This is a genomic window from Kushneria aurantia DSM 21353, from assembly GCF_000382245.1.
Lineage (GTDB): Bacteria > Pseudomonadota > Gammaproteobacteria > Pseudomonadales > Halomonadaceae > Kushneria > Kushneria aurantia.
In genome coordinates, this window is sequence record NZ_KB907880.1 from 1 (window position 1) to 57,671 (window position 57,671).

A 57,671-nucleotide genomic window follows, 5' to 3' on the forward strand; every position below is an offset into this window, starting at 1 on the left:
GCGAGCCGGACGCCCACACAAATTGCCTGATCGACTTGTTAAAGAGCGCTCCTGAAGCACCGGCCCGAATGGGCGCCGCTTCGAGAGAGTGGGCATTCTACAGCCCGTCATCGAAATGTCAACCGTTGTGCGCTGCGCTGACCGTCGATGATGAAGTGAAACAGGGCTTTTTAAAAACCGCCTTCGACCGGAAAAACAAGCCGAAACAATCACCTGCTGCACTTCCCGCTGCCGCCGTGGCCTCTTGCCCCGTGACAGCGGATGCGCACTTTACCGCCCGTGGCGCCACCATGCAACCCCGCTGTCATAAAAAATTCACGTCAGGAGGCGGGATCAGTGTCGTCACCAGCAGTACTCCCGGTTTTTTTCTCCTCAGTGTCAGTCTGACCCGACCTGGCCAACTCCTCATCGACATAGGGCGAGGGAATCGGGGTGGCACGACCGGTGCGCCGCAGAATGGCCATGACCGGCCCGGAAAGACCATAGCTGCCAAACAGCAGCAGCAGCATGACGGCCGGCTCCAGCGATATCAGCACGAAGGCCAGTACGATGGCCAGCAGGGCGACAAAGGGCACCGGGCTTTTGAAATCGAGCTCCTTGAAGCTGTGGTAGCGAATATTGCTGACCATCAAAATACCGGCGGCGGCTACTACGACGGCCATTAATACCTTGAAAATGAAGGCGGTCGCTTCGAGGCTGTGAAAGGTCCACACACAACCGGCGACAATGGCCGCGGCAGAAGGGCTGGGCAGGCCGATGAACCAGCGTTTGTCGGTGCTGCCGATCTGCACGTTGAAACGCGCCAGCCGCAGGGCGGCACCGGCGACATAAACAAAGGCGGCAATCCAGCCCAGGTTGCCCACGTCCTGCAATATCCAGGCAAAGGCGACCACCGCCGGCGCCACACCGAAGGAGAGCATATCGGCAAGGCTGTCGTACTCCTCGCCAAACTTGCTCTGAGTGTTGGTCAGGCGCGCCACACGACCGTCAAAACCGTCCAGCACCATGGAAACGAAGATGGCCACAGCGGCGGAGGCAAAATCGCCGTTGAGCGCCGCCACCACGGCAAAAAAGCCGGAAAAAAGCGCGGCGGTGGTAAACAGGTTGGGCAGCAGGTAGATACCGCGGCGCCTTATCCGCTTGCCGTCGTGCAGTACGTCCTCGACTACTTCGGTATCATCCTTGAATTCGGAAAAGGGATCGCGGGGCGGCCGATTGTCGGGTGGGGGCGTCTGCGTCATGGCAATGAATATCCTTTTGAAAATCGCAACCATCAAAGCATAGACGAAGCGTCGCTGTTAATAAGACGCACGCATGGAGAAGAGACCGAGCGCAGGCGATGACAACACCATGCGCGATCCAGCAGCGTGCGCGCCATGCCTGGCGCACACGAAAAAAGAGCGGACGCGATAATTCGCGCCCGCTCGATCACAACAGGTCCGGAAGAACGGTCAGTTCTTCGACTTGTCGACCATCTTGTTGGCGGCGATCCACGGCATCATGCCGCGCAGCCGACTGCCGACCTCTTCGATCTGATGCTCACCGCCGCGGCGACGCTTGGCCTTGAGAGTCGGGAAGCCCGCCTGGTGATCAAGGATGAAGTCCTTGGCAAAAGTGCCCTCCTGAATGTCCTTGAGGACCTGGCGCATGGCGTCTTTCGTTTCGTCGGTGATGATCTTCGGCCCGGTCACGTAGTCACCGTACTCGGCGGTGTTGGAGATCGAGTAGCGCATGTCGGCCAGACCGCCTTCATACATCAGATCGACGATCAGCTTGAGCTCATGCAGGCACTCGAAGTAGGCCATCTCCGGGGCGTAGCCCGCCTCGACAAGGGTTTCGAAACCGGCCTGCACCAGCGCCGCGGTACCGCCGCAGAGCACCGCCTGCTCGCCGAACAGATCGGTCTCGGTCTCTTCCTGGAAGGTGGTGTGGATAATACCGGCGCGACCGGCACCGTTGGCCGCCGCATAGGAGAGCGCCAGTTCGCGGGCACGGCCGCTGCTGTCCTGATGGATGGCGATCAGGCTGGGAACACCGCCGCCCTGGCTGTAGGTCGAGCGCACGGTGTGGCCGGGCGCCTTGGGCGCGATCATGATGACATCGAGGTCGGCACGCGGCTCGATCTGCTGAAAATGGACGTTGAAGCCGTGGGCGAATGCCAGCGCCGCACCCTCTTTCAGATTTGGCTCGATGTCGCGATAGTAGATCTGTTTCTGGTGCTCGTCGGGAGCCAGCACCATGACCACGTCGGCGCCGGAGACCGCTTCGGTCACCTCGGCGACCTTCAGCCCGGCACCTTCGGCCTTCTGCCAGGATCCCGACCCTTTGCGCAGCGCCACGGTGACGTCGACGCCGGACTCCTTGAGGTTATTGGCGTGAGCGTGCCCCTGTGAGCCGTAGCCGAGAATGGTCACACGGCTGTTCTGGATCAGGGAGAGATCGCAATCCTTGTCGTAATACACCTGCATCGTTATCACCTTATAGGGAGGGCGGCCCGGGGCCGCCGATAGAAAAAATTTTCCGGGCGGCGCTCAGAGACTCAGCACCTTGTCGCCACGCGCAATACCCGAAACGCCGGTGCGCGCCACTTCCAGCACGCCGACAGGCGCCATTGCCTGCAGAAAGGCGTCAAGCTTGGGCGCGTCACCGGTGATCTGCACCGTATAGACGCTGGGCGTAACGTCGACGATATGGGCACGGAAAATATCCGCCGTGCGCTTGACCTCTTCACGGGCACCGCCCTGCGCCTTGACCTTGACCAGCATCAACTCGCGTTCGATGTGCGCCCCTTCGGTCAGGTCGACCAGCTTGACCACATCGATCAGACGATTGAGGTGCTTGGTAATCTGCTCGATCACCCGCTCGTCGCCGTTGGTGGTCACCGTCAGACGCGACAACGTCGGGTCGTCGGTGGGCGCCACGTTGAGCGTTTCGATATTGAAATTGCGCTGCGAAAACAGCCCCACCACGCGCGACAGCGCGCCCGGCTCATTCTCAAGCAGCATCGAGATGATATGGCGCATCAGGTTCGCTCCGTCTTCGAAAGCAGCATGTCGCACATGGCCCCCTGCGGCACCTGCATGGGGTAGACGTGCTCGCGCGGATCGACATGAACGTCCAGAAACACCAGTTCATCCTTTGAACGGAACGTCTCTTCAAGCGCGGCGTCCAGCTCTTCAGGCGTATGCACGGTGATCGCCCGGAAGCCGTAGGCCTCGATCAGCTTTTCGAAGTCCGGCAGCGACTCCATGTAGGAGTGCGCATGACGCGACTTGTAGTTGAGATCCTGCCACTGACGCACCATGCCCAGCGAAGCGTTGTTGAGATTGACGATCTTGACCGGAATGCCGAACTGCTTACAGGTCGACAGCTCCTGCATCATCATCTGAAAACTGCCCTCGCCGGTGAACAGCACCACATGCTCGTCGGGGTAACTCAGCTTGATGCCCATCGCCGCCGGGAAGCCGTAGCCCATCGTTCCCAGACCGCTGGAGGAGATCCAGCGATTGGGCTGATTGAACCTGTAGTACTGGGCGGCAAACATCTGGTGCTGGCCTACGTCGGTCACCACATAGGCATCGCCATGGGTGATGCGATGTACCGCCTCGACCACCTGCTGAGGCTTGAGCGGCTCGCCGGGAGCGGCCGGCTCGTAGAGCTTGCCACGGCGCTCGTCGCGCCAGCCGTCGATCTTCGCCCACCAGTCGTCCAGCGACACCGGCTCCGCCGGCTGGCGCTGCCCCAGCTGATTGAGCATCTCGTTAAGCACGCTGTCGGCGGCGCCGACGATGGGGACATCGGCGTGCACCGTCTTGGAGATCGAACTGGGGTCGACATCAATGTGAATAATGCGCGCGTGGGGACAGAACTTGCTGACGTTATTGGTCACCCGATCATCGAAGCGCACTCCCACGCCGAGTACCAGATCGCTCTCGTGCATGGCCATGTTGGACTCATAGGAGCCGTGCATGCCGGGCCAGCCGAGCGACCTGGGGTCGTTCTGCGGAAAGGCGCCGATGCCCATCAGCGAGGTGATAACGGGCAGATTGAGACGATGCGCCAGATCGGTCAGCGCCTCGGAAGCGCGGCCGGTGATCACCCCGCCGCCGGCGAAGATCACCGGGCGTTCGGCACTGGTCAGCAGATCCACCGCCTTGCGAATCTGACCGGTATGGCCACGACCGGCGGGATTGTAGGAGCGCAGCCTGACCTTGCGCGGATAGCTGTACTCGTAGCGCTCGGTGGGCGCGGTCATGTCCTTGGGAATATCCACCACCACCGGGCCGGGACGGCCGGACGAGGCGATATAGAACGCCTTTTTGAGTACCGTGGGGATATCGGAGGGGTGGCGAATCGAGAAGCTGTGCTTCACTATCGGACGCGTCACACCGACAATGTCGGTCTCCTGAAAGGCGTCCTCGCCGATCAGGGAACTCATCACCTGGCCGCACAGCACTACCATGGGAATGGAGTCCATGTAGGCGGTGGCGATGCCGGTGACCGCATTGGTTGCGCCGGGGCCGGAGGTAACCAGCACCACGCCGGGTTTACCGGAAGCGCGGGCATAGCCGTCGGCCATGTGGGTAGCCGCCTGTTCATGGCGGACAAGAATATGTTTGACATCTTCCTGGCGAAACAGCGCATCGTAGATGTGCAGCGCTGCGCCGCCGGGGTAGCCGTAGATATATTCGACCCCTTCATCCTTGAGGAAGCGGGCGATCATATCGGCGCCGGAAAGCAGTTCCACTTTGGGATTCCCCTTGAGTCATAGGTCTCGATGACAGGTCCGATGCGATGCGCACCGGCGTTCGAGGACGGCTGTGCCGCCTGCCGCGGCCCGAGGCCAGCGACACCTGATGTTGCACGCTGATCAATCGATGCAACGAGGACCTGCTCAATCTCATGTCGGGTCGACATGTCGGGGCGTTGATCAGGCGGTGGGTGGGACCGGCCTGTTCAGGTCCGTGGGCAGGCAGACAGCGATATGGGCCGTCCATCATGACATCGAGGGTCGCCCGATGGGTTCATGCCTGCTATCAGGAACGGCCAAGATTCTAACAGCAGTGACGCGCTGTCAACCGCCGGGGCGTTACAGAGCACTAAAATCGGGCGCCAGCAGCAGAATTGCACCAACCTGCAGCACCGTTGCGACACAGCCCCGGGCGTCACGACAAGAGGGTCGCATGAACTAAGCTGTCTATTTAATGTCGTCCGATAAACTCGTCAAGGAAATGTCGCCTTACTGCAAAACGGCTGGATGTGGCGGCACCTTTCACCTGTATCCTGTGTGGATCAGGCGTGCATTTTTTGTTTCAGGAATGACTTATCATGACAACGAGCGCCGCTGCATCGATGCCGGGCATGCCGGACACCCGGGAGGTCGCCGAGCTTCCGCCGCTTCCCGAGCACCTCTGGGGGCAGCTGTTTCACGATGTGCAGAGCCGCGGCCTGTTCAGCGACAGCAAGACCTTTGTCGATATGGTGCCGACCCGCCCCGCCGAGGAGATCATGGCCGATTACGCCGAGCTGTGTGAGCGCCACGGCGGCTGCGACGACGTCCCCTGCATCGACAATGATGCGCTGCGCGATTTCATCGAGGCACGCTTTGAACGTATCGAAACACGCGCCGGTGTCGAGCCCGACCAGAAGCAGACCCACATTAGCGATCATATCGATATCCTCTGGGACCTGCTGACCCGCGAACCGCGACCGCGCTATAACGGCTGCTCGTCGCGGCTGCCTCTACCTCGCCCCTACATCGTGCCCGGGGGCCGCTTCAACGAGATCTACTACTGGGACAGTTACTTCACCATGCTGGGGCTGCGCGAGAGCGGGCGCGAGGATCTGATGTGGGACATGGTCGACAACACCGCCTTTCTCATCGGTGCCTACGGTCACGTCCCCAATGGCAACCGCACCTACTACCTGTCGCGCTCACAACCGCCGTTTTTCTGCGCCATGGTCGGCCTGCTGGCCGAGCTCGAGGACAGCAGCGTCTTTCAACGCTATCTGCCGCAGATGGAGACCGAATACCACTACTGGATGGACGGTGACGACGGGCTGCATCCCGGCGAAGCCTTCAGACGCTGTGTGCGGTTAAGCGATGGCACACTGCTCAACCGCCACTGGGATGACCTCAATACGCCGCGCGAGGAAGCCTTTCGCGAAGACATGGAGACCGCCGGCAAGGACGGTCGCGACCATATCGAGATATGGCGCAACATCCGCGCCGGCGCCGAGAGCGGCTGGGATTTCAGCTCTCGCTGGCTGGTCGACCCGCACAACCTGGCGACCATTCGCACCGTCGATATTCTGCCGCTCGACCTCAACTGCCTGATGCACCACATGGCGACTACTATCGCCAGCACCCATCGCCACATGGGTCACAGAGAGCAGGCCGAGCGCTGGCAGCAGACCGCCGATGCCCGACTTGAGGCCTTCCATCGTATCTTCTGGTCGGAAGAGGAGCAGCGTTTCGGCGACTACCTGTGGCATGAAGATCGCCTGACCGACAGCATCAACGCCGTCGTGGTATTTCCGCTCTACTTCGGCATTGCCCGTGACGACCAGGCCCGTCATGTCGCCAGTATGATAGAGCGCAAGCTGCTCAAACCGGGCGGCCTGATGACTTCCAACATCGATACGGTGCAGCAGTGGGACGCCCCCAACGGCTGGGCGCCACTACAGTGGATGGCGATCATGGGCCTCAAGCGCTACGGTCATCATGAACTGGCCGACACCATCGCCCGGCGCTGGATACACACCAATGTGCGCCGCTTCGAGGTGGCCCACAAGCTGCTGGAAAAGTACAACGTGGTGGATATCGACGACGCCCCGGACGGCGGCGAATATCCCTCTCAGGACGGTTTCGGCTGGACCAATGGCGTGCTGCGCGCGCTGATGGCGCGCTACCCGGACGCCGGCTGATAATCCCGTCAGGCGATGCCCAGCGCTTCCAGTACCGGCAGACGCACGGCCTCGAAGTGCTGCGCCTGACGCTGTAACTCATCAAGATTATCTGCCGCACTGTGCAGCGTCTCGCCATCCCTGATCACCCGCTGCTGCTGCGCCTCGATAAGTTGCCAGGCAAAGGATGCCCACTGCACCGAGGACGCCGCCCCCTCGCTGCGGGCAAGCAGGAAAAGCTGGTCGAAGCGCGCCACATTGAGCGCACCGCCGGTCAGCGGGCTGACCAGCCAGGGCGTGTCCTGGCGGCTGCGGGACATCTTCAGGAGCGCGGCGTTGAGCCGCTGACAGCTCGGCCGCACCTGCTCGATGGTCGACGCCTCCTGTACGGCACCCAGATGACCGGCGCCGGCCAACAGCACCACCGTATATTCGAGCTGTTCACGCCGCACCTGCCCCGCGACGCGCTGCGTCAGCTCGCCAATGCTTACTGGTTGATGATCGGAGAGTGCCGCCAGCACCGGGTGGTAGATCGCCTCGCTCATGGTCGCCTCGCCGAGGCTGCCACGCACTGTCAGCGATACCTCCTCGACCGGCGCGGTCAGCACTACCCGGATCGCATCCAGTGCCTCGTGGCGCTCCAGCGGCGCCAGCGGCCGGGCGCCGCGCACCCAGTAGTCGCGGCGAAAACTCTGGTTAACCAGAAAGTCGCGCACCGTCTGGCGAAAGTGCGGCTCATCGATCTCGGCCAGCAGCTGTTGATGCGCCGCAGTCAGATTGATGGCATCGAAATGATCCGCCAGATGCGCTGAACAGGCGAACTCGAGCCGCGCCGACTGCAGCGACTCGGCCAGCCGTGAGAACGGCATGGGGTGCCAATCGCGATTGAGGTACTCATGCGCCACGTAGCCCGGATCCTGCTGGGCAATGGTGTCTAGACGCTCGTTGACACCCGGATTGACCTCGGCGTAGCCGGGCTGAGCCGCCATCAAACGCTCGGCAAAAGCCAGAGCGTCGCGGGCCTGCCTCTCGGTGCCCTGCCCCGGCGCCCCCATCGTCTCGGTGTGAGCGCGCAAAATCTCACGCATGGGTGAAAACGTCGCCCAGCCGGGCGTGGTGTTGTAGCTGATGTAGACCACCCCGCCGGTTCTGAGCTTGCGACGCAGGAAGTCGGTCAGTATTTCGCGGTTGGCCTCACTGACCCAACTCCAGACCCCGTGCAGGGCGATAAAATCGAAATCGGGCAGATCGTCGCGGGCACAGAAGGTCGCGAAATCCTCATCAAAGAGCTGCGCCTCGCTGCCGGACTGTTCAGCAAGCGACTGGGCGCCGGACGTCTGGGCGGAAATGAAATCGTTGCCGTACCAGCGGGTGACCGACGCCGCCGCGTGAGCGTTGAGCGACAACCCGTGACCGAAGCCCAGCTCACAGGCCGTCGTCACCTGCGGCGCAGCGAGGCCGCTGCGTGCCAGTGCCAGCTGCATCTGCAGCGGATTGAGGGCGCCGTAGTAGCCCCGCGTATACAGAATGTCGGTGACGTAGCCGCCGCTCCAGTCGCTCATCGATACTCCGGCCGGTTGGGTTGGGTGACAGCGCCATGATGGCAGTTTTGCCTCCCTTCCGGCAGTACCCGCAGCGGCGAGTATAAAAACCCGGCCGAAGCCGGGTCAGCAGAGAGAACTGCGGCAGCACCGAAGTCAGCCGTTATCTTTTGAACACCAGCTTATCGCCGTCCATGTCGACATGGAGGGTATCCCCGGCGCCAAAATCGCCGGCCAGCAGCGCCTGCGCCAGCGGATTCTCGAGCCGGCTCTGGATCGCCCGACGCAGCGGACGAGCCCCGAAGACCGGATCGAAGCCCGCCTCGGCCAGCGTCGCCATCGCCTGTGGTGCCACTTCGAGGTGGATATCGCGATCGGCCAGCCGCTTGCGCAACTGATCGAGCTGAATACTGGCGATCGCCTCGATCTGCGCCTGACCAAGGGCGTGGAACACCACCACCTCGTCGATGCGGTTGATCAACTCGGGGCGGAAGTGATTGCCGACCTCGTCCATCACCGCCGCGCGCATGCGCTCATAGCCCGCCTCATCCTGCTCGCCGGCGTAGTTCTGGATAATGTGCGAGCCCAGATTGGAGGTCATCACCACCACGGTGTTGCGGAAATCCACCGTGCGTCCCTGGCCGTCGGTCAGGCGGCCGTCCTCAAGCACCTGCAGCAGAATGTTGAAGACATCCGGGTGGGCCTTCTCCACCTCGTCGAGCAGCAGCACCGAGTAGGGCTTGCGGCGCACCGCCTCGGTCAGATAACCGCCCTGCTCGTAGCCCACATAGCCGGGAGGGGCACCGATCAGCCGCGCCACGGAGTGTTTCTCCATGAATTCCGACATATCGATGCGCACCATCGCCTCTTCGGTGTCGAACAGGAAGTTCGCCAGCGACTTGCACAGCTCGGTCTTGCCCACCCCGGTGGGGCCGAGGAACAGAAAGGAGCCGTTGGGTCGGTTGGGGTCGCTGATGCCGGCACGCGAGCGGCGCACCGCATTGGCCACCGCGGTAACCGCCTCGTCCTGACCGATCACCCGCTCATGCAGCGCCTGCTCCATGCGTAGCAGCTTGTCGCGCTCGCCCTCCAGCATCTTCGCCACCGGAATACCGGTCCAGCGCGACACCACCTCGGCAATCTCCTCCTCGCTGACCACCGAGCGCAGCAGCCTGAGCGGGGTGTTTTCGGCCTCGCTCGCTTCGCTGATCCGGCGCTCCAGCTGCGGAATAAGGCCGTGCTGCAGCTCCGACATGCGGCCCAGATCGCCCTGGCGGCGCGCCGCCTCGAGATCGGTACGGGCCTGATCGAGCTCGGCCTTGAACTGCGCCGCGCCCTGCAAAATGGCCTTCTCGGAGGTCCACACCTCCTCCAGATCGGCATACTCGCGCTCCATCTCGCCGATCTGCTCCTCGAGCGATTCAAGCCGCCTGCGGGTCGCCTCGTCGGTCTCCTTCCTGAGCGCTTCGCGCTCGATCTTGAGCTGGATCAGGCGTCGCTCGAGACGGTCCATCTCTTCCGGTTTGGAGTCCATCTCCATGCGGATGCGCGAGGCCGCCTCGTCGATCAGGTCGATCGCCTTGTCGGGCAACTGACGATCGGTGATATAGCGGGTCGACAGCCGCGCGGCGGCGATGATCGCCGGATCGGTGATATCGACGCCGTGGTGAACCTCATAGCGCTCCTTGAGACCGCGCAGGATGGCGATGGTGTCCTCCTCGGAGGGCTCATCGACCAGCACCTTCTGAAAGCGGCGCTCCAGGGCGGCATCCTTTTCGATATCCTGGCGGTACTCATCCAGAGTCGTGGCACCCACGCAGTGCAGTTCGCCGCGCGCCAGCGCCGGCTTGAGCATGTTGCCGGCATCCAGCGACCCTTCGGTCTTGCCGGCGCCGACCATGGTGTGCAGCTCGTCAATGAAGAGGATAACGCGCCCCTCTTCCTTCGCCAGCTCGTTGAGCACCGCCTTGAGGCGCTCCTCGAAGTCGCCGCGATATTTGGCCCCGGCCAGCAGCGCGCCCAGGTCCAGGGAGAGCACACGCTTGTCCTTGAGCCCCTCGGGCACTTCGCCGTTGACGATACGGCTGGCCAGCCCCTCGACGATGGCGGTCTTGCCCACCCCGGGCTCGCCGATCAGCACCGGATTGTTCTTGGTGCGCCGCTGCAGCACCTGGATGGTGCGGCGAATCTCCTCGTCGCGGCCGATCACCGGGTCGAGCTTGCCGCTGGCGGCGCGCTCGGTGAGATCAGTAGTGTACTTTTCCAGCGCCTCGCGCTTCTCCTCGGCCTCGGCATCCTGCACGCTGTCACCGCCGCGCAGGCTGTCGATCGCCGCGCGCAAGCTCTTCTCGTTGAGTCCCGCCCCGTTCAGGGCGCGCGCGATGCCCTTGCCGCCCTGCAGCGCCGCCAGCAGCACCAGTTCAGTAGCGATGAACTGGTCATTGCGCTTTTGCGCCTCGCGGTCGGCGAGATTGAGCAACTGGCCCAGCTCCTGCCCCATACTCACATTGCCGTCGAAGTTGCTGACGCGGGGCAGTTCATCGACATTTTTTACCAGCGCCTCGCGCACCCGTGTGGCGTCACCGCCGGCCTTCTGAATCAGGCCGCGAAAGCCGCTGTCACGAGCATCCAGCAGTGCCAGCAGCAGGTGGCCGGGCTGCAGCTGATTGTGACCGCGCCCCACCGCCAGCGACTGGGCGTCCGAGAGCGCGCTCTGTACGCGGCTGGTCAGTTTATCCATTCGCATCTGTCTATCCTCGCTTGCACCCGGTCGTCAGCTGCCAATCGACAGTGCGTCTCGGGCGCTCTGATATCGGTTCTGATACAAAGATGGGGACAGCGCGTCAACTTTCAAGCCAACAAGGGTTGACAAAATGCAGGAGATCGGCAGGGCGTTCAGCGCAGCCAGATGACACTGGTCATGCGCCCGGTGCGACCGTCGTCACGGCGGTATGAATAGAAGCGCGGGTCGGAAGCGGTACAGAAGTGGCCGCCGCCGATTTCGGTGATGCCCAGCGCCTCAAGGCGCAGCCGTGCCAGCCGGTAGAGATCGCCCATATAGTGCCCCAGCTTGTAGGGGCTGGTCTCGAAGGCGGTGGCGGCCTGCGGCTGAACGTTGACGAAGGCGTCATACACCTCGCGACCCACCTCGTACTGCATGTTGGAGATCGCCGGCCCCAGCCACGCGATCACCTCCTCTCCGGGACAACCCAACGCCGCGACCGCGGCTTCCAGTACACCACCGGCCAGACCGCGCCAGCCGGCGTGGGCGGCCGCCACGCGTGTTCCGCGGCGGTCGCAGAACAGCACCGGCAGGCAGTCGGCAGTCTGAATCACACAGGCGTAGCTGCGGTCGACGGCCACCGACGCATCGGCGCTCGGCGGCGGCGTCCGGTAGTGCTGCTGCACGCGCGCGCCGTGCACCTGATCGAGCCATAAAAGCGGCCGATGGTCGCCGATGCGGGCGCTCAAAAGCTGGCGCGCATGCGCCACCACGACCGGGTCATCGCCGACGTGAGCGGCAGCGTTGAAGGCGGCGAAGTCGCCCTGGCTGGGGCCACGGGTACGGGTCGTGACAAAGGCGCCCACGCTTTCCGGCGCCAGCCACTCGGGCAGAATCAGGCTCGGCTGTTCGCTGTTCGGCGGTGTCATGCTCAGTGGCTCTCCCGGTCCTCGCGCAGCACATCCAGCAGCATATAGATCTCATCGGGCAACTCGCTGCTGAAGGCGAGGGTTTCACCGCTGACGGGATGGTCGAAAGCGAGCCGACGGGCGTGCAGCGCCTGGCGCGGAAACTCGCGCAGCACCTCCTTGAGCGCCTCGGTGGCGCCGGGTGGCAGCCTGGGGCGGCCGCCATAGAGCGGGTCACCGATCAGCGGCAGCCGCTGATGGGCCATGTGAACGCGAATCTGGTGGGTGCGGCCGGTTTCGAGCCGGCAGCGCACGTGGGTGTGACCGCGAAAGCGCTCCAGCACCCGGTAGTGGGTGACCGCCGGCTTACCGCCATGGGCGACCACGGCCTGCCGCTTGCGATCGCTCGGGTGGCGGCCAATGGGCGCCTCGATGCGGCCGCCGGCGATCGGGGTGCCGGTAACGACCGCATCGTATTCGCGCTTGACGCTGCGTGCCTGCAACTGCTCGACCAGCGCAGTCTGTGCCGCCAGAGTTCGCGCCACCACCATCAGCCCGCTGGTATCCTTGTCGAGACGATGGACGATGCCGGCGCGCGGCAGCGTGGCAAGCGTCGCGTCGTAATGCAAAAGCGCATTGAGCAGCGTACCGCTCTCGTTACCGGCGGCGGGATGCACCACCAGCCCGGCCGGCTTGTTGATCACCAGCAACTGGTCATCCGCGAACACGATCTCCAGCTCGATCGCCTCCGGCTGCCAGCTGTCACGCTCCTCCAGCACCACGTGCAGCGCCAGGGTGGCACCGCTCGGCACCGGCGACTTCGGCTGCGCGCGCTGGCCGTCGAGTGTCAGCGCCCCCTCGCGAATCCAGCTCTTGAGACGCTCGCGGGAGAAGTCGTCGAAAAGCGCCGCCGCCGCCTGGTCAAGGCGCAGGCCGATCATGGCATCGGGGACGATATGGGCTTGCTCGATGGTCTGTGAGATGGTCTGTGACATGGCGTTTCCGTAACGCGCAGCCCCCAAACGTTTCGCCGAGGCTGTGCAATGCTTTATAGTGCAGAGCCACTGTCGCCGGGCCGATTCGCATTGGCCGCCGCAGGCCTGTACCATTTCATGTGTCGCTGATCGGCGGATTCTAGCACGCCGCCGCGGTATGTTTGAGACGAGGAAGACGATGCGTGCCATCTCCCTGAGCGCCCTTGCGCTGGCGGCGGTTCTGCTGGTCGGCTGTGCCGGCAACCAGAGCCGGGAAGAGGATTCACAGCTCAGCGAGCAGCAGCTCTATCAGAACATTCAGCAGGCGCTGGATGACGGACGCTACTCGCGAGCGGTAACGCTGCTGGAAACGCTGGACAGCCGCTTTCCGTTCGGTGAATACGCCGAGCAGTCGCAGCTCGAGCTGATCTACGGCTACTACCAGGTCAATAACTGGGAAGCGACCCGCGCTGCCGCGAGTCGCTTCATTCGCCTGCACCCCGACAATCCCCAGGTGGATTACGCCTACTATATGCGCGGCCTGGCCGCCTGGCAGTCGGGGCGTTTCAGCCTTGAAACCCTCGAGCTGATCGATATCTCCAAACGCGATCTGGGGGCTACCCGTGACGCCTACGTCGACTTCGGCGAAGTAGCGCGTCGCTTCCCGGACAGCCCCTATGCCGCGGACGCCCGCCAGCGCATTATCTACCTGCGCAACGTGCTGGCGCGTCATGAGCTGCAGGTGGCCGACTTCTACCTGCGCAAGGAGGCCTATGTGGCCGCCGTCAATCGCGGTCAGTGGGTGATTGATTACTATCCGCAGACGCCGGCTTCCCGCGATGCCCTGGCGGTTATCGTGGAGGGCTACATGGGGCTCAACATGCCGGCCGAGGCGCGCGAGGCGCTGGCTCAGCTGATCAACAACGATCCTGACAACGCCCGTCTCGACGGCGACACCTTCGACCCTCGCTATGTAGGCGGCTCGCTGTCACTCAAGGGTTCATGAGCCGGCGGCCGAACCCGGCGCTTTTGATATCACGACAAACCCGGCGACGGTGTCGCCGGGTTTGTCGTATCAATCGCCCGGCTGCCAGCCGTTGACGATCGGATAGCGTCGGTCACGGCCGAAGCCGCGCAGGGTGGCACGCACACCCGGAGGCGCCTGGCGTCGCTTGTACTCGGTGCGGTCGACCAGTTTGACCACCTTCTCCACCGCGTCGCGATCGAAGCCGGCGGCGATGATCGCCTCCTGACTCTGATCGCCTTCGATGTAGCGCTCGAGAATCTCGTCCAGCACGTCGTAATCCGGCAGCGAGTCGCTGTCGAGCTGATCCTCGGAGAGCTCCGCCGAGGGGGGCCGCTCGATCACCCGAGCGGGCACACACTCTGCCTCGCCCTCCTCGAGCGCCTGGCGGTTGCGCCAGCGCGCCAGGCGGTAGACCCATGTCTTGTAGACATCCTTGAGGGCGTTATAGCCGCCGACCATATCGCCGTAGAGCGTGGCGTAGCCCACCGCCATCTCGCTCTTGTTGCCGGTGGTCAGCACCATCAGCCCCTTCTTGTTGGAGAGCGCCATCAACAGCGTGCCGCGGATGCGCGACTGCAGGTTCTCCTCGGTGGTATCCGCTGCGCTGCCCTCGAAGCTGGCTGCCAGGGTGGCGGTGAAGGCCTCGACCATGGGCGCGATCTCCAGCACCTCGTAGTGCACGCCCAGCGTTCGAGCCTGCTCGGCGGCGTCCTCGCGCGAAATCTCGGCGGTGTAGTGATAGGGCATCATCACCGCCTGCACCCGGTCGGGGCCCAGCGCGTCCACCGCGATCGCCAGCGACAGCGCCGAATCGATGCCGCCGGAGAGACCCAGCACCACGCCGTGGAAACCGCTCTTGTTGACGTAGTCGCGCACCCCGGTCACCAATGCGCAGTAGAGCGACTCCTCCGCTGTCGCCGGCAGCGGCATCAGCTCGCCGTCGACGATATCGACCCCACCGTCGTCGTTGCGGGTCAGTCGAATCGGCATCAGCCCCGGCTGCCAGGCCAGCGCCTGCACGCGACACTCGCCGCCGGCATCGAGGGCGAAGGAGGCGCCGTCGAATACCAGTTCGTCCTGCCCACCGATCTGATTGACGTAGATCAGTGGACACTGTGCCCGGCGGGCGCTTTCGGCGAACAGCTCGACCCGCTCGGTGGATTTACCGCGATGCCAGGGAGAGGCATTGAGCGAGACGATCACCTCGGCGCCGGCCGCCACGGTATCGGCGATCGGCTCATCGACCCACAGGTCCTCACAGATCAGCACACCCAGCCGTATGCCGCGATGTTCGATCACGCAGCTGCGATCGCCCACCTCGAAATAGCGCTTCTCATCGAACACCCGGTAGTTGGGCAGCGCACGCTTGGCGTACTCATCGCGCCATTCACCGTTGAGCAGTGCCCCGGCCATGTTGAAGCGGCGGCCGTCACGCTCGGCGGGATAGCCCACCAGCACCAGCACGTCGCGCACCGTCTTCTCCGCCATACGCTGGCGCGCCTGCTCGATTCGCGCGGCCATCGACTCGCGCAGCAGCAGGTCTTCCGGCGGGTAGCCGGCAAGGAAGAGCTCGGGCAGCACCACTACATCGGCGCCGTGTTCGATCTTCGCCTCGCGCACCGCTTCGATAGCGCGCTCCGCGTTACCCGGAATGTCGCCCGTCAGCGGATCGAGCTGGGCCATGACCAGGGTTAGCTCTTGCATGAAAAAGGCTCTTTGAACGGGAATGGATAAAAACCGACAGCGGCGCCGGATTCGGCGGCCCGACGCCACAGCGATAATTATCCATGACCCGCGCCCTCGTGGCGAGTCAGCGCCCCGAGCCTGCGGTCAGACCGCTGACCAGATACTTCTGGGTGAAACCAAAGACCACCGCCACCGGCAGTACGATCAGCACCGCTGCCGACATCAGGCTGCCCCAGTTTACCGTCCACAGACCCATGAAGCTGAAAACGCCGGTCGACAGGGTGCGCATCGAATCGTCGGAAATCAGGGTGAAGGCAAGCACGAATTCGCTCCAGGCGAGAATCAGCGCGTAGATCGCCGCGGCCATGATCGCCGGTGTCGACAGCGGCAGAATGATACGCAGCACGATATAGAGACGACTACAGCCATCAAGGCGCGCCGCCTCCTCGATCTCGATCGGCACAGTGTCGAAAAAGCCCTTCATCATCCAGGTGATGATGGGGATCGCAAATACCGTGTAGGTCATGATCAGGGCGATATAGGTATTCAACAGCCCGGTCGCCTGCATGAACTGATAGAGCGGCATGATCAGCAACACCACCGGTACCATCTGCCCCACCAGCATGGCAACGCCGATGGCCCTGATGCCCGGTGTACGATCCAGCCGGCTGATGGCGTAGGCCGCAAAGATGCCAACCGCCAGCGACACCACCACGGTGGCGAGGGAGACAATCACGCTGTTGACGAAATAGGTGGGAAAGGCCGTCTCGAACAGCACCTCACGGAAATGCGCAAGGGTGGGATGGGCGGTGAAGAAGGTCGGCGTATCGCTGAGAATCTCGCCGCTCGGCTTGAGCGCGGTAGCCAGCGCCCACGCCAGCGGAAAAAGCGCATAGACGCTGGCGACGAGCAGACCGGCATAGGTCAGCAGATGGCGCATTCGGCGGCGACTAGCCCTTGTTCGCAGTATACGCATCGATCCTCCTCGCCCGGCGGCGCTGAATGTAGAAGTAGAGGCCGATAGCCACCAGCAGCATCAGCAGCATGATCACTGCCACTGCGGAAGCCTCGCCGAAACGGTACTGCTCGAAGGCCAGCAGATAGGTCTGGATCGCCAGCGTTTCGGTGGCGTTGAGGGGGCCGCCCTGGGTCATCAGCCAGATAAAGTCGAAGTTGTTGAATACCCAGATCACATTGAGGATGCTCAGAATCAGGGTGATCCCCTTGAGCTTGGGCAGCACGATGTACCACAGCCGCTGTAGCGCATTGGCACCGTCAAGCTCGGCGGCCTCCAGCTCGGCGCGGTCGATGGTCTGCAGCACCGCCAGATAGGAGAGCGTCCAGAACGGAAAGCTGCGCCAGACATTGGTGTTGATGACCGCCAGCATCGCAGTCCATTTATTGCCCAGCCAGCTGACGTTGTCGGAGATGATCCCCAGCTCCCTGAGAATGGCATTGAGAATGCCGTACTCACCGTTGAGTATCCAGCTCCAGGTCATGGCGGCCACCACGATCGGCACCACCCAGGGCGTAATCATGATGGCGCGAAACAGGGCACGGCCGCGCACCTGCTGGTTGAGCAGCAGCGCCGTGGCGAGACCCACGACGAACTCACCGAACACCGAGCCGACCGTCCACACCACCCCGTTCCAGACGTTGGACCAGAACAGCGGCTCGGAGACCGCCCGCACGAAATTGTCGAGGCCGACGAAACCATTGGCATCCGGTCGCAGCAGATTGACGTTAAAGAAACTGTCGACGATAACGTTGACGATTGGAATGAGCAGCAGCCCGACCAGAAACACCACCGCAGGCAATACAAACAGATAAGAGATCCAGTGCCGTTTCAGAAAGCGCATTACCGGCGTGCCGCGCCGCGAGCGGGCAGCGGCTGCTGGCTGCAAGGCGCCGGCCGAGTCGACACTCTTGTACTCACTGTCGCGGCGGCGAATGGAGTCGTGGAAATGGGCCATCAGGAGACTCGCGCATGTTGTTGGTTGAACACATGGAGATGTTGCACATCAACGCGAAGCTGTAGCCGATCGCCGACAGCCCCCCTGAAATCGCTGGCACAGATGGCATTGAGCGCGCCTCCCGAGGGGGTGACGGTTTCAACGATACGTGAATTGCCCACGTTCTCGATCAGCTCGATATGTACCGGCACTTCGATCGCGGACGTCGTCGAGGGCGACGATGACGAGCAGAGATGCACGTGCTCGGGGCGAAAGCCAAGCTCGATCGGCCCGGACGCCACATCGGCGCGCAGTCTGGCGGCGCGCGCCGATTCCAGCGGCACCGGCTCACCCCAGAGCCGCAGCTCGTCATGCTCCGCCGCCCACTCGCCGCTGGCAAAGTTCATCGGCGGCGTACCGATGAACTCGGCAACGAAACGGTTGGCGGGCCGGTCGTAGATCTGTTCGGGGGTGCCGATCTGCTGCACCACGCCATCCTTCATGACCACGATGCGATGGCCCATGGTCATCGCCTCGACCTGATCATGGGTGACATAAACGGTGGTAATCCCCAGTTGACGCTGCAGTTTGACGATCTCGGCGCGCATTGCCACGCGTAGTTTGGCGTCGAGATTGGACAGCGGCTCGTCCATCAGAAACAGCTTCGGCTGGCGCACGATGGCGCGCCCCAGCGCCACCCGCTGCCGCTGGCCGCCCGACAGCTCACGCGGCTTGCGCCCCAGCAGATGGCTGATGCCCAGCAGTTCGGCGACATCGCGGGCCTGGTGCTCACGCGCGTCGCGCGATACGCCGCGCATCTTGAGACTGAAGGCGATGTTGTCGAGCACCGACATATGGGGATAGAGGGCGTAGTTCTGAAACACCATGGCGACATCGCGGTCGCGGGCCGGTACCTCGGTGATATCAAGGTCGCCGAGCGCAATAGTGCCGGCGGTGACGTCCTCCAGCCCGGCAATCATGCGCATGGTGGTGGTCTTGCCGCAGCCCGAAGGGCCGACCAGCACGATGAACTCGCCCGGCTCGGCCTCGAGGCAGAAATCCTCGACGGCCAGGGTGCCACCAAACCCTTTCGATACATGACTCAGATTCAGATCCGTCATGACATGACTCCAGAGTGGCGGCGAACGCTCCTGCCCGGGGCGTCGCCGACAACGACTTTCAGGAACCGGATTCGGCGAACAGGCCGTTATCCTTCAGCGACTGATTGATCTGATCGGAAAGCCAGATGGCAGTATCGCGCGGCGAGCTGTCGCCAATCAGGACACGCTGGATGGCTTCCGACATCGCCTTGTTGATGGCGCCGAGCGGCACCGGCGGCCAGCTGCGGCCGTACTGAATCAGTGCCGAGAAGCCTTTTCCCCACTGATCGTCGACCACCACGTCTCGCCGCGGCGATCGATTGGCGGCGTAAAGGCGCTGCGCTTCGGCGCTATCGGCCCACTTGAGAAACTCGACGGCGGCCTCGTGGTGAGGTGACTTGCGGAAGGTGATGCCCGGCCGCACTTCGAGGAAGGTGACCGGCGTGCGGTTGTAGACCGGCACCCCACCGACGCGCAGATCGGCCATGCTGTCCGGGTTGGTCTGGGTATATTCACTGATCCAGCTGCCGTCCTGGGTGATGGCGACGTTGCCGAGCGCCAGATTCTGGTCCAGGTCCTGGTAGCTCCAGTTGGCCTGCACCCGGCCGATGGCGCCGCTGTCGAGCAGGTCGCGGTAAAAACCGAACACTTCACTGGCACGCGCCAGCGTCGCGGGGTCGTCCTGCCAGTCGTTGCGATACCGCCCCTCCCCCTTGCGCGTGGCGATCGACAGGTCATTGCCCCACAGATAGATCGCCAGCTCCTGCGGACCGCGCGCGGCATCAGTGGAGATGCCATAGGGATATTTCACGCCGCTCTCTTTCAACTGCGGCGCCATCGTCAGCAGCTGCTGCCAGGTCTCGGGCGGCGCCTCGATGCCGGCCCGGTCGAGATCGTCGTGATGGTAGAGGGTGGCACGCAGGCCCACATAGAGCGGGAAAGCGATGATCTCCTGGTTGATGGTCAGCGCCGACCATACCGAGTCGTAAATCTGTTTGGACTCCGGCCACTGGGCGATGTCACTGCTCAGATCGGGCAGTGCGTTCATGCGATAGAGATCGGGCAGCCACGAGTCCAGCCCGATGACAACATCCGGCGGATTGCCCGCCATCACCGCATTGGTCATTTTCTGGCGCATCTGGTCATAGGGCAGCGACTGGGTATCGAAACTGACCTCGGGATGCAGCTGCTGATAGCGGTCGAGCAGCCTGTACCAGCCGGCATAGAGGGGGTCGTCGCGGCCGCCGGCCACGTCCCACCACAGCGAGATCACCGTTTTACTGTCGGCGGACGGCTTATCGCCGGTGTCGCTGGCGGTCTGCTGATCCTCACTGCCTCCCGAGCAGCCGCTCAGCATCAGCAGGCTGCCCAGCACCAGAGGGGTCAGATATTTCATTGAAGGATATCGCATTGTAAGTACCTCCCCACGCTCAATCGTCCGCTTACGGCGGCTCCTTGTGATAATCGACAGGCTATTCGATGCCCTGACCCAGCGGCCGCTGCTGGCCGCTACGCTCGCGACGCAGGGTCTCGACATCGCGTACCGGCAGCCGCGCCGCGCCCTGCCAGTCGCGCGTTGCCACCTTCGAGTGGCGCATGCGCTCGCGCGCGGCATCGATCTCGCCGGCATACTGCGGCAGCCACTGCGCCTGGGCGACCACCATCTCGTCGACCATCGCCCACACCTCGTCAGGCGTGCACAGCGCGCCCACCAGCGGGTCGTGCAGCACGGCCAGCTTGAGCTTGTCGATATCGCCGGATATCGCCGCCTCCACCGCCAGCCGCTGCACGTTGATCGATGCCGTACAGCTCGCCGCACAGGCGCCGGGCAGGGTCACGTCGGCGACCATGTTGATGCCGAAACGATCGACAAAACCGGGCGACTCGATGATGGCGTCGTCGGCGAGATTGGTAATCACGCCGCGATTTCTGACGTTGAAATGGCCGCGGTAGACACGTCCGGTCTCCAGCGCTTCGATGATGTGACTGGCGTGCTCATCGGTACGTCGGGCGGGGTCGAGAGGCTGACCGGCGCGCTCCAGAAATTCGGGGAAGGTCTCCTCGAACCAGTGCTGATTCTCGGTGCAGTAGCGCAGATAGCCGCCGGTTTCGCCGTGAATCCAGTCCGACAGATCGATCCAGCGGCGAATGTTGTCCTCACCCTTGCGATACCAGGGGAGATACTCCGAAAGGTGGCCGTTCGATTCGGTGGAGTAGTAGCCAAAGCGCTTGAGCACATCGATGCGCACCTTCTCCTCGCGGGAAAACTGCGGATGGCGCTCGAACGCCTCGATCAGCTCGTCACGGCCGACACGCCGGCCGCGCAGGCGGATATCCGTGTACCAGGTCTGGTGGTTGATGCCGGTGCAGAAGATATCCACCTCGTCCTTCGTCGTGCCCAGCGCCTCGGCGATCTGACGCCAGCCGTTCTGCACCCCGTGACACAGCCCCACGGTATTGACGCGGCCGTACTCGAGCGCCACCCAGGTATTGATTGCCATCGGGTTGGCGTAGTTGAGCAGCAGCGCATCGCTTTCCGCGACTTCGTTGATATCGCGACAGAAATCGAGCAGCGCCGGCACATTGCGCTGCCCGTAGAGAAGTCCGCCGGCGCAGATGGTATCGCCGACGCACTGATCGACACCGTACTTCAGCGGAATTTCGATATCGCTGCGGTAGGCCTCCAGACCGCCGATGCGTGAGCAGTTGATGACATAGCGCGCGTCCGCCAGCGCCACTCGACGGTCGGTACTGGCTGTGACCCGAGTGGGCAGGCGGTTGGCCTCGACGATACGGTCGAGCAGTTCGCGCACCTGCTCCAGTTTGTGCGCATCGATATCGGTGAGGGCAAACTCGATATTGTGCAGCTCGGGGACCGCCAGGATGTCGGCGAAAAGCTTGCGCGTAAAGCCCAGGCTGCCGCCGCCAATAACGGCTATCTTGAATGTTGTGCTCATACATTTGTCTCCATTGCGATATCGCCAAAGCCCATGCAGGGCAATTTATGGAGGTCCATGAGCGCCGAATAGAGGATATTTGTGCCGGCAGGAGTATTTTTGTGCTATCGCGACTAAAGGCTATATCGCCCGCCATGAAAACCATCTCGCTACCGCGCGGGCGCCATCGATTGCACGTCATGCCCACCAGCGCCGGCTGCGAGAGGCGCGATGACAGCGGCTATTACTGGGACGGACTGAAACGCGGGCGGCTGCCGTTCACGGTGCTGCAGTACAGCCTGGCAGGGACGGGCTACCTGAATTTCGAACATCGCGACTACAGTCTGCCGGCGGGTACCCTGATGATCGTTGATATCCCCGGCAATCATCGCTACTGGGCCGAAGCGGGGCAGCCCTGGCACTTTTTCTGGCTGGCCACCGCAGGCCAGGAGGCGCTGCGCCTGCAGCGCATGCTGCAGCGAGCGGTCGGACCGGCCTATCGCCCCGCGCAAGGCACTGTCGACGCCCTGGCAGGCTGCTGTCTATCACTGCTCGAGGGTGAGGCCCGTGCCAGCGGTCACGCCTCCGCACTGGTCTATCATGCCCTGATGGTGCTTTATGACGATGTCATGGGGGCCAACGGCCGGGACCGTGAAGGTCTCGATGACAAACTGCAGCAGGTGCTCGACTACATCCGTGAACACCTCGACCGGCCCATCTCGGTGGAAGCGCTGGCCTCGCTGGCCGGTATGAGCCGGGCACACTTCACACGCTATTTCACCACCTGCAGGGGACAGCCCCCCGGCGAATTCATCATGCACAAGCGCATGCGGCGAGCGAGTCGTCTACTGGCCGAGCAGGAGTCCAGCGTGCGCGAGATCGCACGCCAGTGTGGCTTCGCCGATGCCAACTATTTTGCCAAGGCGTTCAAACGCTACTTCGGTATTACCCCGACAGAGTTCCGCACCACCGGGATGTATCTCTCCACCACGGCGAACTGAAACGTCTCGGGCAAGGCGCGACAAACTCAGCGGAACGGACAGGTTACTGTGACATCAGGACTTTCAGCGCCTCGGGGTGGCAGCAAAGTCTTCTCACCGCCACCGATAAAGCATCTCCGGCGACTGAAGGTTCTACCTCTCCCTGCCGTTGGGTACCTTGTCACCACAAAACAAAACGGGCGGGAGGAAGGTCATGCAGTCACAAAAAGGGGTAAGCCTGGCCGAGATGCTGGTCGCCGTCATGCTTGTCGCGCTGCTGGCAACGTTCGGGCTGCCGGCGCTGCAGCGGTGGCAGCTCAACGCCCGCATCAATCAGCAGTCGCATGCCCTGACGGGGTTGGTCCAGCAGGCACGCAGTGGGGCGCTGGAGAGCGGGCGACACTGGACGCTATGTGGCAGTGGCGACGGCCAGCGCTGCGGTAAAAATCGTGATGCCGATTGGCGCTACGCACTGCTGCTCAACGCCAGTGGCAACATCGTACAGCGCCTCAGGGTCGACAACCGCCTTGCCGTCTACTGGCACGGTTTCAGAAACAGACTGCACTTCTCACCGCGGCTGGCCAGCGCCATGCTCAACGGCTCCTTTTACGTCTGCGCCGACCGTGCCGACAGAGCGAAGCGCATCGTCATCAACCGGCTGGGCCGCATCCGCCACGAAAGCGTCGCCGCCGGCGTCTACTGCGGTACTTGACGGTGGCAGTCACTGCTGCCCCTGCCGCCACCATACCGACTCACTGATCCGGCAGGAGCTGAAGCGCCCCTCCTCGGCATCATAGTCACCGCAGCTGCGGCCATCCTCGCTGCCGCCGTCTTTCAGCACACTGTTGACGGCATCGATGGCGCTGTTACCGAGCACGCTGACGCCTTCGTCACGTACCAGCAGGGAGGGTGTGTCCTGAATATAGCGCCCCATCCCGGTCTGGTTGACCTCCCCCGCCTGCTGAACGCGGACACCCTGCTCGTTGACGACGAAGCGGGGCAGCCGGAAGCCGAACAGGGTGCTGCGCCCGGCGGCCACTTCGCACATACTCGCCGCACTGGTGGGGGTGTAGGTGGTAAAGAGCGTACTGCCACCCACGGTGGAAGCGTCGGAAAACACCTTGTCGCCGGGCGGCAGCGTCAGCCGCCAGCCCTTGAAGCCCCGGGCATCCTCATCGCTGAAGCGCTCATTGCCCCGGGCATCTTCACTGCTGGGCACCCTCAGCAGCGGCCGGGCATCATTGGCGACCACATTTGTCAGCTTATCGTCGCTGAGTGGCGGCGGCGCTGCGGTGCCGTTCAGCCAGGGTGACACTTCGAGAATATAAAAGGCGTTCTGTGTCGACGGCACGAGCGGCGCGGCGCGGTTGCCGCTGCCGATCAGCAAAAGATCCACCGGCCGACGGTCGATGTAGGTGCGTACCAGGTTGGCACGATTGAAAAAACGCCGGTCGGCGGCACCGCTACCGGCGTGGCGTCCGAGAGTTGCGACCCGGCGCAGCGTCCAATTGTCGCTGTCGGCGAGATCGGCAAACCAGACGTTACCCCCCACATCGCCGAAAAAGGCGCCATCCGGGCGGCCGTCGAAGTCGCGGTCTACCGGCGTAATATCAGCGGCGACGCTGTCGACCAGTTCGTTATGGGTCAGCTGGCTGACGATTTCGCCGCTGCGGGCATTCAACACGTTAAAACTCGCGCCCAGTGCGCTGGCGGCCGGCAGGCCGCTGTCGTAGGCGATATCGTAGCCGCCACCGAACATGAAAACAGGCGTTTCAACAGTATTTGTCTCATTCAGACGGCGACGCTCGATCCTGAGCTGCGCCGCTACCGGCGTCGACCAGCTCTGCCCCCAGTGCTTCTCCATGGCGCGCCACTTGAGCTGCGGGCGATCCATCTGCGTGACATCGAGACCGTAATAGCCGCGCCCGCCGCGACGAAAGCCAAAGGTGAGGATCGCCTCCTCCAGCCGGCGGCGGCGCTGGCCGCTGTCGTTGACCTCCTCACGGTAGTCAAGCCAGGCAACCGGGCTGCCATCAATGCCATAGCGGGCCGACTGCTCGATATAGCGGGTGTCGTCGTCCCCGTCCGGCCAGGGGTAAACCGCATCGGCATTGAGCATGCGATAGACCGCCATGGCGGCGCTCTCCTGCGGCCAGAAGGCCCACTGTTCTATACCGCTGCTGTCATCGAAGGCGTGCAGCACGCCTTCATTGGTGCCCACGAAAACCCGCAGGCGCTGATCGCTTTCGCCACAATTGTCGAGGCTCCCGGCGCAGCCGTAGTTGATCGCCAGCGGCCGCGAATGCAGGATATCGCCCATCATCCAGGCGCGCGCTTCGGTCTCGCTGGCATCGGTCACATCGAACCCCATCAGCCAGTCACCCAGGTTGCGCATATCGATATCCCAGCGACCGTAGGGGGCCTCGGCAAGCGTCTGTGCGGCGCGGGGGTGAAGCGCTTCAAACAGGGTCTGCAACGTCTGCCAGCGCTGATCGTCAGCGCCTATGGCGTGCAGATCGAGCAGGCCGTCAGGCCCCATATCAGTATAGAAGTTGGTTCGGTTACCAAGATAACCGCCCGAGTCACTCACTACCTTGTCGAGCAGCCGCGCACCGGCGCCGCCCTGCATCACAGCGCCCGGCGCCTGCTGTTCGGTCGTTCCGCGACTCCATAGATCGCGCTCGCTGATATTGTCTTTCTCGCTGCTACCGTCGCTCTCGAAAGCAAACTTCTTGAGATTGCCCGTCCAGGGCAGGTAGCTGCGGGGCAGAAAAAGCGAGCGGTAAACGCCCTCGAGATTGCGCGTCCCGGCCACATTGGAAGCGGCGGAGTAGTTCTCCTGACGTATCTCGTTGTCGATGATATCGCCCAGAATATCGCCGAAGGCTCTGGTGAGCTGTTCGCTGTTGCGAGCGGTATAGTAGCCCCTTTCGATCCCGTCCGGCGGTTGAGCGGCATCCAGCAGCAGCTGCTGATCGGTATTGAAGCCGAGGGTAAAGGTATAGGCGCGCTGGTCGCCGGCAAGCTGCGGTCGACCGTTTTCACCGTCGGCGAGATCGTGATTGGCCATGAAAGCCGTCAGCTGCGGCAGGCAGTTTTCGATCCGCTCATCAAAAGCGGCCTCGTAGATATCGCATGACGCGCCGGGCCCCAACAGGTTTTTGACATACTCATTGGCGCGGGTATCAAACTGCGGTAGACCATCCGTCATGTAGATGACGTAAACGTTTTCGCAGGGGCGCAGGGGCGACACATAACGCCCGCTTTGTTCGACGCTGGGCGACTGATCCCGCTCGGGCGGCACGCCGCCTGACTCAAGGCCGTATTGCACCTCTTCACCGATGAAATAGCGATACACCTCGGACATGGTTTCGCATAGCGGTGTCGAGGCATTGTTTTGCAGCGCCGCAACCATTGACAGCAGCTGCTGGCGCTCATCGCCACTCTGGATCGCGCTGGCGGGGAAGCCCTGCACAACGCGGCCACCGTTATTGATCTCTACACAGCCTTGCGGAGTGCAGTCGCTGATGTAATTGTCGTTGAACGCCGTTAATGCAAAATTGACCCCCGGATACTGACGCACAAGATCGGAGACGATATCGCGGGCAATGGCGATGCGCGTTCTCGATCCGCTGTCGGTCGGCTCCTCCTGGCCCATACTGAAGGACGTATCGAAAATCACCATCACCTGCGGCTGGCCGCCCAGCCCCTCGGCCTGGTATTCGGGCAGATAAATATCGACGTCGTCGGCCCACCCCGAAGCGGGCAGCAGCACCAGCAGCAGTGCCCGCCGCATGAACTGGCGAATTCTCACGAGGCGCCTCCCGTTCCCAGGCTGAGAATGCCCTGATAGAGATTGTCGTTGCCGCCGCTATTGCCGCCGTCAGCCGCCGGCGGCTCGGCGCGCAGCTCGAAGTAGCGGAAGTTACTCAGCCCCTGGTTGTCGCGGGCGCCAAAGCTGGTGGAATAGCGACGCTCGAGATGCTCGCGTATTTCAGCCGGGGGCGTCGGCATGCGCGCCGTGTCGCACAGCTGGCGCATCTCGAGGCGCTCACTGCCGGTGGCGGCATACTGCTGACCACAGGCCAGGTCCAGGTGATCGCGTACCAGCTCATCGATATCGCCGCGCCGGCTCTCGAGGCTGCCCTCCTGCTGTTGAAAATCGGTGGTACCCTCCATCGCCCGATAGGCGAAGCGGGTATCCAGCAGGCCACGCTGCACCAACGACAGCGCCAGCAGCGTCATGCCGGAGAGCAGTATCAGGCCGATCAGCAGCGCAAAGCCGCCCTGGCGCCGGATCTCAGTAGCCATTGCCCTGTTGCCTCAAACGGTTGTTGCGGATCGTCACGGTGGTGGTGAACAGGCGACGCAGATAGCCGTCATCACGGGTGACAGACTGCCCGCCGATCATGAAGTCACGCGCCGGTGCATTGAGTACCGGGCGCTCGCTGCGTACCAGCACATAAAGACGCGCCGCCACCACCTGCCGCCAGGCGTTTATCGACCAGCTGCGCGCTTCGACGCCGTTGCCGGAAAAGAAATGATCGGCGCTGCCGTCCCGGTTGCTGTCGATCCCCCACTCCACCTCGAGACGTTCCACATAGCGCACCACCTCACTCGTCTCCGAGGCATTGCCACTGCCGCGGCGGGTGACATAGAGCGCCGGCGCACCGCCGTCGACCCGGCGCAGATGATAAAGCGCCTGGGCCAGCCGCCAGTGCGTGCAGCTGCCGGTCGAGACCGTCAGCCTGCGATTGTCATCGACATCAAGGCAGGGCCCTCGGCTTTCGTTGGCATAGCGCACGCCCACGGCCTGCGATCCCGGTATCATGCTGTCCGCCATCGGCAGCCCGATTCTGCCCGCCTCCTCGGCGTTGCCTCCCCATACCGGCAGGGCGTTTTCGATAGCGAACAGATCAAAGCCGGCATTGGCAGGGAAGTCGTCGTTGGCGATGTCATCGGGTACTTCGGGAGCAATGACCTCGCCCCAGAAACCGCTCTGACGCAGGTCGCCGGCGATCAGCTGGGTCGCGAGCCGCCCGCGCGCCTGTAGATCGGCCATCGCCTGCTGCTGCACGAAGGCCCGGCTGGTCTGCATGTAAAGCATCACCATGCCGGCGACTACCACGGCGCCGATGGCCATGGCGATCATCAGCTCCAGCAGGGTGGCGCCCCCCTGGCGATGCCGGTCGAGGGACGCGCGCCTCATGACGTCTCCTCTTCCACGAAAAAGCGGCTACTGATGGCGACACCCTGGCGAGCGTTGGCAATATCACTGCTGCCGCAGTTATTCGACGCGGCGCCGGGGCCGGTACCCTGCCACACCAGGCTGACCGTCACCTGGCTGACCGGGGTCGCGCCGTCGCTGCTGATACAGGCGCGGGCGTCGGGCAGGCCGTCATTGTTGGCCGGCGAGATCTGGCGCTCCCAGTCCTCGAGATCGGAGCGTGCCATTTCGATGCTGCTGCAGGGCTCCCAACGGCCGCGGCAATCGATACCTCCCGCCTGTTGACCGCCGCCGATGGGCGCACTGGCACCCTCGCCAACGGCGTAGACCGCCAGCGCTTCGCTGGTGGCATTGGCGCGGATGCGCTCCAGCATATCGTTGACCAGCAGAGTGGCGCGCCCGCGCTGCAGCGCCTGCTCGTTGCTCTGCTGGGCGCTCACCACCAGCCCGATGACACCCAGCGCCCCCACGCTGAGCACCACCAGTGCGACCAGCGCTTCCAGCAGTGAGAAGCCGTGCTGCCTGTCTTTAACGGGATAACGAAACATGGCGATGCCGATTGGGAGAGTCGATAGAGAAATCGATATCTATCGTTTTATCGGCATTGCGAAGGAGAACTGAAGCGCAGGCAGAGGGCAGAGTGGCAGGGCAGAAAGCAGACGCCGTTTCAGCGTCGCCGGCGTGATGCCAGCTCCTGTTTCAGCTTCGACACGGGGCGCACCAGCAGAAAACCGAAGGAGACCGCGCCCTCTCTGGTCTCCACCGCGTGGTGCAGGCGGTGGGCCTGAATGCGCTTTTTCCAGAAGGCGCGCTGACGGTCGAAGGGCACCGGAAAGCGCCGGTGCACCAGGCCATCGTGGAACATGAAGTAAACCAGCCCGTAGGCGGCAATTCCCAGCCCCAGTGCCAACAGCAGCGGATAGCCGTTGAGACCGAAATAGATCAGCACCACCGACGGCAGCGCGAACACCACGGCAAAGAGGTCGTTGAGTTCGAAGGCGCCGTGGCGCTCGCTGTGGTGCGACTTGTGCCAGCACCACAAAAAACCGTGCATGACGTAGCGATGGGTCAGCCAGGCGACGACCTCCATGCCGCCAAGGCCGACCAGAAACAGCGCTATCCACAGCAGCAGATCCAGCATCACTCTCTCCCGGGTATTTCACGCCGCTCGCCGGCGGCGCGGCTCAGGCGCTGGCGATCACCTTTTCGCGCAGCTCGCGCGGCATGGTGAAGGTAATCGTCTCCTCGCGCCCGGCGATCTCTTCCGGCGCACTGCCGCCCAGCTCGCGCAGCCGGGCAATCACGCCCTCGACCAGCACCTCGGGAGCGCTGGCACCGGCGGTAACGCCTACGGTAGCGCAGTTCTCGAACCACTCGGCCTGCATCGTTTCAGCGTTGTCGATCAGCCAGGCGGGGGTACCCATGCGCTGCGAAAGCTCGGCCAGCCGGTTGGAGTTGGAGCTGTTGGCACTGCCCACCACCAGCACCACATCGCACTGCTCGGCGAGTATCCGCACCGCATCCTGACGGTTCTGGGTGGCATAGCAGATATCGTCCTTGCGCGGCCCCTGGATCGCCGGAAAGGTCTCGCGCAGGGCATCGATCACCTTCGAGGTGTCATCCATCGACAGCGTCGTCTGGGTCACGAAGGAGAGATTGGCAGGATCCTTCACCTGCAGCTGGCGGGCATCCTCTTCATCCTCGACCAGATAGATGGCACCGCCGTAGCTGGCGTCATAGCGCCCCATGGTGCCTTCCACCTCGGGGTGGCCGGCATGGCCGATCAGGATGCACTCACGGCCGCGTTTGGCGTAGCGCAACACCTCCATGTGCACCTTGGTCACCAGCGGACAGGTGGCATCGAAGATACGCAGGCCGCGCCGCTCGGCCTCCTGCTGCACCGCCCTGGAAACACCGTGGGCGGAGAAGATCACGATGTTGTCGTCGGGAATCTCGTCGAGCTCCTCGACGAAGATGGCGCCGCGATCGCGCAGCGTGTCGACTACGTAGCGGTTATGTACCACTTCATGGCGCACATAGATGGGCGCGCCGAACACATCGATCGCCCGGTCGACGATATCGATGGCGCGGTCGACGCCGGCGCAGAAACCACGTGGATTGGCCAGCCTGATCTGCATGGGCCACCTCACTGTTGAAAAACTGGCGGAAAGGGATGAGTCAGTGTCGCACACTGCGACGGTCGCGGGCGAATAGCGCGCGATGCGATGCGTCAGTGGGTGGCGGCAGGCGCCACCTCCAGCACCTCGACCTCGAAAGTGAGAGTGCGCCCGGCCAGTGGATGATTGAAGTCCACCTCCACGCCCTGCTCATCCATGGCGCGCACCACGCCGGGCAGCTCGCCGCCGCCGGCAGGGTCGGCAAAGGACATCACCACACCCTCCTCCAGCTCGTCCTGATTGCTGAAATCGCTGCGCTTGAGCCTCTGCACGTTGTGCGGATTCCAGGGGCCGAAGGCGTGCTCGGGAGCCACCTCGACCGTGCGGGTGTCACCGGCGCGCATGCCGCGAATCGGCTTTTCGAATCCCGGCGGCAGGTTGCCGTCGCCGAACGCGAACTCGGCGGCGCGCTTGCCACGGGTGGTATCCACTTCGCTGCCGTCCTCGAGTCGTAGCGTGAAGTGAATAGTCACCGTCGTATGGTCGCCTGCCGGCAGTTCACCCGATTCACTTTTCATATGACCCTCACCGCTCATGGTGTTGCTCCGTCTGCGCGCGCTCTCTTCTGCCGGCGCGGAAGGATTCGATGATGATGCCGATCGCGCCGACGGTGATCGCTGCATCCGCCAGATTGAAGGCCGGGTAGTACCAGCCCTGCCAGTGGAAGGAGAGATAGTCGATGACATAGCCGTGCACCAGGCGATCGAACAGGTTGCCCAGCGCGCCGCCGATGATCAGCGCGATCGAGATCGGCATCAGCCGCTCGTAACGCGACAGCCGCGCCAGCCAGATCGTCAGCGCCGTGACCGCGACCATCGCCACGAGGGCAAACAACCAGCGCTGCCAGCCGGCATGCTCGGCGAGAAAACTGAAGGCCGCGCCGGTGTTGTGCAGAAGCGTCAGATTGAAAAAGGGCGTCACCTCCAGCGGCCGGGCATAGATTAACGCGGCGCTGGCCCAGGCCTTGAGCGCCAGGTCGAGCGCAATCACCAGCACCGACAGCAAAAGCCAGCGCAGGGTGTAGCGCGCATGGGCGTAGCGACTAACCTGCCCGCGCTCAGGCATAGCGACGCACCTCGCCCGGGCCGCCGGGCAGGTTGGCGATGGAGCGGGCCGACAGCGTCGGATGCGCAGGATCGGCCCCCACATCGGCACGCCGCTCCCAACTGCGCTCATCCTTCTCATATGGGCTCAGGCGCACCGCCAGCTTGAGCCCCTCAAGCTCGGTCGGCTGGGCATCAGCGCCCTCATTCAGTGGTCTGAGCGTCGCTTCGGAGGTGATCAGTACAAAGCGCAGCTCATCACCGAGCTTTTCCAGCAGCGCACGCTGGGCCTCGTCAACGAACAGGGTCACCTCACTATCCAGCGCGCCCTTGATCAGCCCGTCGTTGCGCGCCTCTTCGAGACGTTTGTTGACCGCGTGCTTGACCGCCAGCACCGTCTCCCAGAAGTCGCGCCCCATTTCGGCATCCGCCGGCAGCCTGGCCAGACCGTCGTAGAAGGTTTCCAGAAAGATGGAGTCGCTGCGCGCACCGGGGATATGCTCGTGAATCTCCTCGGCGGTAAACGACAGGATCGGTGCGATCCAGCGCGACAGCGCTTCGATGACGTGATAGAGCGCGCTCTGGCAGCTTCTGCGCGCCAGCGAGTCGGGCTGGGTGGTGTACTGACGATCCTTGATCACATCCAGGTAGAAGCCGCCGAGATCGCGGGCACAGAAGTCATGCACCTGCTGGTAGATGTCACGGAAGCGATACTCGGCGTAAGCCGCCTCGACGCTCTCCTGCAGCAGGGCGGCGCGGTCCACCACCCAGCGATCCAACGCAATCATCTCCTCGAACGCCACCATGTCACGCGCCGGCTCGAAACCGGTCAGGTTGCCGAGCAGAAAGCGCGAGGTGTTGCGAATGCGGCGATACACATCGGCCGTACGCTTCAATATCTCATCGGAAACGGCCATTTCGCCGGAATAGTCGGTCGAGGCGACCCACAGGCGCAGAATATCGGCGCCCAGGGTATCGATGACCTTTTGTGGCGCCACCACATTGCCCAGCGACTTGGACTGCTTGCGACCCTTCTCGTCGACCGTGAAACCATGGGTCAAAAGCGCCCTGTAGGGGGCATGGCCGTCGATCGCGCAGCCGGTCAGCAAAGACGAGTGGAACCAGCCGCGGTGCTGATCCGACCCCTCGAGATAGAGATCCGCACGCGGCCCCTCCGCGTGACCGAGCGGGTGCGAGCCACGCAGCACATGAAAGTGGGTGGTTCCCGAGTCGAACCAAACATCAAGGGTATCGGTGACCTTCTCGTACTGATCGGCCTCGTCGCCCAGCAGCTCGCTGGGGTCGAGCTTGAACCAGGCCTCGATCCCTTCGACCTCGACGCGGCTTGCCACCGCCTCCATCAGCTCGACGGTGCGCGGATGCAGCTCGCCGCTGGCCTTGTGCAGGAAGAACGGGATCGGCACCCCCCAGCTGCGCTGGCGCGAGATGCACCAGTCGGGGCGATTGGCGATCATGCTGTGCAGCCGCGCCTTGCCCCAGCTCGGCGTGAACTGCGTGGCCTCGATACCCGCCAGCGCCTGCTCGCGAAGCGTTTTACCTTCCCGGCCGCGGATATCCATGCCGACGAACCACTGCGCCGTGGCGCGATAGATCACCGGCGTCTTGTGGCGCCAGCAGTGCATATAACTGTGAGTGATCTCGTCGTGCGCCAGCAGCGCTCCAGCCTCTTCCAGGGCGGTGACGATCTGCGGATTGGCCTTCCAGATCATCATGCCGCCGAACAGCGCGAGATCATCGACATAGACACCGTTGCCCTGCACCGGATTGAGGATCTCGTCGAAGCTCATGCCGTAACGGCGGCAGGAGTGGAAGTCATCCTCGCCGTAGGCCGGCGCCGAGTGCACGATGCCGGTACCCGCGCCCAGCTCGACGTAGTCGGCCAGATAGAGCGGCGAGCGCCGCGCATAGCCTGCGTCGACCGTGGCCAGCGGATGCTCGAAGGCGATGTGTTCCAGGCTCGCGCCGGGCGCGGTGGCAAGCGTCTCGCCCTCAAGTCCGTAACGCGCAAGGCAGCTCTCCACCAGCGCCTCGGCCAGCAGCAGCAGGCGCTCGCCGGTATCGACCAGGGCGTAGGTGAACTCCGGGTGCACGTTCATCGCCTGGTTGGCCGGAATGGTCCAGGGGGTGGTGGTCCAGATCACCGCGCTGGCCGACCCGGGCAGCGTGTCAAGGCCGAAGGCCGCGGCCAGCGCCTCGGGCTGGGCGCAGGGGAAGGCGACGTCGATCGCATCGGACTGCTTGTCCTGATACTCGACCTCCGCCTCGGCCAGCGCCGAGCCGCAGTCGAAGCACCAGTTGACCGGCTTGAGCCCCTTGAACACATAGCCCCCCTTGACCATCTCGGCCAGGGCGCGAATCTCGCCCGCCTCGTTGGCGAAGTTCATGGTCAGATAGGGGTGGTCCCAGTCGCCCTGGACGCCAAGACGCACGAAGCCCTCTTTCTGCACCTCGACCTGGGCGGCGGCATACTCGCGGCACAGCGCGCGGGCCTGGTCGGCGGGCAGGTGCTTGCCGTGGGTGGTCTCGACCTTGTGCTCGATAGGCAGGCCGTGGCAGTCCCAACCCGGCACATAGGGGGCATCGAAACCGGCCAGGGTTTTCGACTTGACCACGATATCCTTGAGGATCTTGTCGAGCGCATGACCGATATGAATGCTGCCATTGGCGTAGGGCGGGCCATCGTGCAGCACAAACAGTGGGGCACCGGCGCGCGCTTCACGCAGGCGCTGGTACAGATTCATGTCCTGCCACCGCGAGACCCGGCCCGGCTCCTGTTTGGGCAGCATGCCACGCATGGGGAAATCGGTATGGGGCAGATTCAACGTGTGCTTGTAGTCGCTCATAGCCTGATTGGTCAGCCGTCACTGTGGATGTCGGGGGCACTGCCCGAATGGGTGTGGGTGCTGCGTCCGCCGGCGCTGTCGCCATGCGGCGAAGTCAGCGGCGCCGAGGCGAGCGCAGGACGCTGCGCCGCCGACGCCGGGTGGCGGCGAAAGTAGTCGCGCGCCTGGTCAAGATCGAGATGGATGCGTCGCTTGAGCGCCTCGATGGAGTCGAAGGTCTCCTCGCCGCGCAGGCGAGCGCAGGGCATCACCGACAGCCGCTGACCGTAGAGCGATTCATCGAAATCGAAAAGATGCACCTCCAGCACCGGCCGATGCGAGCCCACCGTGGGCCGCCAGCCGATGTTGAGCACGCCCTTGATCTCGCGGCCATCTTCCAGCCGGGTCACGGCAGCCAGTACGCCGCGCAGCATCAACGGTCTGTTCAGCAGCGGGATGTTGGCGGTCGGTACGCCGATGGTACGCCCCAGCTGGCGATCCTGCACCACCCGGCCGGCTATCGCGAAGGGGCGGCCCAGCAGCCGCGCCGCCTGCTCGAAGTTACCCGACGCCAGCAGGGTGCGCACCCGGCTGCTGGAGACGCGCTCGCCGGAAAGCATGAAGGTGCGCGTATGCTCGACCTCGAAGCCGCGCTGCGCACCGATGTCGCGCAGCAGATCGAAATCGCCGGCGCGGTCGCAGCCAAAACGGAAGTCGTCACCGACCACCAGGTGGCGCACTCCCAGCCCCTCGATCAGTACCCGCTCGATGAAATCCCGCGCCGACAGCTCGCGCAGCCGACGGTTGAACGGCAGGCAGAGCACCCGGTCGGCACCGTAATCGGCCAGCAGCCGTACCTTGTCGGCCAGCCGGGTGAGCCGCGGCGGGGCCTGTTCGCCGGCGAAATATTCACGCGGCTGCGGCTCGAACACCACTACCACGGCGGGCAGCCCGAGGCGGCGGGCGTGGGCGCCAAGCTGGTCGAGAATCGCCTGGTGGCCGCGATGCACGCCGTCAAAATTGCCGATGGTAACGACGCTGCCCCGGTGTCGGGGGCGCAGGTTGTGCAAGCCTCTGATCAGTTCCATGGGCCCTCACCGGCATCAAAGGGGGCATTATAGCGAAGCCGGCGAGGCTTATCAGCCGGATAAGCGTGCCGCAGTGCCGGTACCGGCCACGCCAGCGGCATGGCCGGGGTGTTGTGATACGACCGCGCTCAGACGCTCTGCGCCAATGAGAAACACGGCGCTGTCGCCGAGGCCAGCAGCCAGTCGCCGCGCCCGCGCGACTTGACCGCATAGAGCGCCCCGTCGGCGGCGCCATAGGCCCTTGTCAGCGCCTCGTGGCTGGCCTCGAAAAGCGTGGCGCCCACGCTCACCGTGACCCGATCGCTGTCGGGATGGGCGGGATGCGGGCAGGGAGGCGCCGCCACCGTCTCCATCAGCTGCCTGCAGTAGTCGGCAACGCCGCTGTCGTCTCGGCAGGGCAAAAGTACGGCGAACTCATCGCCGCCCAGCCGAAACGGCATGGCCCTCTGATCGCACTGTCTCAGCCGCTCCACAAGGGTTTTCAACAGCACATCACCGGCGGGATGGCTCTGCTGCAGCGCAGCGCGAATCTCGCGGACGGCATTCTGGCGCCCGGCCAACAAACCATCGAGCTGCACATAGCGGTCCATATCCGCCCGCGTATCCCCCTGCTGATGAACCAGCAGCAGCAACAACAGCAGCAACAGCACAAGATTGGTCGTACAGAAGGCCAGCAGAAATATTCGCCCTCGACGGCGCTGGCGACGTATGTCGGGTGGCGGGTCTGGAAGCATATCCACGCCGAGTCTCCGGAGGTAATGATCTGCCGGGGTATGGCCGATATACGGTATGTTGCCCGGCAAAAGTTGCCCATAGTCCATCAGGACTGCTTGCCCGACATGCCGGAAGGCGCTTTGATAGCGCCATGAAGACCATCCTGCTGATAGACGACCACGCCCTCTTTCGCTGCGGCATCGCCATGATGCTGTCGGCCGGGCTGGAACACGTCGATATTCTGCAGACCGCCTCGCTTGAAGAGACCCTGAGCCTGCAGGTCGCCGCCCCCCATCTGCTGCTGCTGGATATCAGACTGCAGGGATTGAGCGGGCTTGAAGGCATTACTCTGCTGAAACAGAAATGGCCGACCGCGCGAATCGCCATGCTCTCCGCCTTCGACCTGCCCGCCACCATAAGCGAAGCGGTCGAGCGAGGCGCGCTGGCCTTTATTGCCAAGACCGAAACCCCCGAGCGCCTGCTGTTGCAGGTGGGCACCCTGCTGAACAGCAATCCTCCCGCAAGCGCCGTTTCCGGTGAGATCGGTGCACGACCGAAACTGACACCCCGCCAGCGCGATGTGCTGACGCTGCTTTGCCAGGGGCTGTCGAACAAGGCGATCGGCCGCCATATGGGCCTCTCGGAGCACACGGTACGCGGTCACGTGCAGGCCATTCTGGCAGCCCTGCAGGTCTCCAGCCGCTCGGAGGCGATTTTTGCCTCGCACCGCCTGGGGCTGACGCTTTGACCGGCGACCAGAGGGTCGACATCGAACGCCTGCAGCTGGTGCTGGGCGGCATCGGTCAGTCGCTGCCGATCGGTCTGTTACTGTCGACGCTGCTGCTGGGAGTCTTCTGGTTTTCCATTAACAATCCCGAGGCGCCCCTGTGGCGCCACTATCATCTGGCGCTGCTGCTCTGGTATCCGGCCTTCATGGCGCTGCGCGTCACAGTGGTTGTGTTTTCGCGCTACTGGCTGCAGCGAGGGTTCAGCGCTGAGCGTGTCATGGCCCTGCTTCACTGGCTGCTGCTCTTCAAGGGGCTCGAAGGCGTGATGTGGGGGGCCCTGAGCTGGATCGTGCTGCGCGATGGTGTCAGTCCTGCTGCCTTTGCCCTGCTGCTGGCGCTGATGGCGGCCATCAGCAGCAACGCGGTGGCGATGCTCTCGCCCTTCATGACGCTCTATCTGACGTTTATCGCCCCCAACCTGGTACTGACCACGAGCGGTTTTTTATGGTTGGATGGGCTGGCCTACAAGGCCATGGGCATCTGCTGTCTGATCTATGTACTCGGCCAATACTGGCAGGCCAGGCTGGTAGGACGAGGTCTCAACGATTCGATCACGCTGCGTTTTGCCAATCTCGATCTGGTCGCGCGGCTGGAGACCGAAAAAGCAACGGCCAGCGCCGCCCGTGAACAGGCCGAGCAGGCCAATCGAGCCAAATCGCGCTTTCTCGCCGCCGCCAGCCACGACCTGCGCCAGCCGATCCATGCCCTCGGACTGTTTCTGGAAACGCTCTCCTTCAGTGCCCTGAACGTCACCCAGCATCATGTGCTCGACAGTGCCAGAAGCGCCCATCAAGGCTCGGCGGAGATGCTCAACACCCTGCTCGACTTTTCACGCATCGAGGCCGGAGTCATCAAACCGCGGCGACGCTTCTGTGCGCTGCAGCCGCTGCTCTACAAGCTGGAGAGCGAACTGGCCCCCCAGGCCGACGCCCGCGGACTGGTCTATCGTACGCGTGAGACGCGACTTGCCGTCATCTCCGACCCGGCGCTGCTGGAGCTTATCCTGCGCAATCTGATTGCCAACGCCATTCGCTACACCGAAAGCGGCGGCCTGCTGGTCGCCTGTCGCAGGCGCACCGGGTGTGTATCGATCGAGGTGATCGATACCGGTATCGGCATCGCCCCCGATCAGCATCAGGATATTTTTCGCGAGTTCCACCAGCTGGGCAATCCGGAGCGCGACCGCAGCAAGGGGCTGGGACTGGGGCTGGCGATCGCCCGAGGGCTGGCGCACTCGCTGGGCCACACGCTGACGCTGCGCTCACGGCCGGGGCGCGGCAGTCTTTTTCGACTGATGGTGGCGTGCGCCACCGAAGGGCCGGCGCCGGATATCGATGGCGAATCGGCTGGCAGCCTGGAGCAGTCGCTGGTCGGACGTCGGCTGCTGGTGTTGGACGATGACAGCGCCGTGCGGCTGGGCATGCACCTGCTGCTGAGCGGCTGGGGCTGCAATACCCGCGAGGCCGGCTCCCTCGACGAAGCGCTGGCCCTCGACTGGCCGACACCGCCGGAAGCGATCATCTGCGACTACCGCCTGCGTGAAGAACAGAACGGCGTGAGTGTCATTCGACATCTGCGCGAGCATTTCCATGCCGATGTACCGGCGCTCCTGATTACCGGCGACACGGCCCCCGAACGGCTGCGCGAGGCGGCATCCAGCGAACTGCCGCTGCTGCACAAACCGGTCTCGGCAGCCGCCCTGCAGCAGACACTGAAAACAATGCTGCCGGAACGGACACCTTCTCTCAGCCCCTCAGCCGAAAGTGACGCACCCTGACGCCGGCCAGCCCCAGCCATCCGAAATAGACCACCACGGAGGCCGCAATCAGACCACCCAGCACCCCCAGCCGGCCGGCGATACCCCACTCAAGCCACTGCTGCCAGCCGGGTGATACCAGCAGCAACAGTGCGCCCAGTAGCGCACAGCCCACCGTCAACTGCAGCGCAAGTCGCCCCCAACCGGGCTGGAACCGCAGTACGCCGCGGCGGATCAGCCCGCGGGCCAGCAGACCGGCGTTGAGCCAGGCCGACAGCGCGGTAGCCAACGCCAGCCCGGCATGGGCCAGCGGCCACATCAGGATCAGGTTGAAGACCATATTGGCGACCATGGCGATAATGCCGATGGTGACCGGCGTTTTGGTGTCCTGGCGGGCGTAGTAGCCCGGTGCCAGCACCTTGATCAGCATGAAGGCGATCAGTCCCAGCGCATAGGCGCGCAGGCTCATCGCCGCCATATTGATGTCATGATCGGTCATCGCGCCGTAGTGGAACAGCGTGATCAAAAGCGGCTCGGCCAGCACGATCAGCGCCAACGCCGCCGGCACGCCGATCAGCAGCACGGCGCGAATGCCCCAGTCGATCATGCGCGCAAAGTGGGTCGGATCGTCGGTGGCGTGCTGGCGCGACAGCGCCGGCAGTATCACGGTGCCGATGGCCACGCCGAACACGCCCAGCGGCAGCTCCACCAGCCGGTCGGAGTAGTAGAGCCAGGAGACGCTGCCGCCCACCAGCAGTGAGGCGAGCACGGTATCCAGCAGCAGATTGATCTGCGACACCGACACGCCGAACATCGCCGGCCCCATCAGGCGCAGAATGCGGCGCACCCCCTCGTGGCGAAAGGCAGGGCGAAAGCGCGGCAGCAGGCCGATGCGGGTCAGGAAGGGAATCTGGAACAGCAGCTGGGCGATGCCGGCGATCAGCACGCCCCAGGCAAGCGACATGATCGGCACCTCGAGCAGCGGCGCCAGCCACAGCGCCGCGCCGATCATCGACAGGTTGAGCAGCACCGGCGTGAAGGCCGGCACCGCGAAGCGCCCGTAGCTGTTGAGCACGCTGCCGCTGAAGGCGGTCAGCGAAATCAGCAGCAGATAGGGAAAGGTGATCTGCAGCATTTCGGCGGTCAGCGCCAGTTTGCCGGGCTCGTCGCTGTGAAAGCCGGGGGCGAACAGCCACACCAGCCAGGGGGCACCGGCGATGGCGATTGCGGTGATCGCCACCAGCACCACGGCCAGGCTTCCGGCGGTGGCGTCGAGCAGCTCGCGCACCTCGCACCGCTCGCGCTGGCTGGCGTACTCGGAAAGAATCGGCACAAAGGCCTGGTTGAAGGCGCCCTCGGCGAACAGACGACGCAGAAAGTTGGGAATGCGAAAGGCAATGAAGAAGGCATCGGCGCCGCTGCCGGCGCCGAACAGCGTAGCGATCACCACATCCCGCGCCAGTCCCAGCACGCGCGACATCATGGTCATCACCCCCACCACCAGGCCGGAGCGCAAAAGCCCGGTACCCCTGCGAATCACCTCGTCACTCATGGCTCATTCACCTTTATAAGACGAAAAAACCGGCCTAAGCCGGTTTTTTCGTTCCCTCGGGCAGGCATCCGAAGTCAGGCTGCCAGCGCCTTGATGCGCGCGTTGAGGCGGCTCTTGACGCGAGCGGCCCGTTTTTTGTCAAAAGCGGGCTTGTCGGCAATGCGGTCGATGACGCGCTGCGCGGTACGGAACTCGGCCATGGCAGCGGCGTGGTCGCCGGTGTTGATCGCCTTGATCACGCGCTTGACGTGAGTGCGCACCATGGAACGCTGCGAGGCGTTGTGGCGGCGGCGCTGTTCGGCCTGAAGCGCGCGCTTACGCGCCTGACGGGTATTGGCCATCGTCTACTCCCTGGAGTCTGGACGTTGAGAATTATCAAAAAGCGCCTCTTGAGCGGGCACCTTCATCACAAGGGTGCAGCATTCTATCAGCGCCGACACGGCAATGCCAGTCGCCAGCGTACGCTGAACGATCAATCAGCGCCGATGATCACCATATTGTCGCGGTGGATCAGCTCCGGCGCCTCGATGTAGCCCAGCTGAGCGGCGATATCACGACTCGCGACGCCCTGAATACGGCGAGCGTCGAAGGCATCGTAGTTGACCAGCCCCTTGGCGACCGGCTCGCCGACGCTATCGACGCAGAGTACCATATCGCCGCGGCGAAACTCGCCCTCGACGGCGACCACCCCCACCGCCAGCAGGCTGGATCCCTGGCGGCGCAGCTGGCGCACCGCGCCGTCATCCAGCGTCAACCGCCCGCGCACCTGAAGCTGCCCTGCCAACCAGCGCTTGCGCGCGGTTATCGGGGCGTGATCCGGGGTCAGCAGCGTGCCGACCGACTCCCCGTCGAGCAGCCGTGACAGTACGTGCGGTTGATGGCCGCTGGCGATCAGGGTCAGCGCCCCGGAGCGCGCCGCCAGTCGCGCCGCCCGCACCTTGGTGGCCATGCCGCCACGCCCCAGCCGGCCGCCGTCACCGGCCACCACCGCCCAGCGTGGATCGTCGGCCTTGCCCTCGCCGATCAGCGCGGCTTCCGGATTGCTGCGCGGGTCGGCATCGTATAGCCCCTCCTGATCGGTCAGGATAACCAGCGCATCCGCCTCCAGCAGATTGACCACCAGCGCACCGAGGGTGTCATTGTCGCCGAAGCGAATCTCGTCGGTGACCACGGTGTCGTTTTCGTTGACGATCGGCACCACGCCGAGGCCGAGCAGGGTGCGCAGCGCCGAGCGAGCGTTGAGGTAGCGCTTGCGATTGGAAAGATCGTCATGCGTCAGCAGAATCTGGGCGGTGCGCACGCCGTGGCGAGCAAAGTGATCCTCGTAGCTGCGCACCAGCCCGGTCTGCCCCACCGCGGCGGCGGCCTGTAGATCGTGCAGCGCCGAAGGGCGCACCTGCCAGCCCAGGCGCACCATACCCTCGGCCACCGCGCCGGAGGAGACCAGCACCACCTCGACACCACGCGCGTGAAGTTCGGCAAGCTGATCGACCCATTCGCCGATCGCGCGCTCATCGAGGCCGCGACCGTCATCGGTCAGCAGCGAACTGCCGATCTTGACCACTACCCGGCGCGCACCGCTCACGGCGTCGCGGGCGGCAGCGGGTCGAGTCACCGTGGCATCCGTCATGGCGGTAGTTACTCCTGCTCGCTCAGGGGCGGTACTCGACCTCGACGTCGTGATCGTCGTCGAAGTCGTCATCATCGTCTTCATCGCGGCGCTTGCGCCCGGCCATGAAGGCCAATCGCGCCTCGGTGCGCGCCACCGCTTCCTCCTCCATCCGGCTGCGCACAGCACGCATGCGCTCGGCGAAGGCCTCGTCTTCCTGCTCCAGCCGGCGCTGCTCGGTCAGCCAGCGGTGCACCGCCTGCACCAGTTCGTCAGTGCCCTGACCGGCAATGGCGGCGATGCGAAAGATCGGCCCCTGCCAGTCGAGGCGCTCGACGATACGCATCTCGATCGCCGCGCACTGTTCGTCGTCGAGCAGGTCGCACTTGTTGAGTACCAGCCAGCGGGGACTGTCGGCCAGCGCCGGCGAGAAACGCGCCAGTTCGTGAATGATCTTCTCCGCCGCCTCGGCCGGATCGCTCTCGTCGAAGGGCGCCAGATCGATGACATGCAGCAGCAGCCGGGTGCGGGTGAGGTGCTTGAGAAAGCGCAGGCCAAGCCCGGCGCCGTCGGCGGCGCCCTCGATCAGGCCGGGAATATCGGCCATCACGAAGTGCTCGTGGCGCCCCAGCTGCACCACACCGAGATTGGGCACCAGGGTGGTAAAGGGGTAGTCCGCTACCTTCGGCTTCGCCGCCGACACGGCACGAATCAGGGTCGACTTGCCGGCGTTGGGCATGCCCAATAGCCCCACATCGGCCATCACCTTCATTTCAAGGCGCAGTTGACGCCGATCACCCTCGCCCGCCGGCACGCTCTGACGCGGTGCGCGGTTGGTGGAGGACTTGAAGTGGACATTGCCCATACCACGGCGCCCTCCCTGGGCGACCTTGAGCTGCTGCCCCACCTCGGTGATATCACCAATCACCTCCAGGGTATCGACATCGATCACGGTAGTGCCCACCGGCACCTGAACCAGCAGATCCTCCCCCTGACGACCGTTCATCTGGCTGCCGCGACCGGGCTGGCCGTTGGCCGCCTTGTAAAAGCGCTGAAACTTGAAATCGACCAGGGTGTTGAGCGACTCATCACCGATCAGCACAACACTGCCGCCGTGGCCACCGTCGCCGCCATCGGGGCCACCGCGCGGCACGTACTTCTCGCGGCGAAAGCTGACGCAGCCGCTGCCCCCGTTACCTGCCTCGACCGTAATCGAGGCCTCATCGACGAACTGCATGCCACTACTCCCGGCGCTGGCCGCCCTGGCAGATCATGGATATAAAAAAGCCCCGCCTGAGCGGGGCCCTTTCATCACGGTCAAGCGCGCTCAGGCAGAGACGATGCTGACGTGCTTGCGCTTTTTCGGTCCCTTGACCTCGAACTTCACCGCGCCATCGCGCAGGGCGAAGAGGGTGTAGTCACGACCGACACCAACGCCTTCACCGGCGTGGAAGCGAGTGCCGCGCTGACGCACGATGATGCTGCCGGCAGACGCCTGCTGACCACCGAAGAGCTTGACGCCAAGGCGCTTGGACTGTGAGTCGCGACCGTTACGGGTACTACCTGCGGCCTTTTTATGTGCCATGAGGCTGCCTCCTGAAAATGCGGAAAATTGCCGGGAAAGTCCGGCGACGCCGAAAGAGCGTCCTGCTTATGCAGAGATTCCGGTGATTTTGACTTCAGTGTACCACTGACGGTGGCCCTGACGCTTCATATGATGCTTGCGGCGGCGGAACTTGAGGATATGTACCTTCTCGCCGCGACCGTGCGACACCACCTCGGCACTGACCTTCGCACCGTCGACCAGCGGCGCACCGATCTGAACATCGTCGCCGCCAACCATCAGTACCTGGTCGAAATCGAGGCTGTCGCCGGTGGCCACATCCAGCTTTTCGAGCCTGACGCGCTGGCCTTCCTGGACGCGGTACTGCTTGCCGCCGCTCTTGATAACTGCGTACATGACTGTCTCCAACTACTCATCCAATGGGCTGCTTCATCGACCTGTGGCAAATGGCAAACCGCAACGCGCAGGATACCGATACGGGTTCCATGCCTGCGCGCGTGCCATCTTACAGGGAGCACGATGAGTCAAGGGCGCGGATTATAAACCCGTTGCCGGCCCGGGCTCAAGCGCCGATGTCGTGTCCTTCTGTCGGCCATCTCCCTCGCCGCGAGCAGTCGCCGCAAAACCGGTGTGGCCTGCAACGCCAACCTTGAACCCCATCTCGACAGGCCCTAGCATACCGGACAACGCCAACGATCAACGCCCAGCGGGGGCCGGCCAGCACTGCCCGGCCATTCCGGCTCCCTCTCTCCTGCCGGTCCGGGCGCCCGCCTGCAGGGATAAAACCCGAGGTTCATCGTGAACAGCCAAGCCGTTCCATCTGCCGTCGCCAGGCCCCATGACCCTGTCATGGAGGACTTTGCCGCGGTTGATCGCACTATCCGCGCTCAACTCGCCTCTCGGGTACCGCTGATCGAGACCATCGGCCACTACATTATCGACAGCGGCGGCAAGCGCGTGCGGCCGCTGCTGTCGCTGCTCTGCGCCCGCGCGCTGGGCTATCAGGGCGACAGGCATATTCTGCTGGCGGCACTGATCGAATTCATGCACACCTCGACGCTGCTACACGATGACGTCGTCGACGAATCCCACCTGCGCCGTGGCAGACCCACCGCCAACGACACCTGGGGCAACGCGCCCTCGGTGCTGGTGGGCGACTTCCTCTATTCGCGCTCGTTCGAAATGATGGTCGACGTCGGCTCGATGCCGATCATGGCGATTCTCTCCCACGCCACCTCGGTAATCGCCGAGGGCGAAGTGCTGCAGCTGACCAATATCGGCAATGCCGATATCGACGAAGAGGCCTACTTCGCTACCATTCGCGGCAAGACCGCCATGCTGTTCGAGGCCGCGTCCCACACCGGCGCGGTGGTGGCCGAAGGCAGCGATGAACAGGTCGAGGCGCTGCGCCGCTACGGCAGCTACCTGGGGCTCGCCTTTCAGTTGATCGACGATCTGCTCGACTACCAGGGCAACGCCGGCGAAATGGGCAAGAACGTCGGTGACGACCTCGCCGAGGGCAAGCCGACCCTGCCACTGATTTACGCCATGGCGGTCGGCACCCCGGCTCAGGCGGAGACCGTACGCAGCGCGATCAGTGAAGGCGGCCTGTCGCGATTGGAGGAAGTGCTGGCCATCGTGCGCGATACCGGCGCACTCGACTACACCCGCCGGCGCGCCGTCGAGATGGTCGACCAGGCGCTGCAACAACTGACCTGCCTGCCGCCCTCCCCCTATCGCGAGAGCCTTGAAATGCTGGTGCGTCAGGCGGTCGACCGCCACGCCTGAGAGCCTTGCATTACAGCGCACAGGCCGTATAATGCGCCCCGTCAATCAGGCACGCCAAACGGCGTTGCCATAGTAAACGGAATATAGCTCAGCTTGGTAGAGCGCTGCCTTCGGGAGGCAGAGGTCGCAGGTTCGAATCCTGCTATTCCGACCAGATTTGAAAACGGCCACTCTGCGAAAGCAGCGGTGGCCGTTTTTTGTGTGCCTTCAATCAGGAACCCCGGGGGCAGCGTGATGCAACAGAAGCGGCGATACCCGTGAAACGCGACCTCGAGAGGCGGTCGATCTTCATTGTTTACCTCGCGATCGCTCTCATCCTCGGCGTCCGGTTCGCTTTTCGCCACCCTGAAACCCATCCATTAAAAGAGATACCCGCGCGCTGCATCGGATGAAAGCAGGGGATCGAGGAGAGACCAGGTCCGGCATCGTTACGGTGCCTCATCCGAAAAAGGATCTAAACAAGGGCCTGGCACAAGCAATCAGGAAAAGCGCCGGCCTCAAATGAGACCGGACACTGCTGCCCCACTACAGGAGAGAGCCATGTTGTTTCCCATTGCCATCGAACGCGGTGACGAAGATCACGCCTACGGCGTTGCCGTGCCGGATCTGCCCGGCTGCTTCTCGGCGGGTGGCACCTTCGAGGAAGCGCTGGCCAATGTTCGAGAAGCCATTGACGGCTGGCTGACGGTCGCGGTCGAGCACGGCGATCCCATCCCCGAAGCGACCAACATCGAGAACCATGTCGACGATCCCGACTACGCCGGCTGGATCTGGGCAATCGTCGACATCGACGTGACCCCCTACCTGGGCAAGAGCCACAAGATCAACGTCACCCTCCCCGACCTGCTGCTCAAGCAGATCGACGACTTCGTGGCGACCCACGCCAGCGACAGGACCCGTTCCGGCTTTCTGTCTCGGGTCGCCATGCAAGAGCTGGCGCGGTCGAAAAAAATCGCATAACTCAAAGCGAGCCGTTACCACGAGGGCGGCTCGCTGTTTTTGACGGGTAAACGCCGCGCTTTCTGCTCATGTCAATACCTGAGTGGCGGCAAAAGCGCCGGGCGTAGCGAAAGCGGACACGTCACCCCTCCTCCACCGGCGCCACATCCACCGACACTTCCAGTTGATGACTGCTGCCGCCGTTCATCACCCCCTTCAGCGGCGGCACGTCACCGTAGTCGCGTCCCCAGCCCAGCACCAGATGGCGAGTGCCCGGCAGCGAGCCGTTGGTGGGGTCGAGCTCCAGCCAGCCCCAGCCGGGCAGATAGAGCGCCACCCAGGCGTGAGAGGCGTCGGCTCCCACCAACCGCGGCTGGCCCGGCGGCGGCAGGGTTTCGAGGTAGCCGCTGACGTAGCGCGCCGCCAGGCCCATAGAGCGCAGCGCGCCGATCATCAGATGGGCGAAGTCCTGACAGACGCCGCGCCGCTCGACAAGTACCTCATGGATCGGCGTGGCCAGCGTCGAGAAACCGGGAGCGTAGGTGAACTCTTCGAAAATGCGGCGGTTGAGATCGCATACCGCATCGAACAGGGCACGGCCCGGCGGAAAGCTCGGCAGGGCAAAATCGCGCAGGGCGTCGCTGCGCGCCACAAAGGGAGAGTCGAGCTGGAACTGACGCAGCTCGGGCGAATGCCGCGCCTCCTCCACCGCTGCTTCACGGGTCGGCCGATAGCTCTCCGGCGGGTCGGGGCGCGGCAGGGTTTCCACTTCGCTGACGGCGGTGACCGTCATGCTGTGGTGAATTTTCTGAATGCTGAAGGCCGTCACGCCGTTGCCGAAAAAATCCGGCCGCTGCTGACGAACCGCCGGGCGCGGCACGATATCGATCCGACTGCCGGTAATCTGCTGCCAGTCGAGCTGACGCAGTGCCAGGCGCGCTTCGTTATGGCACAGCGAGACCGGCGCGGCGTAGTCGTAACGGGTCATATGACGAACGCGATAGCGCATGTAAGACCTCCCCCTCAGGGCGCCTGCATGGGAATCAGCTGACGCGGCGGTTCGGCATGACTGAAGTGGTTGAGCTCGATCGCCCGCGGCAACGCCGCTATCGGCGTCAGCAGGGCATCGAGTAGCGCCGCCAGCGCCGCACGGGCGCCATCATCCTCGTCCACCCGCACCAGCGTCGCCAGGTCCGCCAGATGCAGCGTCGAGCGAGCGCGAATCAAAAGCTGCGTCTCCTCGCTGCGGTAGGGGGTGTTGCCGGGCTGCGGCAGATGCTCGATCTGACGCGCCAGCCGCTTGCACATGTACCCCACCGAGCGCGGGTTGCCTTCGTCGAACAGCAGCAGATCGAGGATCGCCGCCGGATGCAGCGCGCTGCGATAGCGGCGCCGATAAGCGGTGGCGTTGTCGGTGCTGGCCAGCATGATTTCACATAGCGGATCGCGCACGAGACAGGCATCGACCAGCGCGAAGCGCAGTAGGCCAAGGGTGGTCAGAGTGCGTTCGATAAAGCGGCCGATATCCATGAAGCGCCAGCCATAGTGGTGCGGCATGGTCTCGTTGCAGAGGCCGAAAAAGGCCGCCAGCCGCGACACCATGGTCTCGGTGGCGCGGCGCGCCCCGGCGACATCGAGCCGGGCAAGGCCTGTCGCCTCCTGACGCATGCGGTTGAATACCCACCAGGCGTCGTCACCGAGGTAGTCGCGCACGGCGCGGCCATTGCTGATCATGCGATGAACCAGCGTCGGCAGGGCGTCCTCCGGCCCCTCCCGCAGCAGTGCCAGCAGCCGCTGCTGATCGCTGCCGACGGGCGCAACGCCGGCGGCCGTGGCCGCATCCTCGCCCTCCAGAAGCTTCAGGAGCTCGGCCAGACTCTCATCCCGGAACGCCTCCTGATCCTGCTCCATCAGCCGGTAGAAGCCTTCGCGCAGCAGCCGCGTACGACCGTCGAGACGCTCACCGTAGCGCCCCAGCCAGAACAGGCTGTCCGCCACCCGGCTGGGCAGATCATCGCCATCACGGGTGACCACCAGCGGCTGCCGCGAGCGCCGCAGACGGCTGACGTGAGGCTGCGGCGTCTCGGCGGTGACCCATACATCGCGCACGCACTGGCTGGCCTGCAGTGCCGTGCCGGGAGCGCCCCGCCACGCCAGGCCACCGGGCATCACCTCGTGGTGGGAGAACTGCGCCTGATCGTCGAACAGGGCCTGGCTGAAGCAGCGCATATTGAAAGGCGCGGGATGCAGGGAAGCACTGTCGGCACCGACAAAGGGTGCGGTGGCGCCGGCCACCGGCCGCGACGCCACGAAACGCTCCGGCTCGGCCTCGACGGCGCGGCGCAGGGCACGCGCCTGTGCCTCATCGAGCGCCGACGGCCTCGGCTCGGCCGTGTCGCCATCGAGGCGCTGAAAGTGCAGCGCGTCGAAATCGTCGAGCGCCCACTCGCGGCCCGCTTCGCTGCCGCACCAGTGGCGCTCGACACCGTCGATCATGAGGCTCTCGCCCAGCAGTCTCTCGCACAGAATGGGCAGATGAGCGGCGATCAGCGGATGCTCCAGCGCCCCTACGCCGGGCAGGTTGGTGACGCTGACGCCGCCGGCGCGAATCGCCTGCAGAAGCCCCGGCACGCCAATCAGGGAGTCACCTCGCAGCTCCAGCGGGTCGCACCAGGCGTCGCCAATGCGGCGCGTCAGCACGTCGATGGGCTCGAGCCCGCCCAGGGTGCGCATCCACAGGCGGTTATCGCGCACCACCAGGTCGCTCCCCTCGACCAGCACGAGGTTGAGATAATGCGCCAGGTAGGCGTGCTCGAAGTGACCGTCGCGGGCATGGCCGGGGGCCAGCAGGGCAATAACGGGATGGTCGAGATTGAGCTTCGACAGCGCCGACAGTGATTCATGGCGCCGGCCCAGGAAGGGAGCAAGGCGCTTGAGCGGGGCATCGCGATAGATATCCGGCAGCACCCGCGCCATCACGATCCGGTTTTCCAGCGCATAGCCCATACCGGCCGGGGTCTGCAGATGGTCGGCGAGCACCCGCCAGCGGCCGTCGGCGTCGAGGGTGAGATCGACGCCGTGCAGCGTCAGGGCGCTCTCCTCATCGCCCACCAGCGGCGCGCAGGGCAGCCAGAAGGCGGGGTTGGCGAACAGCGCGTCGGCCGGCAGCACGGCCTGGTTCAGCATCCGCCGCGGGCCGTACAGGTCGGCCAGCAGCGCCTTCATCAGGCGGGAGCGCTGCACCAGCCCCTTTTCCAGCTCGCGCCACTGCGCCGGCGCCATCATCAGCGGCAGCGGGTCGATCTGCCACGGCCGGCCGCTCTCGGCGTCCTCGGTGAGCGGCCCGTGGGTAACACCGTTTTCGAACAGCAGACGCTGAATCTCGTCGCGCCGGCGCCCCAGTTCCTCCCGGCCCAGGCCTTCCAGCGCGGTCAGCAGCGGCTGCCAGCGCGCCTCCGGCGCGGCGGTCATGAGATCAAGACCACTGCCGACGACATAGCGCTCGGCCCAGGCATTCATCAGCGCATCGCTCACCTGTCGTTCATCTCCGGGTTACCGAGCGACTCATCCACGCACCGACATGCGTCGCAGATCAAGGGTAAAGGGGTAGTCGCGGGTGACCGCCGCCGCCGGCAGCTCGGTGCTGCCCTGGCGGTGGCCGTAAGCTTCGAAACGCGCCAGCCGTCGTCCCTCGGCCTCGTTGGCATTGACCGGGAAAGTATCGAAATTACGCCCGCCCGGATGCGCCACGTGATAGGTGCAGCCGCCGATCGAGCGGCCGTTCCATGTATCAAGGATATCGAAGACCAGCGGCGCATGCACCGCAATCAGCGGATGCAGCGCCGAACTCGGCTGCCAGGCGCGAAAGCGCACCCCGGCGACCCGCTCGCCGTTGCGATCGGTCTCGCGCAGCGGCACCCGGTGCCCGTTGCAGGTCACCACGTAGCGGTCACCGCTCATGCCGGTCACGCGCACCTGAACGCGCTCCAGCGAGGCGTCGACGTAGCGCGAGGTACCGCCACCGCTGGCCTCCTCGCCGAGCACGTGCCAGGGTTCCAGCGCCTGGCGCAGCTCCAGCTCGACGCCCTGGTAGTGCACCCGCCCCAGTACCGGACAGCGGAACTCCAGAAAGGGCGCGAACCACTCGGGCTCGAAGTGCATGCCATCGGCATCGAGATCGGCCAGTACCTCCTCGAGATCCTGCCAGAGGTAGTGCGGCAGCATCCAGCGATCGTGCAGCGCCGTGCCCCAGCGCACCAGCCCGGTAGGCGCCGGGCGCTCCCAGAAACGTACCACCAGGGCGCGTATCAGCAGCCCCTGCATCAGGCTCATGCGCGGATGAGGCGGCATCTCGAGGCCGCGCAGTTCGAGCAGCCCCAACCGGCCGCTGTCGCTGTCCGGCGAGTAGAGCTTGTCGATACAGAACTCGGCGCGGTGGGTGTTGCCGGTCAGATCGGTGAGCAAATGGCGAAACAGCCGGTCGACCTGCCACGGTGCCGCTGTCGCCCCGTCGGGCAGCTGGGCAAGCGCCAGCTCCAGTTCGTGAAGCGACTCGTGGCGCGCCTCGTCGACGCGCGGCGCCTGGCTGGTCGGGCCGATGAAAAGCCCCGAAAAAAGATACGAGAGTGCCGGATGACGCTGCCAGTAGCTGATCATGCCGGCCAGCAGCGACGGGCGGCGCAAAAAGGGCGAGTCGGCCGGCGTGGCGCCGCCGAGGGTGACGTGGCTACCGCCGCCGGTCCCGGTGTGGCGGCCGTCGAGCATGAACTTCTCCGCCCCCAGCCGGGTCAGCCGCGCCTGCTCATAGAGGGTCTGCGTCTGCGCCACCAGCGCCGGCCAGCTCTCCGCCGGCATGATGTTGACCTCGATCACGCCCGGGTCGGGGGTAATCATGAACTGCCTGAGACGTGCATCCGCCGGCGGCGGATAGCCCTCGATGAACACCGGCATCGAGAGTTCGGCGGCGCTCGCTTCCACCGCCGCGATCAGCTCGAGATAGTGTGCCAGCTGCGTCAGCGGCGGTACGAAGACATAGAGCTGGCCGTCGCGGGTTTCAAGGCAGAGGCTGGTCACAATGGTCTCGGCATGGCCCGTGCGCTCGTTCACCGCGGCGTGGTGGGCGCCGCTGCCCTCTCCGTCGCCGGCATGGCGCGTTCTGCTTGCGCCCAGGGCGTTATAGGGCAGACTCTCGGCGTTCTCGACGCGCTCGCCACCATGCGATCGGTCCTGCGCCGCCCCTGACATCTGACGCACCGCGTGATAGCGGCGGGTGACGGTGTCGTGGGGGTCGGGCAACGCCGTCGGCGGTGCCCAGAGTGAATGCGGCTGATCGGGGTCGAGAAACCCGGCCTGTGGCAGCGACGAAAGCGGTAGCCGCAGCCCCATCGGCGAGTCGCCGGGAATCAGATAGAGATGATCGCGCCGCAGCGGCCAGTCACCGCTCTCCCAACCCTGACGTTCAGCGTCGAAGCGCAGCGGCAGCGCATAGCCCACCACGCTGCCCAGCCCCTGCTCCAGCAACCGCGCCAGCCGGCGGCGCTCCTCGTCGTCATCGAGGTTATGCTGGCGCGGGTCGATATCAACGGCCAGGCTGCGCTCGCGCCATAAATAGTAGAAGGCGTCCTCGTAACCGGGCAGCAGATGATCCGCCTCGACGCCCAGGTGCGCGGCCAGCACCCGGCCAAAGCGCAGCGCCTCGTCGGCGCCGAAGCCGGGGTTGTCGCCCTCGCGCGCCAGCCAGCGCTCGTCGCGCCACAGCGGTACGCCGTCACGGCGCCAGTAGCAGGCCAGCGCCCAGCGCGGCAGCGGCTCGCCCGGGTACCACTTGCCCTGGCGATAGTGCAAAAGCCCATGCGGGGCGAAAGCATGGCGCAGCCGCCCCAGCAATTCGCCCGCCAGCCGGCGCTTGTTGGCCCCCTGAGCCGCGGTATTCCACTCCGGCGCCTCCATGTCGTCGATCGACACGAAGGTCGGCTCGCCGCCCATGGTAAGGCGCACATCACCCGCCGCCAGACGCTGGTCGACCTGTGCGCCGAGGCGCTCGATCGCCGCCCACTGCGTCTCGCTGTAAGGCAGCGTGACACGCGGCGTCTCGTGAATGCGGGTCACGCTCATGGCGAAATCGAAGCTCACCTCGCACTCGTCGGACATCCCCTCGATGGGGGCCGCGCCGGAGGGTTCCGGAGTGGCGGCCAGCGGAATATGGCCCTCGCCGGCCAGCAGACCTGAAGTGGGATCGAGGCCGATCCAGCCGGCACCGGGAATATAGACCTCGGTCCAGGCATGCAGGTCGGTGAAGTCGGACTCGCTGCCGGAGGGGCCATCAAGCGCTTTTACATCGGCGGTGAGCTGGATCAGATAGCCCGACACGAAGCGCGCTGCCAGCCCCAGCCGGCGCAGCGCCTGTACCAGCAACCAGGCGGAGTCGCGGCACGAGCCGCTGCCTTTTTCCAGCGTCTGCTCGGCGCTCTGCACGCCCGGCGCCATACGCACCAGATAGTTGATATCGTCCTGCACCCGGCGGTTAAGCATGACCAGAAAGTCGGTAATCGGCTGCGACTCGCGCGGCACCTCGGCAAGCCAGGCCTCCAACCGTGCGCTCTCTTCACTGATCACCAGACAGGGTGCCAGCTCGTCGGCCAGCGCCGGCGGATAGCTGAAGGGGAAGTGGTCGGCATACGCCTCGACGAAGAAGTCGAAGGGGTTGATCACCGTCATCGCCGCGATCACCTCGACCGCGATATCCAGCCGCGTCACCGGTTCGGGAAAGACCACCCGCGCGACGAAGTTGCCAAACGGATCCTGCTGCCAGTTGATAAAATGCGGACGGGCAGAGATATCCAGTGACCACGCCTCGATCGGCGTGCGCGTATGAGGCGCCGGGCGCAGGCGAATCAGATGGGGCGAAAGCCTGACCGGACGGTCGAAGATGTAGGCGGTGCGATGAGACAGGGCAACGCTAAGCGTCATGACGACCTCCCGGGGCGAACAGCATACGGTAATGACCTGAAACGGCAGGGGCAGGGCGACCCGAACACAGAACCTGCCCATTTTACTATACTGATTGATAGTGGCTCGTGACGTTTATAACCCTACCTATCGTCACAGGCTTTATAGATAAAGAACAGATAGCAGTTGTATTCCTTCTCACAGGGAGTCTTTCGAGATGGGCAATGTGGACTGGACGCAATATCCCAGCGCGGCGTTCTACGATGAACTGCTCGCTACCGGCGGCGCCCCACGCACTGCCGCCCGGCCATTATGCGACATGCTCGCCGGTTTTACGCCACAGGAGCTGCAGGAGCGCAAGAACGCCGCCGAAATCGCCATTCGCACCATGGGCATTACCTTCACGGTCTACTCCGAAGGCAGCATGATCGACCGCGCCTGGCCCTTCGACATCGTCCCGCGCATCATTCCCGCCGGTGAGTGGCGCACCATCGAGGCGGGCCTCAAGCAGCGCGTCGATGCCCTCAATCTCTTTATCGACGACCTCTATCACGACCAGAAGGTCATCCGTGACGGCATATTGCCGCGTGAAATCCTCGATCAGTCGGTCAATTTCCGCCCCCAGTGCATGGGCATCAGCCCGCCCCATGGAGTCTGGGCACACATCTGCGGCTCCGACCTGGTGCGCGGCGGCGACGGTACCGTCTACGTGCTGGAGGACAACCTGCGGGTGCCCTCGGGTGTCTCCTACATGCTGGAGAATCGCAACGTCACCAAGCGGGTGCTGCCGGAGCTGTTTCAGACCGGCCGCATTCTGCCGGTGGACGACTATCCGGCGCAGCTCTACGACATGCTGGCCAGCATGTCGCCGCGCCCCGGCGATGACCCGCGCATCGTGGTACTGACACCCGGTATCTACAACTCGGCCTACTACGAGCACGCCTATCTGGCACAGCAGATCGGCGCCGAACTGGTGCAGGGTTCCGACCTGGTGGTCGACGACAACGACATCGTCTACATGCATACCGTGGAAGGACTGGAACGGGTCGACGTGATCTACCGTCGAGTCGACGATCTGTTCCTCGACCCGGAGACCTTCCGGGCCGACTCGATGCTGGGCACGCCGGGACTGATGCGCGCCTGGCGCGCCGGCAAAGTAGCACTGGCCAACGCCCCCGGTGCCGGCGTCGCCGATGACAAGGTGGTCTACGCCTTCGTGCCCCAACTGATCCGCTACTATCTCGATCAGGAAGCGCTGCTGCCCAACGTGCCGAGCTATCTGTGCATGTTCGAGGAGGACCGCCGCTATGTGCTCGACCATCTCGACGAGCTGGTGGTCAAGCCGGCCAACGAGTCCGGCGGCTACGGCATGCTGATCGGCCCGCGCGCCAGTGCCGAGGAGCGTGCCGAGTTCGCCCGCCGTATCGAGCACGATCCGCGCAACTACATGGCACAGCCGACGCTGGCACTCTCCACCGCACCCACCCTGTTCGACGGCAGCCCCGAGCCGCGCCACGTCGATCTGCGCCCCTTCATCCTCTCCGGCCCCGACACCCAGGTCACCATGGGCGGTCTGACCCGCGTGGCGCTGGTCAAGAACTCGCTGGTGGTCAACTCTTCCCAGGGGGGTGGCAGCAAGGACACCTGGATCGTCGAAACGGAGGAGGACTAAGCCATGCTGTCACGTGTTGCCGAAAACCTGTACTGGATGGCGCGCTACGTCGAGCGTGCCGAGGACACCGCCCGGCTGGTGAGCGTCAACGCCAATCTGCTGCTCGATATGCCCAGCCGAGCGGCGTTGAGCTGGTCGACGCTGATCGACATTACCGGTAACGGCGAGCAGTTCGACTCGCTCTACGAGCGCCGCAGCGAAGCGAACGTTGTCGAATTTTTGTGCGTGTCGCCGCAAAACGGCGGCTCGATCCTGTCGTCGCTGGCTGCCGCGCGCGAGAATCTGCGCACTACCCGCGACGTGGTACCGCGCGAAATCTGGGAAGAGATCAACCTGTGCTATCTGGAGCTCGGCGAGCAGAGCCGCAAGAGCTTCGGCACCCGCCAGCGCGATGATTTTCTCAAACGGGTCGTGCGCGCCTGCCAGCACCTGACCGGGCTGATCGAGGGCACCCTGAGCTACTCCGAGGCGCGTACCTTCATGTCACTGGGGCGCTATCTGGAGCGCGCCGACATGACCACCCGCATTATCGACGTGCGCTCCGAGAATCTGCTGCCGCGCAGCCCGGGCGAACTGATCCCCTTCGAGCACCTGCAGTGGATGAGCGTGCTCAAGTCGCTGACCGCTTATCAGATGTACCGTCAGGAGGTGCGGCTGCGGGTGCGCGGACCGGACGTGCTGCACTTTGTGCTGCAGAGCCGCACTCTGCCGCGCTCGGTGCTGTGCAGCCTGGAGGAGGCGAGCCTGGAACTTCAGCACCTGCCTCACCACGACCGCCCGCTGGCGATGGCCACCCTGGTGCGCGCCGAGGTCGCCGAAGCCGACGTACAGAAGCTGGCCCACTCACCGGACGAGCTGCATCAACTGATCGACGACTTCCAGATCGGTTTCAACAACCTTCATGAAGCGATCGCCAGCACCTGGTTTGCCGTGCCGGAGCGGCCGCTGCGCGCCTCGCCGGCTCAGGCGCAGGACAACAGCGCCGAACACGACCCGGACGAAGACTGAGCCACTCCCGGCGCGGCGATCCGCCGCGCCGGGACTTTTACCTGTTACGCCGCAGCCACCTCCTGCGCCGTCGGCGGCGTGGCGTGACGCCCCACCAGCTCGTGTACCCAGCGCAGCTTGTCGAGAATCGCCGGTGTAATCACTTCCGGTACCACGTCCATCAGCCCCATCTCGCGATTGAGCTCATTGAGCGCCATGCCGACCTGCTGGTAGGCCTTCAGCATGCCTTCGATGGTGCCGTTATGGCGCGCCCGCCACATGCCCAGGTGGCTACCGGTATCCAGCACCGCGACAGTATCCTGATAGGCGGCGAAGGTTTCGGCGAAATCCTCCCAGGGGTGCATGGTGGCGTAGGCCGAGATGTAGCTCTCATTCCAGTCGACCGCCGGCCCCTGCGCGTAATAGCGCTCCAGCGCCTCGCTGTAGGTGGGATTGTCGTGGTCGCCGAACATCTCGCGGCTGCCCTGCTCCTCCTCCGGCCGGCCGCGTACCAGCAGCTCCCAGTAGTAGTGGCCGATCTCATGGCGAAAATGGCCGATCAGGGTACGCTGCGCCTCGTTGAGATCGACTCGCAACCGCTCGCGCTCGACGTCGTCGGTCTCCATTAAATTGATGGTGATCAGGCCGTTGGCGTGACCGGTATAGACCTTCTGGCGGTTGCCGGTGGCGCGCCACAGGCCGTTGTCGGGCAGGGCATCGGCCATGAAGGAGAAGGCGAGCGGCAGCGCCGCGCTGTTATCCTGCGGCGCCGGATGGGGCAGGCCAATCAGATCGAGGGTATAGAACAGCCGCCGTTTGGCAGCTTCCAGCGCCGCCCAGCGCTCGCGATGCCCTTCGATGGAAAGATCGGGGATTACGCTGTTGTGGCGGCAGCAGTCACACAGGCCGCCGTACTCGGCGTGCTCTTCGGGCGGCAACATGCGATTGCAGACCGCTTCGACGGCATAGTTGTGGCATTTTTTGAGCACCGCACCGCAGTCGGAATTGGCGCAGCGATACTGGTCATCGCCCTCCGGCAGCATCGCTTCGATACTGTGACATCGCGGACACCAGCCCACCTCGGACTGGCAGCCCAGGCAGAGGGTATTATCGAAAAAGAGCCGACTGGTCGGCTCGCAGTGATGGCATTCGAAAGTCTGCATGGCCCTGCTCCTGAACTCATCAGGGGGTGAGTCGATCACCCCGTCATCCTGACAACATCGCCAGCAAGATTAGCAGAACCACGGCGCTGCAAGAGGGTTTCAAAAGGCCTGACGACACGGCTTTTTCAATCGGCGCTGTTCAGGCTCGCCTCGATGTAGAGGCGACGCAGCTCGCGGGCAAAGGGGCCGGGCGTGCCATCACCGACGGGTCGCTCATCGATGGCCACCACCGGATGCACCAGCGCCGTGGAAGAGGTCACAAAGGCCTCACGGGCGTTTTGCGCCTCCTTGATGGTAAAACCGCGCTCCTCGACCTTCATGTCGTGGGAGTTGGCCAACGCCATGACGGTGGCACGGGTAATGCCGTGCAGCAGTGCCCGGGAGAGCTCGCGGGTCACCAGGGTATTGTCGTTATCGACAATCCAGGCGTTGCTGGACGTGCCCTCGGTCACCAGCCCCGACTCCACCAGCCAGGCGTCATCGGCGCCGCGCTTTTTGGCCTCCATCTTGGCCATCGAGGGGTAGAGCAGCTGCACCGTCTTGATATCCCGACGGCTCCAGCGCATATCCGGCAGCGAGGCGATCTTCAGGCCGCGCTCGGCCACCGGCGAGTCGATAATCGACTTCTCCTGAGTGAACATCACCAGGCTGGCAGGCGTGCCGGGTGCCGGATAGGCGAAGTCGCGATCCGCCGCGCCACGGCTTACCTGCATATAAACCAGACCCTCCTGAAGCGCGTTTTTGTCGATCAGCTCAAGGTGAATCTCGCGCAGGCGCTGGTCGCTGGTCGGCAGTCCCATTTCGAGCTCGCGCAGCGAACGGCGCAGGCGCGCCATATGGCCGTCAAAACCGACCATGCGACCGTTGAGCACGGCAGTGACCTCATAGATGGCATCAGCAAACAGAAAGCCGCGGTCGAATACCGAAATTTCGGCTTCGTTTTCCGGCACGAAGTGGCCGTTGACATACACAGTGCGTGACATAAGCGTTTCCGTTACGTTGGAAATAGCCTGATTCTACTCTCTTATCGACGCGTAACCGAATCCTTTGCAGGTGAACCCATTACGCCACTTGAGTTGCC

General features: G+C 64.1%; 47 protein-coding genes and 1 tRNA gene. 12 read left to right on the forward strand and 36 right to left on the reverse strand.

Annotation, left to right across the window (positions count from 1 at the left end):
- Positions 1–320: 320 nt before the first annotated feature.
- The 4 genes from pssA to H146_RS0112935 all read right to left on the reverse strand — a co-directional run bounded on the left by pssA (position 321) and on the right by H146_RS0112935 (position 4,747).
- On the reverse strand, positions 321–1,241 hold the full coding sequence (gene pssA / locus H146_RS0112920) for a CDP-diacylglycerol--serine O-phosphatidyltransferase (protein WP_019952299.1): 921 nt from the start codon (positions 1,239–1,241) through the stop codon (positions 321–323).
- A 210-nt stretch (positions 1,242–1,451) separates the two neighbouring features.
- Positions 1,452–2,468 (reverse strand): ketol-acid reductoisomerase, encoded by a 1,017-nt coding sequence (ilvC, locus tag H146_RS0112925; RefSeq protein WP_019952300.1) that lies wholly within the window; start codon positions 2,466–2,468, stop codon positions 1,452–1,454.
- Between the two features lie 63 nt (positions 2,469–2,531).
- The gene (gene ilvN, locus H146_RS0112930; RefSeq protein WP_019952301.1) at positions 2,532–3,023 is read right to left on the reverse strand and encodes an acetolactate synthase small subunit; all 492 of its coding nucleotides are present in this window, start codon (positions 3,021–3,023) and stop codon (positions 2,532–2,534) included.
- Entirely contained in the window at positions 3,023–4,747 is a 1,725-nt protein-coding gene (locus tag H146_RS0112935; RefSeq protein ID WP_019952302.1) for an acetolactate synthase 3 large subunit, read from the reverse strand. The genes ilvN and H146_RS0112935 overlap by 1 nt, the downstream gene beginning before the upstream one ends.
- A gap of 581 nt (positions 4,748–5,328) precedes the next feature.
- Here H146_RS0112935 and treF point away from each other — a divergent pair.
- Positions 5,329–6,927 carry an alpha,alpha-trehalase TreF gene (gene treF / locus H146_RS0112940; RefSeq protein ID WP_156826814.1) on the forward strand — a complete coding sequence of 533 codons (1,599 nt, stop codon included), beginning with the start codon at positions 5,329–5,331 and terminating at the stop codon, positions 6,925–6,927.
- An 8-nt stretch (positions 6,928–6,935) separates the two neighbouring features.
- On the opposite strand, the gene H146_RS0112945 is transcribed toward treF, so the two are convergent.
- From H146_RS0112945 to rluD, 4 genes are all read right to left on the reverse strand, one after another.
- On the reverse strand, positions 6,936–8,468 hold the full coding sequence (locus tag H146_RS0112945; RefSeq protein ID WP_019952304.1) for a methyltransferase regulatory domain-containing protein: 1,533 nt from the start codon (positions 8,466–8,468) through the stop codon (positions 6,936–6,938).
- Between the two features lie 142 nt (positions 8,469–8,610).
- Positions 8,611–11,193: an ATP-dependent chaperone ClpB gene (gene clpB / locus H146_RS0112950; protein WP_026351971.1), complete on the reverse strand. Its 2,583-nt coding sequence runs from the start codon at positions 11,191–11,193 to the stop codon at positions 8,611–8,613.
- 149 nt (positions 11,194–11,342) lie between these two features.
- Positions 11,343–12,098, reverse strand: a complete 756-nt coding sequence (gene pgeF / locus H146_RS0112955; protein ID WP_019952306.1) for a peptidoglycan editing factor PgeF — start codon at positions 12,096–12,098, stop codon at positions 11,343–11,345.
- Positions 12,099–12,100: 2 nt separating this feature from the next.
- Positions 12,101–13,072, reverse strand: a complete 972-nt coding sequence (gene rluD / locus H146_RS0112960) for a 23S rRNA pseudouridine(1911/1915/1917) synthase RluD (protein WP_019952307.1) — start codon at positions 13,070–13,072, stop codon at positions 12,101–12,103.
- 178 nt (positions 13,073–13,250) lie between these two features.
- Here rluD and H146_RS0112965 point away from each other — a divergent pair, with 178 nt between their 5' ends.
- Positions 13,251–14,057: an outer membrane protein assembly factor BamD gene (locus H146_RS0112965; RefSeq protein ID WP_019952308.1), complete on the forward strand. Its 807-nt coding sequence runs from the start codon at positions 13,251–13,253 to the stop codon at positions 14,055–14,057.
- Positions 14,058–14,126: 69 nt separating this feature from the next.
- On the opposite strand, the gene H146_RS0112970 is transcribed toward H146_RS0112965, so the two are convergent.
- The 6 genes from H146_RS0112970 to melA all read right to left on the reverse strand — a co-directional run bounded on the left by H146_RS0112970 (position 14,127) and on the right by melA (position 21,773).
- Positions 14,127–15,782, reverse strand: a complete 1,656-nt coding sequence (locus H146_RS0112970; RefSeq protein WP_019952309.1) for an NAD+ synthase — start codon at positions 15,780–15,782, stop codon at positions 14,127–14,129.
- A gap of 106 nt (positions 15,783–15,888) precedes the next feature.
- Positions 15,889–16,740, reverse strand: coding sequence for a carbohydrate ABC transporter permease (locus H146_RS0112975; RefSeq protein WP_033195719.1), 852 nt, complete (start codon positions 16,738–16,740; stop codon positions 15,889–15,891).
- A complete protein-coding gene (locus tag H146_RS0112980) occupies positions 16,715–17,737 on the reverse strand; it encodes a carbohydrate ABC transporter permease (protein WP_019952311.1) in 1,023 nt (340 codons plus the stop codon). Before H146_RS0112980 ends, H146_RS0112975 begins: the two co-directional genes overlap by 26 nt.
- Entirely contained in the window at positions 17,737–18,837 is a 1,101-nt protein-coding gene (locus tag H146_RS0112985; protein WP_019952312.1) for an ABC transporter ATP-binding protein, read from the reverse strand. The genes H146_RS0112980 and H146_RS0112985 overlap by 1 nt, the downstream gene beginning before the upstream one ends.
- A 58-nt stretch (positions 18,838–18,895) precedes the next feature.
- A complete protein-coding gene (locus H146_RS0112990; RefSeq protein ID WP_169433486.1) occupies positions 18,896–20,227 on the reverse strand; it encodes an ABC transporter substrate-binding protein in 1,332 nt (443 codons plus the stop codon).
- Positions 20,228–20,288: 61 nt separating this feature from the next.
- Positions 20,289–21,773, reverse strand: coding sequence for an alpha-glucosidase/alpha-galactosidase (melA, locus tag H146_RS0112995; RefSeq protein WP_019952314.1), 1,485 nt, complete (start codon positions 21,771–21,773; stop codon positions 20,289–20,291).
- 134 nt (positions 21,774–21,907) lie between these two features.
- Here melA and H146_RS0113000 point away from each other — a divergent pair, with 134 nt between their 5' ends.
- Together H146_RS0113000 and H146_RS0113005 are read left to right on the forward strand one after the other, a co-directional pair.
- Positions 21,908–22,753: an AraC family transcriptional regulator gene (locus H146_RS0113000; protein WP_019952315.1), complete on the forward strand. Its 846-nt coding sequence runs from the start codon at positions 21,908–21,910 to the stop codon at positions 22,751–22,753.
- A gap of 193 nt (positions 22,754–22,946) precedes the next feature.
- On the forward strand, positions 22,947–23,444 hold the full coding sequence (locus H146_RS0113005) for a GspH/FimT family pseudopilin (RefSeq protein ID WP_019952316.1): 498 nt from the start codon (positions 22,947–22,949) through the stop codon (positions 23,442–23,444).
- Positions 23,445–23,453: 9 nt separating this feature from the next.
- Here H146_RS0113005 and H146_RS0113010 read toward each other — a convergent pair whose 3' ends face one another.
- The 11 genes from H146_RS0113010 to H146_RS22340 all read right to left on the reverse strand — a co-directional run bounded on the left by H146_RS0113010 (position 23,454) and on the right by H146_RS22340 (position 35,844).
- Positions 23,454–26,546 (reverse strand): PilC/PilY family type IV pilus protein, encoded by a 3,093-nt coding sequence (locus H146_RS0113010; protein ID WP_026351976.1) that lies wholly within the window; start codon positions 26,544–26,546, stop codon positions 23,454–23,456.
- Positions 26,543–27,043: a hypothetical protein gene (locus H146_RS0113015; protein WP_019952317.1), complete on the reverse strand. Its 501-nt coding sequence runs from the start codon at positions 27,041–27,043 to the stop codon at positions 26,543–26,545. Before H146_RS0113015 ends, H146_RS0113010 begins: the two co-directional genes overlap by 4 nt.
- Positions 27,033–27,941: a PilW family protein gene (locus H146_RS0113020; RefSeq protein ID WP_019952318.1), complete on the reverse strand. Its 909-nt coding sequence runs from the start codon at positions 27,939–27,941 to the stop codon at positions 27,033–27,035. The genes H146_RS0113015 and H146_RS0113020 overlap by 11 nt, the downstream gene beginning before the upstream one ends.
- Positions 27,938–28,507 carry a type IV pilus modification protein PilV gene (gene pilV, locus H146_RS20310; protein ID WP_019952319.1) on the reverse strand — a complete coding sequence of 190 codons (570 nt, stop codon included), beginning with the start codon at positions 28,505–28,507 and terminating at the stop codon, positions 27,938–27,940. The genes H146_RS0113020 and pilV overlap by 4 nt, the downstream gene beginning before the upstream one ends.
- A gap of 119 nt (positions 28,508–28,626) precedes the next feature.
- Positions 28,627–29,100, reverse strand: a complete 474-nt coding sequence (locus H146_RS0113030) for a sterol desaturase family protein (protein WP_019952320.1) — start codon at positions 29,098–29,100, stop codon at positions 28,627–28,629.
- A 43-nt stretch (positions 29,101–29,143) separates the two neighbouring features.
- On the reverse strand, positions 29,144–30,097 hold the full coding sequence (gene ispH / locus H146_RS0113035; RefSeq protein ID WP_019952321.1) for a 4-hydroxy-3-methylbut-2-enyl diphosphate reductase: 954 nt from the start codon (positions 30,095–30,097) through the stop codon (positions 29,144–29,146).
- 92 nt (positions 30,098–30,189) lie between these two features.
- Positions 30,190–30,672: an FKBP-type peptidyl-prolyl cis-trans isomerase gene (fkpB, locus tag H146_RS0113040; RefSeq protein ID WP_019952322.1), complete on the reverse strand. Its 483-nt coding sequence runs from the start codon at positions 30,670–30,672 to the stop codon at positions 30,190–30,192.
- The gene (gene lspA / locus H146_RS0113045; RefSeq protein WP_019952323.1) at positions 30,662–31,201 is read right to left on the reverse strand and encodes a signal peptidase II; all 540 of its coding nucleotides are present in this window, start codon (positions 31,199–31,201) and stop codon (positions 30,662–30,664) included. The genes fkpB and lspA overlap by 11 nt, the downstream gene beginning before the upstream one ends.
- Entirely contained in the window at positions 31,194–34,043 is a 2,850-nt protein-coding gene (ileS, locus tag H146_RS0113050) for an isoleucine--tRNA ligase (RefSeq protein WP_019952324.1), read from the reverse strand. The genes lspA and ileS overlap by 8 nt, the downstream gene beginning before the upstream one ends.
- Positions 34,044–34,054: 11 nt before the next feature.
- On the reverse strand, positions 34,055–35,110 hold the full coding sequence (gene ribF / locus H146_RS0113055) for a bifunctional riboflavin kinase/FAD synthetase (RefSeq protein WP_019952325.1): 1,056 nt from the start codon (positions 35,108–35,110) through the stop codon (positions 34,055–34,057).
- 128 nt (positions 35,111–35,238) lie between these two features.
- Positions 35,239–35,844, reverse strand: coding sequence for a GGDEF domain-containing protein (locus H146_RS22340; protein WP_281169621.1), 606 nt, complete (start codon positions 35,842–35,844; stop codon positions 35,239–35,241).
- A gap of 131 nt (positions 35,845–35,975) precedes the next feature.
- Here H146_RS22340 and H146_RS0113065 point away from each other — a divergent pair, with 131 nt between their 5' ends.
- Complete coding sequence (locus H146_RS0113065; RefSeq protein WP_019952327.1) at positions 35,976–36,572, forward strand: response regulator; 597 nt, start codon at positions 35,976–35,978, stop codon at positions 36,570–36,572.
- On the forward strand, positions 36,569–38,389 hold the full coding sequence (locus H146_RS0113070) for an ATP-binding response regulator (RefSeq protein WP_019952328.1): 1,821 nt from the start codon (positions 36,569–36,571) through the stop codon (positions 38,387–38,389). The genes H146_RS0113065 and H146_RS0113070 overlap by 4 nt, the downstream gene beginning before the upstream one ends.
- Here H146_RS0113070 and murJ read toward each other — a convergent pair.
- From murJ to rplU, 6 genes are all read right to left on the reverse strand, one after another.
- A complete protein-coding gene (gene murJ, locus H146_RS0113075) occupies positions 38,358–39,920 on the reverse strand; it encodes a murein biosynthesis integral membrane protein MurJ (RefSeq protein ID WP_019952329.1) in 1,563 nt (520 codons plus the stop codon). The two genes, H146_RS0113070 and murJ, sit on opposite strands and share 32 nt — an antisense overlap.
- Positions 39,921–39,994: 74 nt before the next feature.
- On the reverse strand, positions 39,995–40,261 hold the full coding sequence (gene rpsT / locus H146_RS0113080) for a 30S ribosomal protein S20 (RefSeq protein WP_019952330.1): 267 nt from the start codon (positions 40,259–40,261) through the stop codon (positions 39,995–39,997).
- 131 nt (positions 40,262–40,392) lie between these two features.
- Positions 40,393–41,550: a glutamate 5-kinase gene (gene proB / locus H146_RS0113085; RefSeq protein WP_019952331.1), complete on the reverse strand. Its 1,158-nt coding sequence runs from the start codon at positions 41,548–41,550 to the stop codon at positions 40,393–40,395.
- A gap of 22 nt (positions 41,551–41,572) precedes the next feature.
- Entirely contained in the window at positions 41,573–42,766 is a 1,194-nt protein-coding gene (gene cgtA, locus H146_RS0113090) for an Obg family GTPase CgtA (RefSeq protein WP_019952332.1), read from the reverse strand.
- A gap of 90 nt (positions 42,767–42,856) precedes the next feature.
- Entirely contained in the window at positions 42,857–43,114 is a 258-nt protein-coding gene (rpmA, locus tag H146_RS0113095) for a 50S ribosomal protein L27 (protein ID WP_019952333.1), read from the reverse strand.
- 66 nt (positions 43,115–43,180) lie between these two features.
- On the reverse strand, positions 43,181–43,489 hold the full coding sequence (rplU, locus tag H146_RS0113100; RefSeq protein WP_019952334.1) for a 50S ribosomal protein L21: 309 nt from the start codon (positions 43,487–43,489) through the stop codon (positions 43,181–43,183).
- A gap of 453 nt (positions 43,490–43,942) precedes the next feature.
- Between rplU and H146_RS0113105 the strand changes: the two genes are divergently transcribed.
- The 4 genes from H146_RS0113105 to H146_RS0113115 all read left to right on the forward strand — a co-directional run bounded on the left by H146_RS0113105 (position 43,943) and on the right by H146_RS0113115 (position 45,841).
- Complete coding sequence (locus tag H146_RS0113105) at positions 43,943–44,881, forward strand: polyprenyl synthetase family protein (RefSeq protein ID WP_019952335.1); 939 nt, start codon at positions 43,943–43,945, stop codon at positions 44,879–44,881.
- Between the two features lie 77 nt (positions 44,882–44,958).
- Positions 44,959–45,035, forward strand: a tRNA-Pro gene (locus H146_RS0113110).
- 234 nt (positions 45,036–45,269) lie between these two features.
- Entirely contained in the window at positions 45,270–45,386 is a 117-nt protein-coding gene (locus H146_RS21445) for a type II toxin-antitoxin system HicA family toxin (RefSeq protein WP_019952336.1), read from the forward strand.
- A 35-nt stretch (positions 45,387–45,421) separates the two neighbouring features.
- Positions 45,422–45,841 (forward strand): type II toxin-antitoxin system HicB family antitoxin, encoded by a 420-nt coding sequence (locus tag H146_RS0113115; protein WP_019952337.1) that lies wholly within the window; start codon positions 45,422–45,424, stop codon positions 45,839–45,841.
- Between the two features lie 121 nt (positions 45,842–45,962).
- Here the strand turns inward: H146_RS0113115 and H146_RS0113120 are convergent, their stop codons facing one another.
- From H146_RS0113120 to H146_RS0113130, 3 genes are read right to left on the reverse strand one after another with little or no spacing between them, the layout of a single operon-like run.
- Complete coding sequence (locus H146_RS0113120; RefSeq protein WP_019952338.1) at positions 45,963–46,829, reverse strand: transglutaminase family protein; 867 nt, start codon at positions 46,827–46,829, stop codon at positions 45,963–45,965.
- Positions 46,830–46,843: 14 nt separating this feature from the next.
- Entirely contained in the window at positions 46,844–49,354 is a 2,511-nt protein-coding gene (locus H146_RS0113125; RefSeq protein ID WP_019952339.1) for a circularly permuted type 2 ATP-grasp protein, read from the reverse strand.
- Between the two features lie 30 nt (positions 49,355–49,384).
- Complete coding sequence (locus tag H146_RS0113130; RefSeq protein WP_019952340.1) at positions 49,385–52,789, reverse strand: transglutaminase family protein; 3,405 nt, start codon at positions 52,787–52,789, stop codon at positions 49,385–49,387.
- A gap of 196 nt (positions 52,790–52,985) precedes the next feature.
- On the opposite strand from H146_RS0113130, the gene H146_RS0113135 reads away from it, so the two are divergent.
- Positions 52,986–54,440: a circularly permuted type 2 ATP-grasp protein gene (locus tag H146_RS0113135; RefSeq protein WP_019952341.1), complete on the forward strand. Its 1,455-nt coding sequence runs from the start codon at positions 52,986–52,988 to the stop codon at positions 54,438–54,440.
- A gap of 3 nt (positions 54,441–54,443) precedes the next feature.
- The gene (locus H146_RS0113140; RefSeq protein ID WP_019952342.1) at positions 54,444–55,448 is read left to right on the forward strand and encodes an alpha-E domain-containing protein; all 1,005 of its coding nucleotides are present in this window, start codon (positions 54,444–54,446) and stop codon (positions 55,446–55,448) included.
- Between the two features lie 44 nt (positions 55,449–55,492).
- Here the strand turns inward: H146_RS0113140 and H146_RS0113145 are convergent, their stop codons facing one another.
- Together H146_RS0113145 and H146_RS0113150 are read right to left on the reverse strand one after the other, a co-directional pair.
- Positions 55,493–56,590 (reverse strand): zinc-binding metallopeptidase family protein, encoded by a 1,098-nt coding sequence (locus H146_RS0113145; protein WP_019952343.1) that lies wholly within the window; start codon positions 56,588–56,590, stop codon positions 55,493–55,495.
- 125 nt (positions 56,591–56,715) lie between these two features.
- A complete protein-coding gene (locus H146_RS0113150; RefSeq protein ID WP_019952344.1) occupies positions 56,716–57,573 on the reverse strand; it encodes a D-amino-acid transaminase in 858 nt (285 codons plus the stop codon).
- Positions 57,574–57,671: the final 98 nt, after the last annotated feature.

Coding starts and splice junctions, on each gene's coding strand:
- lspA (WP_019952323.1), bottom strand. CDS start 31,201: ATGCCTGAGCGCGGGCAGGTTAGTCGCTACGCCCATGCGCGCTACACC.
- H146_RS0113115 (WP_019952337.1), top strand. CDS start 45,422: ATGTTGTTTCCCATTGCCATCGAACGCGGTGACGAAGATCACGCCTAC.
- murJ (WP_019952329.1), bottom strand. CDS start 39,920: ATGAGTGACGAGGTGATTCGCAGGGGTACCGGGCTTTTGCGCTCCGGC.
- rplU (WP_019952334.1), bottom strand. CDS start 43,489: ATGTACGCAGTTATCAAGAGCGGCGGCAAGCAGTACCGCGTCCAGGAA.
- H146_RS0112985 (WP_019952312.1), bottom strand. CDS start 18,837: ATGACGGATCTGAATCTGAGTCATGTATCGAAAGGGTTTGGTGGCACC.
- pilV (WP_019952319.1), bottom strand. CDS start 28,507: ATGTTTCGTTATCCCGTTAAAGACAGGCAGCACGGCTTCTCACTGCTG.
- H146_RS0113005 (WP_019952316.1), top strand. CDS start 22,947: ATGCAGTCACAAAAAGGGGTAAGCCTGGCCGAGATGCTGGTCGCCGTC.
- H146_RS21445 (WP_019952336.1), top strand. CDS start 45,270: ATGAAAGCAGGGGATCGAGGAGAGACCAGGTCCGGCATCGTTACGGTG.
- H146_RS0113140 (WP_019952342.1), top strand. CDS start 54,444: ATGCTGTCACGTGTTGCCGAAAACCTGTACTGGATGGCGCGCTACGTC.
- treF (WP_156826814.1), top strand. CDS start 5,329: ATGACAACGAGCGCCGCTGCATCGATGCCGGGCATGCCGGACACCCGG.
- H146_RS0113105 (WP_019952335.1), top strand. CDS start 43,943: ATGGAGGACTTTGCCGCGGTTGATCGCACTATCCGCGCTCAACTCGCC.
- H146_RS0113020 (WP_019952318.1), bottom strand. CDS start 27,941: ATGAGGCGCGCGTCCCTCGACCGGCATCGCCAGGGGGGCGCCACCCTG.
- H146_RS0113130 (WP_019952340.1), bottom strand. CDS start 52,789: ATGACGCTTAGCGTTGCCCTGTCTCATCGCACCGCCTACATCTTCGAC.
- H146_RS0112980 (WP_019952311.1), bottom strand. CDS start 17,737: ATGGCCCATTTCCACGACTCCATTCGCCGCCGCGACAGTGAGTACAAG.
- H146_RS0113065 (WP_019952327.1), top strand. CDS start 35,976: ATGAAGACCATCCTGCTGATAGACGACCACGCCCTCTTTCGCTGCGGC.
- H146_RS0113120 (WP_019952338.1), bottom strand. CDS start 46,829: ATGCGCTATCGCGTTCGTCATATGACCCGTTACGACTACGCCGCGCCG.
- H146_RS0113135 (WP_019952341.1), top strand. CDS start 52,986: ATGGGCAATGTGGACTGGACGCAATATCCCAGCGCGGCGTTCTACGAT.
- clpB (WP_026351971.1), bottom strand. CDS start 11,193: ATGCGAATGGATAAACTGACCAGCCGCGTACAGAGCGCGCTCTCGGAC.
- H146_RS0112990 (WP_169433486.1), bottom strand. CDS start 20,227: ATGCGATATCCTTCAATGAAATATCTGACCCCTCTGGTGCTGGGCAGC.
- ilvN (WP_019952301.1), bottom strand. CDS start 3,023: ATGCGCCATATCATCTCGATGCTGCTTGAGAATGAGCCGGGCGCGCTG.
- H146_RS0112965 (WP_019952308.1), top strand. CDS start 13,251: ATGCGTGCCATCTCCCTGAGCGCCCTTGCGCTGGCGGCGGTTCTGCTG.
- ribF (WP_019952325.1), bottom strand. CDS start 35,110: ATGGAACTGATCAGAGGCTTGCACAACCTGCGCCCCCGACACCGGGGC.
- H146_RS0112945 (WP_019952304.1), bottom strand. CDS start 8,468: ATGAGCGACTGGAGCGGCGGCTACGTCACCGACATTCTGTATACGCGG.
- fkpB (WP_019952322.1), bottom strand. CDS start 30,672: ATGAGCGGTGAGGGTCATATGAAAAGTGAATCGGGTGAACTGCCGGCA.
- H146_RS0112975 (WP_033195719.1), bottom strand. CDS start 16,740: ATGCGTATACTGCGAACAAGGGCTAGTCGCCGCCGAATGCGCCATCTG.
- rluD (WP_019952307.1), bottom strand. CDS start 13,072: ATGTCACAGACCATCTCACAGACCATCGAGCAAGCCCATATCGTCCCC.
- pssA (WP_019952299.1), bottom strand. CDS start 1,241: ATGACGCAGACGCCCCCACCCGACAATCGGCCGCCCCGCGATCCCTTT.
- ileS (WP_019952324.1), bottom strand. CDS start 34,043: ATGAGCGACTACAAGCACACGTTGAATCTGCCCCATACCGATTTCCCC.
- H146_RS22340 (WP_281169621.1), bottom strand. CDS start 35,844: ATGCTTCCAGACCCGCCACCCGACATACGTCGCCAGCGCCGTCGAGGG.
- pgeF (WP_019952306.1), bottom strand. CDS start 12,098: ATGACACCGCCGAACAGCGAACAGCCGAGCCTGATTCTGCCCGAGTGG.
- H146_RS0113150 (WP_019952344.1), bottom strand. CDS start 57,573: ATGTCACGCACTGTGTATGTCAACGGCCACTTCGTGCCGGAAAACGAA.
- H146_RS0113000 (WP_019952315.1), top strand. CDS start 21,908: ATGAAAACCATCTCGCTACCGCGCGGGCGCCATCGATTGCACGTCATG.
- H146_RS0113145 (WP_019952343.1), bottom strand. CDS start 56,590: ATGCAGACTTTCGAATGCCATCACTGCGAGCCGACCAGTCGGCTCTTT.
- H146_RS0113030 (WP_019952320.1), bottom strand. CDS start 29,100: ATGCTGGATCTGCTGCTGTGGATAGCGCTGTTTCTGGTCGGCCTTGGC.
- rpsT (WP_019952330.1), bottom strand. CDS start 40,261: ATGGCCAATACCCGTCAGGCGCGTAAGCGCGCGCTTCAGGCCGAACAG.
- ilvC (WP_019952300.1), bottom strand. CDS start 2,468: ATGCAGGTGTATTACGACAAGGATTGCGATCTCTCCCTGATCCAGAAC.
- H146_RS0112970 (WP_019952309.1), bottom strand. CDS start 15,782: ATGCAAGAGCTAACCCTGGTCATGGCCCAGCTCGATCCGCTGACGGGC.
- ispH (WP_019952321.1), bottom strand. CDS start 30,097: ATGCAGATCAGGCTGGCCAATCCACGTGGTTTCTGCGCCGGCGTCGAC.
- cgtA (WP_019952332.1), bottom strand. CDS start 42,766: ATGCAGTTCGTCGATGAGGCCTCGATTACGGTCGAGGCAGGTAACGGG.
- H146_RS0113015 (WP_019952317.1), bottom strand. CDS start 27,043: ATGGCTACTGAGATCCGGCGCCAGGGCGGCTTTGCGCTGCTGATCGGC.
- proB (WP_019952331.1), bottom strand. CDS start 41,550: ATGACGGATGCCACGGTGACTCGACCCGCTGCCGCCCGCGACGCCGTG.
- rpmA (WP_019952333.1), bottom strand. CDS start 43,114: ATGGCACATAAAAAGGCCGCAGGTAGTACCCGTAACGGTCGCGACTCA.
- melA (WP_019952314.1), bottom strand. CDS start 21,773: ATGAGCACAACATTCAAGATAGCCGTTATTGGCGGCGGCAGCCTGGGC.